Origin of the sequence: Trichormus variabilis 0441 (assembly GCF_009856605.1) — a bacterium.
Taxonomy (GTDB): domain Bacteria; phylum Cyanobacteriota; class Cyanobacteriia; order Cyanobacteriales; family Nostocaceae; genus Trichormus; species Trichormus variabilis.
The window spans coordinates 5068232-5125902 of the sequence record NZ_CP047242.1; the positions used below are offsets into that span (position 1 = coordinate 5068232).

At 42.4% G+C, this 57671-nt stretch carries 42 protein-coding genes (2 of these 42 running past the window's edge); 21 read left to right on the forward strand and 21 right to left on the reverse strand.

Annotation, left to right across the window (positions count from 1 at the left end):
- The 8 genes from GSQ19_RS20905 to GSQ19_RS20940 form a co-directional block, all read left to right on the forward strand.
- Nucleotides 1–131 carry the 3' portion of a hypothetical protein gene (locus GSQ19_RS20905; RefSeq protein WP_011319774.1) on the forward strand. Its footprint begins 106 nt before the window's first position, so the window shows 131 of its 237 coding nt (coding positions 107–237); its start codon lies off the left edge, out of view; its stop codon occupies nt 129–131.
- A 182-nt stretch (nt 132–313) separates the two neighbouring features.
- Nucleotides 314–2071 carry an ATP-binding protein gene (locus tag GSQ19_RS20910; RefSeq protein ID WP_011319775.1) on the forward strand — a complete coding sequence of 586 codons (1758 nt, stop codon included), beginning with the start codon at nt 314–316 and terminating at the stop codon, nt 2069–2071.
- A 370-nt stretch (nt 2072–2441) separates the two neighbouring features.
- A complete protein-coding gene (locus GSQ19_RS20915; RefSeq protein ID WP_010995481.1) occupies nt 2442–2672 on the forward strand; it encodes a NifU family protein in 231 nt (76 codons plus the stop codon).
- Between the two features lie 135 nt (nt 2673–2807).
- Nucleotides 2808–5042: a glycoside hydrolase family 57 protein gene (locus GSQ19_RS20920; protein WP_011319776.1), complete on the forward strand. Its 2235-nt coding sequence runs from the start codon at nt 2808–2810 to the stop codon at nt 5040–5042.
- A gap of 235 nt (nt 5043–5277) precedes the next feature.
- On the forward strand, nt 5278–6360 hold the full coding sequence (locus GSQ19_RS20925) for a serine/threonine-protein kinase (protein ID WP_011319777.1): 1083 nt from the start codon (nt 5278–5280) through the stop codon (nt 6358–6360).
- A gap of 164 nt (nt 6361–6524) precedes the next feature.
- Nucleotides 6525–7889 carry a tRNA (N6-isopentenyl adenosine(37)-C2)-methylthiotransferase MiaB gene (miaB, locus tag GSQ19_RS20930; RefSeq protein ID WP_011319778.1) on the forward strand — a complete coding sequence of 455 codons (1365 nt, stop codon included), beginning with the start codon at nt 6525–6527 and terminating at the stop codon, nt 7887–7889.
- Nucleotides 7890–7938: 49 nt separating this feature from the next.
- Entirely contained in the window at nt 7939–8163 is a 225-nt protein-coding gene (locus tag GSQ19_RS20935; protein WP_011319779.1) for a DUF433 domain-containing protein, read from the forward strand.
- Entirely contained in the window at nt 8160–8501 is a 342-nt protein-coding gene (locus GSQ19_RS20940) for a DUF5615 family PIN-like protein (protein ID WP_011319780.1), read from the forward strand. The genes GSQ19_RS20935 and GSQ19_RS20940 overlap by 4 nt, the downstream gene beginning before the upstream one ends.
- Before the next feature lie 32 nt (nt 8502–8533).
- Here the strand turns inward: GSQ19_RS20940 and GSQ19_RS20945 are convergent, their stop codons facing one another.
- Together GSQ19_RS20945 and GSQ19_RS20950 are read right to left on the reverse strand one after the other, a co-directional pair.
- Complete coding sequence (locus GSQ19_RS20945; RefSeq protein WP_011319781.1) at nt 8534–9307, reverse strand: hypothetical protein; 774 nt, start codon at nt 9305–9307, stop codon at nt 8534–8536.
- Nucleotides 9308–9579: 272 nt separating this feature from the next.
- A complete protein-coding gene (locus GSQ19_RS20950; protein ID WP_011319782.1) occupies nt 9580–9987 on the reverse strand; it encodes a hypothetical protein in 408 nt (135 codons plus the stop codon).
- Nucleotides 9988–10111: 124 nt separating this feature from the next.
- On the opposite strand from GSQ19_RS20950, the gene GSQ19_RS20955 reads away from it, so the two are divergent.
- Together GSQ19_RS20955 and GSQ19_RS20960 are read left to right on the forward strand one after the other, a co-directional pair.
- Entirely contained in the window at nt 10112–11368 is a 1257-nt protein-coding gene (locus GSQ19_RS20955; RefSeq protein ID WP_041456239.1) for an ABC transporter substrate-binding protein, read from the forward strand.
- A gap of 533 nt (nt 11369–11901) precedes the next feature.
- A complete protein-coding gene (locus GSQ19_RS20960) occupies nt 11902–15270 on the forward strand; it encodes a PAS domain S-box protein (RefSeq protein ID WP_011319784.1) in 3369 nt (1122 codons plus the stop codon).
- 45 nt (nt 15271–15315) lie between these two features.
- Here the strand turns inward: GSQ19_RS20960 and GSQ19_RS20965 are convergent, their stop codons facing one another.
- The 3 genes from GSQ19_RS20965 to nifJ all read right to left on the reverse strand — a co-directional run bounded on the left by GSQ19_RS20965 (nt 15316) and on the right by nifJ (nt 21618).
- Complete coding sequence (locus tag GSQ19_RS20965) at nt 15316–16389, reverse strand: ATP-dependent 6-phosphofructokinase (RefSeq protein ID WP_011319785.1); 1074 nt, start codon at nt 16387–16389, stop codon at nt 15316–15318.
- 372 nt (nt 16390–16761) lie between these two features.
- Entirely contained in the window at nt 16762–17793 is a 1032-nt protein-coding gene (locus GSQ19_RS20970; protein WP_011319786.1) for a dihydroorotate dehydrogenase-like protein, read from the reverse strand.
- A gap of 252 nt (nt 17794–18045) precedes the next feature.
- Nucleotides 18046–21618, reverse strand: a complete 3573-nt coding sequence (gene nifJ, locus GSQ19_RS20975; protein ID WP_011319787.1) for a pyruvate:ferredoxin (flavodoxin) oxidoreductase — start codon at nt 21616–21618, stop codon at nt 18046–18048.
- Nucleotides 21619–22191: 573 nt separating this feature from the next.
- Here nifJ and GSQ19_RS20980 point away from each other — a divergent pair.
- A complete protein-coding gene (locus tag GSQ19_RS20980) occupies nt 22192–22575 on the forward strand; it encodes a protein tyrosine phosphatase family protein (protein WP_011319788.1) in 384 nt (127 codons plus the stop codon).
- A gap of 57 nt (nt 22576–22632) precedes the next feature.
- Here GSQ19_RS20980 and GSQ19_RS20985 read toward each other — a convergent pair whose 3' ends face one another.
- Nucleotides 22633–23814, reverse strand: a complete 1182-nt coding sequence (locus GSQ19_RS20985) for a chromate transporter (protein WP_011319789.1) — start codon at nt 23812–23814, stop codon at nt 22633–22635.
- Nucleotides 23815–23950: 136 nt separating this feature from the next.
- Here GSQ19_RS20985 and GSQ19_RS20990 point away from each other — a divergent pair, with 136 nt between their 5' ends.
- Nucleotides 23951–24376: a protein tyrosine phosphatase family protein gene (locus GSQ19_RS20990; protein ID WP_011319790.1), complete on the forward strand. Its 426-nt coding sequence runs from the start codon at nt 23951–23953 to the stop codon at nt 24374–24376.
- 162 nt (nt 24377–24538) lie between these two features.
- Here GSQ19_RS20990 and GSQ19_RS20995 read toward each other — a convergent pair whose 3' ends face one another.
- Nucleotides 24539–24772, reverse strand: coding sequence for a Nif11-like leader peptide family natural product precursor (locus tag GSQ19_RS20995; RefSeq protein ID WP_011319791.1), 234 nt, complete (start codon nt 24770–24772; stop codon nt 24539–24541).
- Between the two features lie 621 nt (nt 24773–25393).
- On the opposite strand from GSQ19_RS20995, the gene GSQ19_RS21000 reads away from it, so the two are divergent.
- Nucleotides 25394–27589 (forward strand): lytic transglycosylase domain-containing protein, encoded by a 2196-nt coding sequence (locus GSQ19_RS21000; RefSeq protein WP_011319792.1) that lies wholly within the window; start codon nt 25394–25396, stop codon nt 27587–27589.
- 143 nt (nt 27590–27732) lie between these two features.
- Here GSQ19_RS21000 and metH read toward each other — a convergent pair whose 3' ends face one another.
- Nucleotides 27733–31269 carry a methionine synthase gene (gene metH / locus GSQ19_RS21005; RefSeq protein WP_011319793.1) on the reverse strand — a complete coding sequence of 1179 codons (3537 nt, stop codon included), beginning with the start codon at nt 31267–31269 and terminating at the stop codon, nt 27733–27735.
- Nucleotides 31270–31897: 628 nt separating this feature from the next.
- Here metH and GSQ19_RS21010 point away from each other — a divergent pair.
- A complete protein-coding gene (locus tag GSQ19_RS21010) occupies nt 31898–32242 on the forward strand; it encodes a hypothetical protein (RefSeq protein WP_011319794.1) in 345 nt (114 codons plus the stop codon).
- Between the two features lie 225 nt (nt 32243–32467).
- On the opposite strand, the gene GSQ19_RS21015 is transcribed toward GSQ19_RS21010, so the two are convergent.
- Nucleotides 32468–32752, reverse strand: coding sequence for a hypothetical protein (locus GSQ19_RS21015; RefSeq protein WP_158647767.1), 285 nt, complete (start codon nt 32750–32752; stop codon nt 32468–32470).
- Between the two features lie 125 nt (nt 32753–32877).
- Here GSQ19_RS21015 and GSQ19_RS21020 point away from each other — a divergent pair, with 125 nt between their 5' ends.
- Nucleotides 32878–34533, forward strand: coding sequence for an IS5-like element ISAva5 family transposase (locus tag GSQ19_RS21020; RefSeq protein WP_041455935.1), 1656 nt, complete (start codon nt 32878–32880; stop codon nt 34531–34533).
- Nucleotides 34534–34707: 174 nt separating this feature from the next.
- Here the strand turns inward: GSQ19_RS21020 and GSQ19_RS30075 are convergent, their stop codons facing one another.
- From GSQ19_RS30075 to GSQ19_RS21045, 4 genes are all read right to left on the reverse strand, one after another.
- The gene (locus GSQ19_RS30075) at nt 34708–37806 is read right to left on the reverse strand and encodes a tetratricopeptide repeat protein (protein WP_199313060.1); all 3099 of its coding nucleotides are present in this window, start codon (nt 37804–37806) and stop codon (nt 34708–34710) included.
- Entirely contained in the window at nt 37781–38125 is a 345-nt protein-coding gene (locus GSQ19_RS21035; protein ID WP_011319796.1) for a CU044_2847 family protein, read from the reverse strand. The genes GSQ19_RS30075 and GSQ19_RS21035 overlap by 26 nt, the downstream gene beginning before the upstream one ends.
- A gap of 134 nt (nt 38126–38259) precedes the next feature.
- Nucleotides 38260–38988, reverse strand: a complete 729-nt coding sequence (locus GSQ19_RS21040) for an AIM24 family protein (RefSeq protein WP_011319797.1) — start codon at nt 38986–38988, stop codon at nt 38260–38262.
- Between the two features lie 230 nt (nt 38989–39218).
- Entirely contained in the window at nt 39219–40466 is a 1248-nt protein-coding gene (locus GSQ19_RS21045) for a DUF4336 domain-containing protein (protein WP_011319798.1), read from the reverse strand.
- 156 nt (nt 40467–40622) lie between these two features.
- On the opposite strand from GSQ19_RS21045, the gene GSQ19_RS21050 reads away from it, so the two are divergent.
- Nucleotides 40623–41465, forward strand: a complete 843-nt coding sequence (locus GSQ19_RS21050) for a DUF4351 domain-containing protein (RefSeq protein WP_011319799.1) — start codon at nt 40623–40625, stop codon at nt 41463–41465.
- A gap of 16 nt (nt 41466–41481) precedes the next feature.
- Here the strand turns inward: GSQ19_RS21050 and GSQ19_RS21055 are convergent, their stop codons facing one another.
- Nucleotides 41482–42462, reverse strand: a complete 981-nt coding sequence (locus GSQ19_RS21055; RefSeq protein WP_011319800.1) for an aldo/keto reductase — start codon at nt 42460–42462, stop codon at nt 41482–41484.
- 104 nt (nt 42463–42566) lie between these two features.
- Complete coding sequence (locus tag GSQ19_RS21060) at nt 42567–43715, reverse strand: extracellular solute-binding protein (RefSeq protein ID WP_224312012.1); 1149 nt, start codon at nt 43713–43715, stop codon at nt 42567–42569.
- Between the two features lie 501 nt (nt 43716–44216).
- Between GSQ19_RS21060 and GSQ19_RS21065 the strand changes: the two genes are divergently transcribed.
- The gene (locus tag GSQ19_RS21065) at nt 44217–44591 is read left to right on the forward strand and encodes a hypothetical protein (protein ID WP_011319802.1); all 375 of its coding nucleotides are present in this window, start codon (nt 44217–44219) and stop codon (nt 44589–44591) included.
- Between the two features lie 89 nt (nt 44592–44680).
- Here GSQ19_RS21065 and cobT read toward each other — a convergent pair whose 3' ends face one another.
- The 3 genes from cobT to GSQ19_RS21080 form a co-directional block, all read right to left on the reverse strand.
- Entirely contained in the window at nt 44681–45838 is a 1158-nt protein-coding gene (gene cobT, locus GSQ19_RS21070) for a nicotinate mononucleotide-dependent phosphoribosyltransferase CobT (RefSeq protein WP_011319803.1), read from the reverse strand.
- Nucleotides 45839–45952: 114 nt separating this feature from the next.
- On the reverse strand, nt 45953–46726 hold the full coding sequence (locus GSQ19_RS21075) for a DUF2232 domain-containing protein (RefSeq protein ID WP_011319804.1): 774 nt from the start codon (nt 46724–46726) through the stop codon (nt 45953–45955).
- 12 nt (nt 46727–46738) lie between these two features.
- Entirely contained in the window at nt 46739–47437 is a 699-nt protein-coding gene (locus GSQ19_RS21080; RefSeq protein WP_011319805.1) for a Crp/Fnr family transcriptional regulator, read from the reverse strand.
- Nucleotides 47438–48318: 881 nt separating this feature from the next.
- Between GSQ19_RS21080 and GSQ19_RS21085 the strand changes: the two genes are divergently transcribed.
- The 4 genes from GSQ19_RS21085 to GSQ19_RS21100 all read left to right on the forward strand — a co-directional run bounded on the left by GSQ19_RS21085 (nt 48319) and on the right by GSQ19_RS21100 (nt 54929).
- Nucleotides 48319–52314, forward strand: a complete 3996-nt coding sequence (locus GSQ19_RS21085) for a hypothetical protein (RefSeq protein ID WP_011319806.1) — start codon at nt 48319–48321, stop codon at nt 52312–52314.
- Between the two features lie 191 nt (nt 52315–52505).
- Complete coding sequence (locus GSQ19_RS21090; RefSeq protein WP_011319807.1) at nt 52506–53108, forward strand: MBL fold metallo-hydrolase; 603 nt, start codon at nt 52506–52508, stop codon at nt 53106–53108.
- Between the two features lie 276 nt (nt 53109–53384).
- Nucleotides 53385–53849: a hypothetical protein gene (locus GSQ19_RS21095; RefSeq protein WP_011319808.1), complete on the forward strand. Its 465-nt coding sequence runs from the start codon at nt 53385–53387 to the stop codon at nt 53847–53849.
- Nucleotides 53850–54065: 216 nt separating this feature from the next.
- Complete coding sequence (locus tag GSQ19_RS21100; protein WP_011319809.1) at nt 54066–54929, forward strand: GNAT family N-acetyltransferase; 864 nt, start codon at nt 54066–54068, stop codon at nt 54927–54929.
- 72 nt (nt 54930–55001) lie between these two features.
- Here the strand turns inward: GSQ19_RS21100 and GSQ19_RS21105 are convergent, their stop codons facing one another.
- From GSQ19_RS21105 to GSQ19_RS21115, 3 genes are all read right to left on the reverse strand, one after another.
- Nucleotides 55002–56171 carry a nucleoside hydrolase gene (locus GSQ19_RS21105; RefSeq protein ID WP_011319810.1) on the reverse strand — a complete coding sequence of 390 codons (1170 nt, stop codon included), beginning with the start codon at nt 56169–56171 and terminating at the stop codon, nt 55002–55004.
- Between the two features lie 163 nt (nt 56172–56334).
- Nucleotides 56335–56964: a response regulator transcription factor gene (locus tag GSQ19_RS21110; protein ID WP_011319811.1), complete on the reverse strand. Its 630-nt coding sequence runs from the start codon at nt 56962–56964 to the stop codon at nt 56335–56337.
- A gap of 52 nt (nt 56965–57016) precedes the next feature.
- Nucleotides 57017–57671, reverse strand: partial view of a S1C family serine protease gene (locus GSQ19_RS21115; RefSeq protein WP_011319812.1) — the 3' portion only. 335 nt of this gene lie beyond the right edge of the window; the window shows 655 of its 990 coding nt (coding positions 336–990); the start codon falls outside the window, past its right edge — the gene reads right to left on this strand; its stop codon occupies nt 57017–57019.

A 57671-nucleotide genomic window follows, 5' to 3' on the forward strand; every position in this document is an offset into this window, starting at 1 on the left:
CTAACGACCCCAGCAAAGTGATTGAAGTAGCCATTCGTCAATGGTTACGGGGTGAAGCTCTCAGAGATGATGAACTGACACGCAGTCCCAATCGCGTGCCAGTCCCGCCTCGTGGAGAATGGAACGATTAACTTTCATAAATAGGCTGTAAAGATAAAGCCTAAAAATGTAAAGTTTGTCAATCTAAATACCAGAACAGTTACAATACGCAATACTCAGTATGTAAAATTGGTCAAATTTTACGCCAAGCTTTGCCCAGCCTTAGTAAGACTGTTTTGAGTTGCCATTAGTCCATCCAACTCGATTCAACGTAATGACTATTACTGCCAATTCCCAATTACCAAATAGATTTCCCCAAAATCTAGAATCGATGAACCACAAGGCTGATGGATTATTAGCAACCCTCGGCGCTGAGTTGGTATATGTGCAGGATGGGGTGGGGCGTTACCTGTCTTTTTATTGGCAGAAAAGTGAACTTTTGGGTTTCAACCAAGAGCAAATAGTATGCGATGGTAATGGACAGGAAATTTTTGTCCCACTGGACAAAGTTTCTTACATGAAGAGACTGCACTATGTCATGGCTAACTTAGCTCCAGAAAAGTTCTCTTGCTGGTTTAGCTGTCATCAAAATCTATTTGAGTTGGAACTGGCTATCACGCCGATTATTCCACCTTTGGGAACTGCTGCCACGACGGTCTTGGTAATGGGAAGGTTATTACAAGTTAAAGTAAATAACCAAGAGGTCAATGTAGCAATTACCACCCCTACACAAACAGACCTAGCTTCGCGATCGCAGCAACACCAAAGATTGGTAAATAAAATTACCAGAAATATTCGCCGGACACTAGATTTAGACGTTATTTGGCAACAAACAGTTGACAGTCTAGGTAAAGCACTCAGGCTAGAGCGCTGTATTATTTGTCCTTACCAGCCCTCTAGCTCTAAAGTGCGAGTAATTGCCGAATATCATCAACCAGATCGTCCTTCCATGCTGGGTTTAGAAATAGATGTGACTTCTGAACCAGCTTTTGCTCAGGCGTTGACAACCTTGGAACCAATCATTATGGAAGTTCCTGGTTATAAACTTTGCCCACAACAGAAAATTTTAGTAGTAGCCACTTGTTACCAAGACCAAGCTAATGGCTTAATAGCGATCAATTTACGGCATGAATGTTATCCCTTAACCAATGCCGAATTAGAACTAGCTAAAGAAGTAGCAGATCAGTTGGGAACAGCGATCGCTCATGCTACCTTATATAAAGAATTAGAAGCAGCACGACAAAAAGCTGAAGAAGCTTCCCGCCTCAAGAGTGAGTTTCTCGCTAATGTCTCCCATGAAATCCGCACCCCCTTGAATGGGATGATTGGTTTCCTCAAGCTGATTTTAGAAGGTATGGCAGACGATGTCGAAGAAAAAAACCAGTTTTTATCGGAAGCTCATCAATTATCTTTACATCTACTCAACATTATTAACGACATCTTAGATATAGCTAAAATCGAAGCTGGCAAAATGGAGTTGGTGTGCGCTCCCATCAAGCTGGAAGAGCTATTCTCTGATGTAGATAACTTTATGCGTCCACAAGCAGAAGTCAAAAACCTCAGTTTCCGGATGCAATTGCCACCAACCTCCGATGAAATCGTTGTGCAAGGCAATTACCAAAGGCTTTTACAAGTCATGTTAAATATAGTCGGGAATGCGATTAAATTTACCCACGAAGGTGGTATTACCGTTTCTGCCGACGTTGTCCTGAAAAAAGGGAAACTCCAAGAACAGCACTTTCCTGGTATGGTGAGAGTCAGAATAGCCGATACAGGCATTGGTGTTTCCTTAGACCAGCAAGACAAATTATTTCAATTATTCTCTCAAGTAGATGGTTCCCGTACTCGTCAGTATGGTGGTACAGGTTTGGGACTGGCAATATCCCAAAAACTTGTAGAGACGATGGGTGGCGAAGTGCATTTTTACAGTCTTGGTGAGGGACTTGGTTCGACAGTCACATTTACCGTACCTCTATACCAACAGCCAGTCATGCTTTCCTCTAACGACGCTGATGCTGAGTGCATCGGTTAAGTCTAGGACTTATGTACTCAGGGATTAGGTGTAAGGGTATAAGGGTGTGAGGGTGTAAGGGTGTGAGGGTGTAAGGGTATGAGGGTTTTAAACATTTACATTCCCATATCCATAAATCCCTATACCCATAAACCCCTATACCCCTACAAGCAATCACAGATTTGCTATGTAGGAATATTATGTGTTCATGACTATCGCATGAAGCAACCGAGAATAAAACACAATTTGGCAGCAATTGGATCTAGGATCGATTTAATCAAGCTGCAAAATAAAACTTTGTGTGGGATATAGAAAAATAGGTAAAGGCAAAATAGCCGATGCCAAATGTTTCGTATCTCACAAATTTTGTTAATTTACTAGGTATCAAGCAATGGAACTAACAATTGACAACGTGGAAACTGTTTTAGATGAAATGCGCCCTTATCTAATTTCTGATGGTGGTAACGTGGAACTTGTAGAACTCGATGGGCCTATTGTTAAATTACGTTTACAAGGTGCTTGCGGTTCTTGTCCTAGTTCTACCATGACTCTGAGAATGGGTATTGAGCGCCGTCTGCGGGAAATGATTCCTGAAATTGCCGAAGTTGAACAGGTAATTTAGGGAATAGGGACTGGGGACTGGGGACTAGGTAAGGACTGAGGATTAGGAAAGAGGCAATTTACCCAATCCCCAATACCCAATCCCCGATACCCAATACCCAATACCCAATCCCCAACACCCAATCCCTAAGACCCTATGACTCATCCGCTATACGTTGCTTTTATTTGGCATCAACATCAGCCATTGTATAAATCTCCTGGTAGCAGCCTTTCCGTGCCTTCTAGTCAGCAATATCGCCTGCCTTGGGTGCGCTTACATGGTACAAAAGATTATTTAGATTTAATACTAATTTTGGAAAAGTATCCAAAATTACATCAAACAGTAAACTTAGTTCCTTCCTTAATTCTGCAACTGGAAGATTATATTGCTGGTACAGCGTTTGACCCTTACCTCAAAGCCAGTCTGACACCAACTGAGCAACTGACTCAGCAACAACGAGAGTTTATCATTCAGCACTTTTTTGATGCTAATCACCACACCTTGATTGACCCTCACCCTCGTTACGCCGAGTTGTACTATCAAAGGCAGGAAAAAGGGCCGGCTTGGTGTTTGGCGAATTGGCAATTAGCAGATTACAGCGACTTGTTGGCGTGGCACAATTTGGCATGGATAGACCCACTGTTTTGGGATGATCCAGAAATTGCGGCTTGGTTACAGCAGGGGCGTAACTTTACCTTAGGCGATCGCCAGCGCATTTATTCCAAACAACGTGATATTCTCAGCCGCATTATTCCTCAGCACCGGAAAATGCAGGAATCTGGGCAATTAGAAGTTACCACCACGCCCTACACTCACCCGATTTTGCCTTTGTTAGCTGACACTAATTCTGGTCGGGTGGCTGTGCCAAATATGGCATTACCTGAGTCCCGGTTTCAGTGGTCAGAAGATATTCCTCGTCATTTGAGAAAAGCTTGGGAACTATATACAGAAAGATTTGGGCAGGAACCCAAGGGCTTATGGCCGTCCGAACAGTCAGTTAGTCCAGATATATTACCGTATATTATCAAACAAGGATTTCAGTGGATTTGCTCAGATGAAGCAGTCTTAGGGTGGACACTGAAACACTTCTTTCATCGGGATGGGGCAGGGAATGTACAGCAGCCAGAACTGTTATATCGACCTTATCGCCTAGCAACTCCAGCCGGAGATTTGGCAATTGTCTTCCGTGACCACAGATTATCAGATTTAATAGGCTTTACCTATGGGGCAATGCCCGCCAAACAGGCAGCCGCTGACCTGGTGGGACACCTACAAGCGATCGCCAAAATGCAACGAGAACGGCCAAGCGAACAGCCTTGGTTAGTGACTATCGCCTTAGATGGCGAAAACTGCTGGGAATTTTACCCCCAAGATGGCAAACCATTCCTAGAAGCTTTATATCAAAGTTTAAGTAACGAATCCCATATCAAACTCGTTACCGTCTCCGAATTTATCGAGGAATTTCCCGCCACAGCCACTATTCCCGCAGAACAACTACATAGCGGTTCTTGGGTTGATGGTAGCTTTACCACCTGGATTGGTGATCCTGCCAAAAACCGGGCTTGGGATTACCTCACCGAAGCGAGAATCATGTTGGCAAATCATCCCGAAGCAACAGAAGAAAATAACCCCGAAGCTTGGGAAGCTTTATATGCTGCCGAAGGTTCAGACTGGTTTTGGTGGTTTGGTGAAGGACATTCCTCAAATCAAGATGCCATTTTTGACCAATTGTTTCGAGAACATTTGTGTGGCATCTATAAAGCTTTGAATGAACCCATACCCGCATATCTCAAGAATCCAGTGGAGGTTCATGCAGCCAGAGCAGATCATTCTCCTGAAGGCTTCATTCATCCTGTAATTGATGGCAGAGGAGATGAGCAAGATTGGGACAAAGCTGGACGGATAGAAATTGGTGGGGCGAGGGGGACAATGCACAACAGCAGCATAGTTCAGCGCCTATGGTATGGGGTAGATCACCTGAATTTCTATTTGCGAGTAGATTTTAAAAGCGGTGTTACCCCTGGACATGGTTTGCCCCCAGAGTTAAACCTGTTGTGGTTTTATCCAGATCGAACAATGCACAATAGTCCGATTCCTTTAGCTGATGTGCCGGACACAGCCCCACTTAATTATCTATTCCATCATCATTTGGAAATTAACTTGCTGACCCAATCAATTCAGTTTCGGGAAGCAGCAGAAAATTATCAATGGCATCCCCGTTTCAGCCGCGCTCAAGTCGCCTTAGAAAATTGTTTAGAAGTGGCGATACCCTGGGCAGATTTGCAAGTTCCGCCAGATTATCCTCTGCGGCTAATTCTAGTACTTGCTGATGAGGGACGTTTTAGTAAATATTTACCAGAAGATACTTTAATTCCGATTGAAGTGCCGTAAGCAGCAATGGAGAGTCTAGTATGAAATTTTACAGGATTGGTATGTAAAGGTTAATAAAACTATGATGATATCCTGAGCTTTATGGTGATTACTCATAGCTTTATAAAAAACCTACACTTGTCAGACTCTCCACTACCCAATAAATATTAATTTTGCAAAGTTGCCGTAATGCTACTGGCACAGAAAAACTTTTGTGGTTAGATTGATAACATCACAAAGTAGCTATTGTTAGGCTATGAATCGCTTTTCGGGAAATATTACTAATTTACATCAGTACAATTTGCAGCAGAATCAGCTAGCGCAAATGTGTGGTTCTAAAGAGCTATTTTGCGATCGCTATCAGATATTGCGGATATTAGGTAGAGGCGGTTTCGGGATCACGTTTCTAGCTGGAGATGCGGTGTTACCAGGAAATCCTTTGTGTGTAATTAAACAGCTTTGCCCTAAAGTTACTAGTGCTAAAAGCTGGCAAAATGCCTGTCAGCGCTTTCAAAAAGAAGCTAAAACTCTCGCTAAACTCGGTAGCCACTCGCAAATTCCCATGCTGCTTAACTACTTTGAAGGCGACGGGGAACTGTATTTAGTCCAAGAATATGTGCGGGGCTATACTTTGTCACAAGAAGTCAGACATCATGGTATAAAGACAGAAGCAGAAGTTAAACGATTTTTGCTAGAATTACTGCCAATTTTGCAATATCTTTATCAAAATCAAGTAATTCACCGAGATATTAAACCGCAAAATATAGTACGTTGTGCAGACGACGGCCGCATAGTATTAATAGATTTTGGTGCAGTTAAGGAAAAATTATCTGATGTGGGTCTAAGTTCATTTAGTCAAAATGCTCACACCAACTTCGTGGGGACAACGGGATTTGCACCACCAGAGCAGTTTTCTTTACGTCCAGTTTATGCCAGTGATATTTACGCCTTGGGTATGACTTGTATTTATCTGTTAACTGGCAAAGCACCTTTAGAAATGGAAAATAACAGCAAAACTGGGGAAATATGTTGGCATAAATACGTAAAAGTTAGTGATGATTTCGCCAAAATTATTCGCAAAATGGTGAAATTTTCCTTAGATGAGCGTTTCCAAAAACCACAGGATGTCATTGAGGCTTTGAATAAAGAAAGGGATTTACCCAACTTTAGTGATTGTCTGACTAGCCAACCATTAAGTAATAAGCGCCAAACAAAAGTAGAAACTTCCGAGAAATACGTCCCATCTGTAACTAGAACTGCAATGGCAATTCGTGAATGGAAAGCCAAACTGCAACAAAAACAGTTACAACGTTCATTGCAGCATTTTTCGTCTGTATAATACACAATTCTGGGGATGAAAAACTAATCAATCACTCCTGTCCTCTGCTTTTCTGCGATAATTTTCACAGCTTGGGGGTTGTTAAAGTTGCTCGACAATCACTAGAGTAAATAGAGAAGAACACAAAGCATATTTAACATACAGCTAACTAAGCATAATTGCCCATGACCACTTCTAACCGCCGCTATCACATCACTACCTTTGGTTGCCAAATGAATAAAGCCGACTCAGAGCGCATGGCTGGCATCTTAGAAGACATGGGCTTTGAGTTTTCCGAAGATCCCAACAATGCAGATGTGATTCTCTACAATACTTGTACAATTCGGGATAATGCTGAACAGAAAGTCTATTCTTACCTCGGCAGACAAGCCAAGCGCAAACACGAACAACCAGACTTAACTTTAGTTGTAGCTGGTTGTGTTGCCCAACAGGAAGGCGAAGCACTACTACGGCGAGTACCAGAACTAGATTTAGTCATGGGGCCACAACACGCCAACCGTCTCAAAGATTTGCTGGAGTCGGTGTTTGCGGGTAATCAAGTCGTTGCTACTGAAGCCGTCCATATTATGGAAGATATCACCCAGGCGCGGCGAGATAGCACCGTGACAGCTTGGGTAAATGTGATTTATGGCTGCAATGAACGCTGTACTTATTGTGTAGTTCCCAACGTGCGCGGTGTGGAACAGTCTCGTACACCGGAAGCCGTTCGTGCAGAAATGGAAGAATTAGGACGGCAAGGTTACAAAGAAATCACCCTACTTGGTCAAAATATTGACGCTTACGGTAGAGATTTACCGGGTGCGACACCAGAAGGACGACACCTACACACCTTTACAGACTTACTGTATTACGTCCATGATGTGCCAGGTATAGAAAGAATCAGATTTGCTACCAGCCATCCCCGTTATTTTACGGAGAGACTAATTAAAGCTTGTGCAGAGTTGCCCAAAGTTTGCGAACATTTCCACATTCCTTTTCAATCTGGCGATAACCAACTATTGAAAGCGATGGCACGGGGTTACACTCAGGAGAAATATCGCCGGATTATCGACACAATTCGTAGATATATGCCAGATGCTTCCATTAGTGCTGATGCAATTGTTGGGTTCCCAGGAGAGACAGAGGAACAGTTTGAGAATACTTTGAAACTGGTGGATGATATTGGCTTTGACCAATTAAACACAGCCGCCTATTCACCCCGTCCCGGCACACCAGCAGCTTTATGGGAAAATCAACTGAGTGAAGAAACCAAAAGCGATCGCCTACAAAGATTAAACCATTTAGTGAACGTGAAAGCAGCCGAGCGATCGCAACGTTACATGGGGCGCATCGAGGAAGTTTTAGTAGAAGAACAAAACCCCAAAGATCAAACCCAAGTCATGGGACGCACACGCGGTAATCGTCTCACCTTCTTCAAGGGAGATATTAATGAACTAAAAGGGCAATTAGTCAAGGTGAAAATTAACGAAGTTCGCGCTTTTAGTTTGACTGGTGAACCGATAGAAATACGGCAAGCTGTACAAGTTTAAATGAATTTACACCACCCTGGAAGTAATTATTTGTGGAGTCTGAATCTAAATGTCAAACTTGTTGCAAAGAATCACAGTCAACCCTAAACAGTGTGGTGGTCGTCCCTGCATTCGTGGTATGAGAATTAGGGTATCAGATGTACTTGATTTGTTAGCTGCGGGACTTAGCTCCGAGCAAATCTTAGCAGAAATGCCCGATTTAGAGATGGATGATTTGAAAGCATCACTCGCTTACGCTGCTCGTAAATTAAATCATCCCATCCTGACGGCATGACAACGATTTGGATTGATGCACATCTGTCGCCGGTGATTGCTACCTGGATTAACAACACATTTGGGATTACAGCATTGGCATTGCGTGACATTGGCTTGAGGGATGCTGAAGACCTGGAGATTTTTGAAGCAGCAAAAGCTCAAGGAGTTATCTTCATCACCAAAGACAGCGATTTTGTTGACTTAGTAGAACGCTTAGGAGAGCCACCAAAAATCATCTGGCTAACCTGCGGTAATACATCAAATGCTCGTTTGCAAGAGATTCTGAGTGTTACACTACCGGACGCATTGAGGCTTCTACAAGCAGGCGAGAGATTGGTAGAGATTAGCGGAGTTTAATATAACTGCATAAAAGCGATCGCCAGTTAGTCTCAAGCTGTCTTAAAAAAGCGAATGATTTCTCGTACATGATCGAGGAATTGTCCATCGGTAGAAAGCTGGGCGATCGCATTTCTGGCTTCCCTAGATAATCGCTCATGTTCAGTTTGATTTGTAGCCCGTAATTCTTCTAAATTGGCGGCGATTTTTGCTAAATCTCTACGGGTTTCTTCACCAAAGCGTTGTTGTGTGGCTGCTAAAGAATAGGGCTGTTCTAGGTTAAATTGGTCTTCCAAAACTTGGACTTTCTGTTCTAATTCAACAAAGCGATGACGGAGTTCTACTATATCTTCGCGGGGATATTTCCATTCTTGGCTAATCATTGTTAGTCGTGCATAGATATACTCATAAGCACGAATTGCCGGTCTGAGGATTGTTAATAATAAAGCTGCGCCAGAACTGATATAACCTACAGTACTAATACCTGTGGCGGCGAGGAGATAAAGACCAATAGCTGAGAATAAGTGTAAAGCCAAAGCCACCCACAGCGATCGCTTGGCTAATCCTTGGACATATCGCACTTGTCGCTCATCCACAGGAATTTCTTTTTCTCTAGACTGTGCTGCTTCAGCTAAAACTTGTTTAGCTTGAAAATGAATATTCCACGGTACAGTCACAATGACTAACAACCACCAAAAACTCGCCCCTCCAATTACCCAATCAAGGAAGCTACCCGCAGGTACATGAAACCATTGCAATACGCTAAAAGCTAGCAATACTGTAATGACAATTCCGGCAATAGAACTAATAAAAAAATTTACATACATATAGCCATTTCTCCAATGAAACTACTTTGTAATAGTTAATACTTACGCAAGTGTCATAATCAAAGTAACTGTAGGGTGCGTCAGCCCCAATAATTTCGTACACATTAGAGGATTTTCCGCATCTGACGCACCCTACTATTGTGCCAGTTGCATAAGTCCTGATAGTCTTGCCATAGGCAGGCTATGACAAATTACGAATTAGTTTCATCATGGCTGTGCTGGAGGATTTATACAGAAAAGTCTGTGATGCTTTTTCCAGTTGCATATATGATTTATGGGATGAGATAACTATGCCAAACTGGTTGCGTATCTTTACTGGTCTTATCTGGAAGTAGCAATCGCCAAGTTTTACCTTCTTGCTGGATTTGGAGGTAAACATCAAAGGGTTGTTGCAGTTTGGTTAACTGTCTCTTGGGTAACTGGAAAATTAAGTCATAAGTTCCCAGAACTCGGAAGGCGGGAAGATTTTGAATTGTCAGGGGTTGTTCCTGGCGAATCTTCAGGCGTTTAATTTGAAAGCCTTGGAAATTTAAATCTAACTGTTGATTAAGTTTTTCTTGGGTTTGCTCTAGCTGGAGTGCGATCGCTCTCTGCACTAACTCGCTAGTCGGCAATAGGCCAATATTATTACAACCCACTAATAGTAATAGTAATACTGCTGTGAAAAAAAACCGCACCATGTCACTTGTAATAGACTTCAGCGATAGTATAGCGGTAGATACCTGTAGTTTTTTAGTCAATAGTCAGTAGTCAGTAGTTATCTTTCCCATATCCCTGCTTCTTCCCTATCCTCTATCTCTGGCGATGAAAAAAAGTTGGTGGCAATTTTTGGGATTAGTGATGGCGATCGCGATCGCCATTGTTGCTTACCATAGTTGGCAAATACAGAGTTCGCCTTCAGCATCTGCCCCAGTCACTGTTAAACTCAGTGGCTGGGGTGGTTCTCCGGTTGAGCAAAAACTATTGAAACAGGTTTTACAAGACTTTGAAGCACAGCATCCTCTGATCAAGGTCAAATACGAGGTGATTTCTGACCAATACATGGACGTGATCAAAACCCGCTTGATTGGAGAAGCTGCCCCTGATGTCTTCTACTTGGATGCTCTGGAGGCTCCTTTTTTGATGAGCCAGAATGTGCTGGAACCATTAGAAAGTTACATCACTCCCGCATTTGACTTAAGTGACTTTGAAACCAATCTCCTAGATAGCTTTAAATACCAGAACCATATTTACGGTTTCCCTAAGGACTATTCCACTTTGGCGCTGTTTTATAACAAAAAAGCCTTTGCTGCTGCTGGTTTGAGCAGCCCCCCTGCGACATGGCAAGAATTACGCACCTACTCCCGAAAATTAACAGGTAAACTCAACAAGTATGGCTTTGGGGAAGCACCGGAATTAGCTCGCCAAGTTTACAAAATTAAAGCTTTTGGTGGAGAAGTTATCAATCAAAATGGTCATGCTACCTTTGCGAGTGAAGCTGGTTTACGGGGATTGCAATTAGTGATAGACCAGTATCAAAAAGATAAATCATCTGCTCAAAAATCTGACGTAGGGACAAACTCAGGTAGCGAAATGTTTGGTCAGGAGAAAGTGGCAATGGTAATTGAAGGTAATTGGGCAATTCCATACTTACAAGAAACCTTTCCGCAATTGGAGTTTGCAACTGCACAATTACCAACGATTAATCAAAAAAAAGGCACAATGGTATTCACTGTTGCCTATGTCATGAGTAAGCAATCACAGCATAAAGCTGAAGCATGGGAGTTAATTTCCTATCTCACAGGTAAAGCCGGAATGCAGAAATGGACAAGTACAGGCTTTGCTTTACCTACACGCAAATCAGTATCCCAAAAACTAGGATATGAGCAAGATCCCTTGCGATCGCCTTTAGTTGCCGGTGTTGATGATGCTACACCCTGGCAGGTTGGTAAATACCCAGCCCCAATTGTGAACAATTTTGATAATCAATTTGTCAGTGCCTTACTAGGACAACAACCATTAAAACAGGCGATGCTCAGGGCGCAGAATCAGGCAAATAAGCAAATTCAAGCAATGGAGTGAAGCAGGGAAGCAGGGAATTGTGGACTGAGAACTAAACTGCTACGTACAGACGTTGCTGTGCAGCATCTCTATTGAATACTTGGTAGCGATCACCACCAAATAAAACCCTTTGATATTAGTAATTAAAACTCGATAAATGTTGATGTTGGGGTATTTAGCAGTATTGAATTTATTTCAATCTAGAGAATCAATCAACACATATATAAACACTACTATTACCATTAGAAAAATGAATTTCCATTTTTTCAGCCTAATTGGCATAGCACAGCCATCAATTACGATAATCTTTTTAAAGTCGGAGATCACCTACTACTGATTTGCCAATAGAATAATTTTGAAGACCCACGATATCACACCAACATCCCATCCGACCAAATCATTGAACGCATAAAATAGTCTGTTTGTCTAGTCTTACTATATTGCAATTTCTTCTTAGATATTGCTATTTAACCCAAGCAAATCACAATTAAAACCTAATATTGAAATTTTACTCACTATCAGTTTAGCTAACTCGTTTTGCGGTCAATAAGATAATGAAGATTGACGAATTAACTATGCCATTCAACGAGCTACCGATTGACTTACATAATTTATATCATTTGATCGATCGTCATCCTTTAACGATCGCTCCTGATAGTTATGTTATTGATGCTATTAGATTGATGAATCAACAAGGTAATAGTCCACCATTCATCAGCTTAAACTCATCGGGAACTTATAGCAATAAGAATTCAAAACAAACTAGCTATGTTTTAGTAGTTGAGGCAGGAAATATCTTAGGAATCTTTACAGAGCGGGATTTAGTCAGGTTGGCTGCATCAAAATTTGATTTATCAGATTTAAAAATATCTGAGGTGATGACACAACCAGTGATCACGATGAAAATGTCAAACTCCCCAGATATTTTTACAGCTTTGTCCTTATTAAATCACCATCAGATTCGCCATTTGCCAGTTTTGAACAGTAGAGAGCAATTAATAGGGGTTGTGAGTGCAACTAGCTTATTGCAAGGATTGCATCAATTAGAAAGCTTTTACTGTCTGCAATCCTTACAACAAGCACAACAGATAGAATTTTTACGCTACCCGTCTCGTAACCCTCTCAACGAAGTGGAACATCACGACGAATTTCTGGGATTGAGGAAGGTTTGCCAACGAGGCATTGTTGAGGTTCAACGGGCAGAACAAGCTTTACAGCAAAGTGAGGAACTGTATCGCCAGTTAGTTGAGCTGCAAAATGAGGTAATTTTGCGTGTTGATAATTTAGGGAGACTGACATTTGTTAATTCAGTAGCTTGCAAAATTTTTGGCAAGCCAATGGATGAGTTAATTGGTCAGCTAATATTTGAGTGGATGTTCCCTGAAGATGAAATCCCTCAAGCAAAAGAATATTTCCAAGCCCTCAAATCACCACCTTATCAAATCAGTATTAGCGAGCAGCCTGTATTAACACCTAGTGGTATACGTTGGTTTCAGTGGAATATTATCGGCATTGAAAATACCATTGGGGAGGTTGTTGAGTTTCAAGGAGTAGGCAGAGATATTACCGAACGCAGACAGGCAGAAGAATCGCTACGACAGAGTGAGGCAAGATTAAATTTAGCCTTGGAAGCCGCCAACATGGGTATCTGGGATTGGTATCTTTTGACCAATGAAACCATCTGGTCTGCCAATATGGGATTACTGTATGGTCTGCCAAGTACAACTTTATGTCCCAGTCCTGAAGACTTCCTGCAATTAGTCCATCCTGAAGACCGAGAGAAGTTCTCTCAGTCTGCCAAGAACAGCATTGAGCAAGGAATACCATTTACTATCGAATATCGGACTGTCTGGAATGATGGCAGCATTCATTGGCTCAATAGTAAGGGTCAAGTCTACTATGACAAAGCGGGTAAACCAATCAGGATGATTGGCACTACTAGAGATATTAGCGAACGCAAACAAGCAGAGGCATCCCTACGGGAAAGTGAGGAACTTTATCGCTCAGTGGTGACAGCTATGAGTGAGGGTATTGTTTTGCTACATACTGATGGCCAAATTATTGCTTGTAATGCAAGTGCCGAGAGAATTTTAGGGTTAAGCCGAGAGCAAATATTAGAACGTACCTGTGTTGATGAGCGTTGGCTGACTATTCATGAAGATGGCTCTCCGTTTCCTCGTGAACAGCATCCAGCAATGGAGACGCTACGCACAGGCAAACCCTGCTCTAATGTGGTCATGGGAGTTCACAAGCCAGACGGACAAATAAGCTGGATTTCGATTAATTCTCAACCTTTGTGTCGGGAAAATGAAACGGTTCCTTATGCAGTAGTTACATCCTTTGCCGATATTAGTGAACAGCAAGCTGCACTACGCTCACGCCAACAAGCAGAGCAGAAGATTCGTGAGCAAGCAGCTTTACTAGAAATAGCCACTGATGCCATTTTTGTTCGAGACTTACAAAGCAATATCTTATTTTGGAATCAAGGTGCAGAACGCTTGTATGGTTGGTCACAACAGGAAGCTATCGGCCGTAATACCCAAGAATTACTATATTCTGAAACTTCATTTCACCTGCATGAAGCAGCTCTCAATGTTGTTATGGAGTTGGGATTGTGGCAGGGTGAGTTGCAAAAACTGACTAAATCTGGCAAGGAAGTTATTGTGGAAAGCCGTTGGACACTAATGCGTGATGCAGCTGGGCAACCCAAATCAATTTTAGTTGTTGATACCGATATCACCCAAAAAAAACAACTAGAAGAACAGTTCTTCCGCGCTCAAAGATTAGAGAGTCTGGGTACCCTTGCAGGTGGTATTGCTCACGACTTGAATAATATCTTGACCCCCATTTTGGCAGCGTCCCAACTCCTGAAAGTCAAATTTCCCGACGAGCAAGGACGAACACCTATGGTAGGCAGTACATCTTTTCAACACCTGTTAGAGATTGTGGAAAGCAACGCCAGAAGGGGAGCAGGTTTAGTCAAGCAGGTGTTATCCTTTGCACGCGGTTTTAAAGGAGAACGGACAATAGTCCAACTCAAACACTTAATTACCGATATTATTCTGATTGGTAAACAGACGTTTCCCAAGTCAATTGAATTTATCAGTAGCTTTCCCGAAGCACTGTGGTCAGTCTGTGGGGATGTCACTCAATTACACCAAGTGTTGATGAATCTTGTCGTCAATGCTCGTGATGCCATGCCCAATGGTGGGAAGATCAATGTTACAGCAGAAAACATTTTTATTGATGAAACCTATGCCAGCATGATTTTAGAGGCGCAAGTTGGCAACTACATTCAGCTGACAGTCACTGACACTGGTATAGGAATGCCTCCAGAAATCTTAAATAGAATTTTTGAGCCATTTTTTACGACAAAAGAGGTGGGAGCAGGTACGGGTTTGGGACTGTCAACTGTGTTGGGAATTATCAAAAGTCATGGAGGTTTTGTCAAGGTCTCCAGCAAAGTTGGTCAAGGTAGCCAATTTAAGCTGTTCTTGCCAGCAATTCCAGCAACGCCAGATTTAACGATAGAAGAAATAGAAACACCATCGGGTAGCGGTGAATTAATTTTAGTTGTCGATGATGAAGCACCAATTTGCGAAATTGCCAAGGTGATTCTCGAAAAGTTTAACTATAAAATTCTTACCGCCTGTAATGGTATTGAGGCGATCGCACTTTATGCCCAACACAAACATCGTATTAGCGCTGTTCTCATGGATATGATGATGCCAGAAATGGACGGTATCACAGCCATTCGCACTTTGAAAAAAATGAACTCAAAGGTACAAGTTATTGCTAGTAGTGGGATCAATTCTACAGAAACAGTGGCGCAAGCAGCCATGATAGGTGTGCAGCAAGTTTTACCCAAACCTTTTACAGCCAAGGAATTATTAAATAGCTTACATCACGTACTTAGATGTTGAGATGAGGGGGAGTAGGGGGAAGAATTATTTTTGAATTTTGGATTGTTAAGTTTTTTCTCCTACATAAATACCCAAACAACGAGCGCTCTGTACCAACGAACCTTGGGGATTTACGTGTAAAGGACTTTGAGCTACAACGTCTTGAATGGGTACTGGGATAGCTTCGCCATTTTGCCAGGCTACCATCTGCCCAAATTTACCTTGAGCTACTAAATCAACGGCTGTTTTCCCAAAGACTGTGGCTGTTAAACGGTCTAAAGCTGATGGGATACCGCCACGCTGAATGTGTCCCAATACAGAAACTCTGGTATCGATGAGATTTTTACTGCATCGAGCAATTTGCTCCGCAATATATTGACCACGACCGCATTTAGGAGACACACAAGCAGAGGCAATATTTTCTTGCACGTCTTCCAGACATAGTTTCGCACCTTCAGCAACAACGACGATCGCAAATTTGCGTTGCCAGCGATCGCGCAACTCAGCTATGTATTGACATAAACCACTAATTGTGTATGAAATTTCGGGGATTAAAATCACATCTGCACCCCCGGCAATACCCGCGTGTAGGGCTAGATGTCCGGCACTGCGTCCCATAACTTCGACAATCATCACGCGATCGTGACTTGCAGCCGTAAAGGTCAAACGATTGAGGGCATCGACAATTGTATTGACAGCCGTATCAAAACCCACAGCGCGTTCTGTCAACGCCACATCACTATCTATAGTTTTGGGAATCGCCACTAAATTCCAATTACCTCGGCTAGCTAGTTCATGGAGAATGCCCAGACTACCATCACCACCAATGACGATCAAAGCATCCAAAGCCAAAGCCTCATAACTGGCAAGCATCTCATCTACGTGCGCTAAGGTGTCACCCTTATTAATAGTGCCTAAAATCGTGCCACCCATATTTAGCAGAGGGTCAATACCCCGCAAATCCCAGCCGTGCATATTCAGAGCGATCGCTTGACGCTCTAGTAAACCCTGAGTGGCATAAGGTATACCAAATACTTCCCAATCATAAGTAAGTGTTGCATGGCTGACAACTGCACGAATCACGCAGTTAAGCCCTGGACAGTCACCACCACTTGTGAGGATACCAATTTTTTTACGCATATTAGTTTTGGCGTTAACCTCTTTTAAAGAAGCCGTAGGCTATAAGTGAATTTTGATTTTGTTAGGACTTACGCAAACAGGTTATCTGTTGAGACCAGGTGTAAGGGTGTAAGAGGATGTTTGAAAAGTCCTATGCTTGGTAGCAAAACATTTTAGATCCCCCTAAATCCCCCTTAAAAAGGGGGACTTTGATTCATTTCCCCCCTTTTTAAGGGGGGTTAGGGAGGATCAATGAGTGCTTAAAATCACAGCCAATCACTTTTCAAATAACCTCTAAGGGTATAGGGGTGTAAAACATTTATTTTGAATTTTGAATTGATTCATACCCCTACACCCTTAATCTTTCGTTTTCATGCGTAAGTTCTAGTTGTATTACCCGTGATAATGAGAAGGCTCGTAAACTCGCCCCCAGTCTGGTTGATAAGTTTGCAGCGCCCGCATATATTGAGCGCGTTCAAAGGCGCTGGGGTTAGGGCAGTGTTTTTGACTCATGCTTCCCTGGAGTTGTTCTACTGATTCGTATTCATGTTTTTCCATCCATTGACGTATTTCCTGTTCGATATACTTGATATGCTCGATGCCGTGTCGTAATAAAACGGAACACAACATAGTAATATTTGCTCCTGCCATGAGCATTTTTAAGACATCATGACCATTGTGAATCCCACTGGTAGCAGCGAGGTGAGCATTGATGCGGCCGTAAAGAATGGCAATCCAACGCAGAGGTAAACGCATTGCTTGAGGGGTGCTTAACAGTACATGAGGTTCTACTTCTAGGGTTTCTAAATTAATATCTGGTTGGTAAAAACGGTTAAATAGCACCAAAGCATCAGCCCCAGCATCATCTAAACGCTTGGCCATGTTTGCCATATTGGTAAAATATGGACTCAGTTTAATTGCTACGGGAATCTGTACAGATGCTTTGACAACCTTGAGCATATTGATATAACTCTGCTCTATTTGTTCGCTAGTTAATTCGGGATCGGTATGGACAGAGTAAGTATTTAACTCCAAGGCTGTTGCACCAGCTTGCTCAATCATTCTGGCGTATTCTGTCCAGCCATCTAGTGAAGAACCGTTCAGACTGGCAATGATGGGGATTTTTACCTTTTCCCTAGTTTTTTGAATCAGGTTTAAGTATTCTTCTGGCCCAAGGCGAAAATCTTGGTGTTCAGGGAAATATGTTAAGGATTCAGGGAAACTTTCAGTTCCGTAAGTCAAATGATGATGTAGTTCGTAACTTTCTAAACTCAACTGTTCTTCAAACAACGAAGGCAGAACCACTGCACCTGCGCCTGCGTCTTCCATCCAGAGAATGTTGTCTATTTCTCCAGACATGGGAGACGCTGACGGGACGAGTGGCGATCGCAATCGTAATCCCAGATAATTAGTAGTTAAATCCATGATTATTTTCCTGAAAAACTTTTAAATATAGTCAACAGTCAACAGGTTTGGTAGGGTGCGTCAAGTCGCTTCTCTACGAGACGCTACGCGTAGCTTGCTTCCACGAAGTGGTACGCTCCAATTCAAAATTCAAAATACCCTACGGGAAGGCTACGCCAACAAAATTCAAAAAAAGTCATTACGAATAATTTCTGAGTATATTTAGGTTCCTGACGCATCCTACATTTTGGATATTTTTTATCTGGAAGTCTCTTATCCCTGTGTAACCTCTCTCGCAGCCAGATATTGATACATCTGCCACCGTAGGTTTACATCTGTTTGCGCTTCTTTGAGTAACTCTTTCGCCACTTCAGGATTAATTTTGGTCAGCATCTTGAAGCGGTTTTCCAGATACATCGATTCTTCCAGGGGTAGCTTTGGTGTGCGCGAGTCAAGTTGCAGGGGATTTTTACCTTGCTTGACTAAATCCGGATGATACCGATACAGCAACCATCTGCCAGAATCGACGGCAGCTTTTTGATTTTGCATTGCCGTACTCAAGTTAATACCGTGAGCAATACAATGGCTGTAAGCAATAATTAACGAAGTCCCAGAATAAGCCTCTGCTTCTAAAAATGCTTTTAGGGTATGTTCATCCTTTGCACCCATCGCCACACTAGCAACATAAACATTACCGTAAGTCATTGCCATCAAACCCAAGTCTTTTTTCGCCGCAGGTTTACCGCCAGAGGCAAACTTAGCTACAGCGCCCTTGGGTGTGGCTTTCGACATTTGTCCGCCAGTATTGGAATAGACTTCTGTGTCGAGGACGAGAATATTTACGTTGCGTCCACTGGCTAAGACGTGATCTAAGCCCCCATAGCCGATATCATAAGCCCAACCGTCACCACCAATAATCCAGACGCTCTTTTTCACTAAGTAATCAGCCAGACTCAGAAGGAGTTGGGCTTTGCTGGTTAATTCTGGGTTGACAAGGGCTTGTAACTTTTGCTTGAGTATAGAGATGCGATCGCGTTGTTCCCAAATCTCAGCTTCATTGTTTTGCTGATTATTCAAGATATCATCGACCAATTCCCTACCTACCACCGTTGCCAGTTCTTGCAGTAATTGGCTGGCAATTTCTGTTTGTTTATCTATAGATACCCGGAAACCTAAACCAAATTCGGCGTTATCTTCAAATAAACTATTAGACCAGGCCGGGCCTCGTCCTGCGGCGTTCTGCGTCCAAGGTGTGGTGGGTAAATTACCGCCGTAGATGGAAGAACAACCGGTGGCGTTAGCAACAATCATGCGATCGCCAAACAACTGTGTTCCTAATTTAATATAGGGTGTCTCTCCACAACCCGCACAAGCCCCAGAAAATTCAAATAACGGTTCCTGCATCTGTTGTTGATTAATATGGGTCAGCTTCAACTCCCGCCTATCGGGGTTGGGAATACTCAAAAAGAAATCCCAGTTTTCCCGTTCTGCTTGGCGTAACGGTAACTGCGGCTCCATATTAATCGCTTTCTTGCGTGGTTGCGCCTTATTCTTGGCTGGGCAAACATCTACGCAAATACCGCAGCCTGTACAATCTTCTGCTGCTACCTGGATGGTAAATTTTAACCCATGCCAATCATGATCTTTTGCATTGGCACTCTTAAAGGTTGACGGTGCATTCTCTAGTTGTTCCGGTTCATAAACCTTACTGCGAATCACACTATGAGGACACACCATCACACACTTACCACACTGAATGCAAACATCTGTATCCCAAACCGGGATTTCTTGGGCGATATTACGTTTTTCCCATTTCGCTGTTCCCGTGGGATATGTGCCATCGTTAGGTAATGCACTCACAGGTAACTCATCCCCTTCACGGGCAATCATTTTACCCAGGATATAGGGGATTGAGGAAGGTGGGGCCCCCTCTGGGGATAAGGGGTAATGGTGATTGGGGATTTGGGGTGGGGCAGAATATTCTCTAGTAACTAACTCATGTAAATTATCCAAGGTGGTATCAACAGCTTTGATATTCATTTGGACGATTTGGTCGCCTTTTTTGCCGTAAGTTTTGCGGATATATTTTTTAATTTCGGCGATCGCTTCTTCCCTTGGTAGTACATTAGATAATGCAAAGAAACAAACCTGCATCACCGTATTAATTCTTCCAGCCATCCCTGCTTCACGGGCAACTTTATAAGCGTTAATTACATAAACCTTGAGTTGCTTTTGTTGAATTTGTGCCTGAATTTTACCGGGTAGGCGTTCCCAAACTTCATCTTGATCATAGGGAGAATTTAATAAAAAAGTACCTCCCTGGACAATATCTTTCAAAATGGGGAATTTTTCTAAAAAGTCCCATTGATGACAAGCGACAAAGCTAGCTTTGTTAATCAGATATGTAGAACGGATCAGTTGAGAACCAAAACGCAGGTGAGAAACCGTCACCGAACCCGACTTTTTCGAGTCGTAAACAAAGTAACCTTGAGCGTAATTGTTTGTCTCTTCACCAATAATCTTGATAGAATTTTTATTCGCTCCTACTGTTCCATCAGCACCCAAACCGTAGAAAATAGCTCTAACTATATTGTCTGGCTCAATGTTAAAGTCGGGGTCATAATCTAAACTAGTATGGCTGACATCATCATTAATCCCAATCGTGAAATGATTTTTGGGTATAGTAGCTGCCAAATTATCAAACACAGCCTTAACCATCCCCGGCGTAAATTCCTTGGAAGACAAACCATAACGACCACCAATAACCGTAGGAAGAGATCCTACACCCCATTTTTCATACAAAGCCGTCACTACATCCAAATACAACGGCTCACCCGATGCGCCTGGTTCTTTGGTACGGTCGAGAACAGCGATGCCACGAGTAGTTGTTGGCAAAGCGGCGATAAATCTCTGGCTATCAAATGGCTGATATAACCGCACTTTGATCACCCCAACTTTTTCCCCAAGGGCGTTGAGATAATCGACAGTTTCATGTACAGTTTCACAACCAGAACCCATGAGGATAATAACTCGTTCTGCTGTTGGGTCGCCATGATATTCAAATAGTTGATATTGTCGCCCAGTCATTTGGGCAAACTCATCCATAACTTTTTGGGTAATCTCTGGACAAGCTAGGTAATAAGGATTAACGGTTTCTCTAGCTTGGAAATAAACATCAGGGTTTTGGGCTGTACCGCGTAAAACTGGTTTATCTGGTGTTAAAGCCCTTGACCGATGGGCAATCACTAATTCATTAGGTATAAATCCTTTGAAATCTTCTGTTGTTAAGAGTTCAATTTTATTAATTTCGTGGGAGGTACGAAAACCATCAAAGAAATGTAAAAAAGGTATGCGTGATTCTAAAGTTATTCTGGTAGAAATGAGCGCAAAATCATGGGCTTCTTGAACAGAAGCCGCGCACAGCATCGCAAAGCCAGTCCCACGGGTAGCCATGACATCACTGTGGTCGCCGAAAATTGATAGGGCTTGGGCAGCGAGCGATCGCGCCGCAATATGAAATACTGTAGGTGTTAGTTCCCCTGCAATCTTGTACATATTAGGGATCATCAGCAATAATCCCTGGGATGCGGTAAATGTCGTTGTTAATGACCCTGTTTGCAACGCCCCATGTACTGCACCCGCTACTCCTCCTTCACTCTGCATTTGTACTACCGTCGGTACAGTACCCCAAATATTTGGTTTACCTTCACTCGCCCAAGCATCTGACCATTCCGCCATCGGTGAAGAAGGTGTAATCGGATAAATAGCAATAACTTCATTGATTTGATAGACGACTTGGGCAACAGCCTCATTGCCATCTATGGTTGCAAAGGTTCTGTTTTTCATCTTCCTGGCCTATGAGAGTTGCTGCACTCAATCATCAAACTATTAGTTGGACTGAGATTTAGCCCGTAGCTTCTATCTTGAAATTAAGCCCAAAAGTTGAGGAACTTGTGAAGAAATGCCAGAGACATTCCCATAGTTTTGTCCACTACACACTATAAAGCAGTGCTAATCCGCAATTAAATATACTAAGTAAAAATTCTCGCCCTCTAATTCCAAAATCAGATAGGCTCCTCACAACTTCCTCAAATTTTTTTGATAAATTGTCGGTGTAAACAAGCCAATGTTTGTGTAACAACTAATCAGGGAAGTTGGGCATTCCGCCATCATACAACTATAATCTGGCATTTTTAAATCAAACTTTATCTGCAACTAAAATATTTTTAATTCCGCCAAAACTTTATACAATTACCAAATTTGTTAAATATTAGAAAGTCTCTAAAAACTTGAATTAATACTTTTTTATCCAGAGTTCTTCTTCATCAATATTTGTCACATGAGTAATCTTAAACATCAAGAAAAAGGTTATGTATTGCAAAATTTACAGATAACTCACGAATCGAGGAGGTGATGATAATGGATACTGTTAGAAAGATTAATAACGAGTTAGCGATCGCCGGACAAATTACACCTGATCAGTTCCAAAAAATCACTGAAGATGGTTACAAATCAGTGCTGAATTTGCGATCGCCTGATGAAAGAGGATTGCTCGATAATGAACAAGAGAAGCTTGAGTTTTTAGGACTACGCTATATTAATTTCCCCATGAAATTTGAAGAGATTAATAATCGAACCACACTACAAATCTTACAAACAATTAATGAATTGCCAAAACCTCTCTTAATTCACTGTGATAATTCTATTCGTTCCTCAGTTTTAGCACTTTTATATGTCGCTACCAAACAAGGTATCACATTTGAAAAAGCTCTAGAATTAAGCAGTAATTTAGGTTTGATATAGCAGTTATTTATCGGAAAAGCGAATTGCTTTTATTTTGAATTGATTTATGCGTAAGTCCTAAAATATATGTGAGGCAAATCCGATCGCTCCTCCTGCTAGCACTAACCAGGCAGAATTGATTTTAAATCGGAATACAGCGATCGCACTCATAATTGCCAAAATAATGGTTAACCAATCCACTAGTGCGGTTTGTCCCAAGGTGTAAGTTACACCTACCATTAATCCCAGGGAGGCTGCATTCACGCCATCGAGAAACCCACTAGCCCAGGGAGATTGACGCAACTTAGTCACCCAAGGGTTAACTACCCACACCAGTAGGAAAGCTGGTAAGAATATACCGATAGTACCAGCGATCGCTCCCGCATTTCCTGCCAACAAGTATCCAATAAATGTGGCAGTAGTAAACACAGGCCCCGGTGTAAACTGTCCAATAGCTACCGCATCTAGAAGCTGCTGTGATGTCAGCCATTGGTTGCGTTCAACTAAATCCCGTTGCAGAAACGCCAGCAACACATAACCACTACCGTAGAGAATACAGCCAATCTTCAGAAAGAAGAGAAACACACTCAGCCAAGTAACTGAGGTGACTGCTGCTGTTGTTGTCCCAACTTGAGCGAGAATACCTGAGAATGGCAGTAAAAATGCTCCGGTGATACGCCCCCGATTGTGCCAATTCTTCAGCACCATAACGGCGACACCTAGCAAAATTAGCAGCAAAATTTCATTCAATCCGGCAAAGTAGGCGGCTACGGCTATCACTCCAGCAATTCTCGTAGGTAAGTCTTTAGCTGCCTTTTTACCCAGATTCCACACAGCTTGCAGCACGATCGCCACAATTACAGGTTTAATCCCATATAGTAGCCATCCCACCTGTGGCACAGTTTGATAACGGTCATAAATGGCGGCTAATATCCAGACTATAAGCATAGCCGGGAGAATAAAGCAACTACCCGCCACCAATAAACCACGCCATCCGCCTTGTTCGTAGCCTATGTGTATAGCTAATTCCGTCGAGTTGGGGCCAGGAATCAAATTTGTGATTCCCAACAAATCCAGCAGTTTCTCCCGACTCATCCACCGACGGCGATTCACTACCTCATTATCCATCATGGCAATATGAGCAGCCGGGCCACCAAAGGCGATCGCTCCTAGTCGCAAAAATACCACCGCTAATTCTCTTAATCGCTGCTGCTGTTGTTTGGGAGTCAGCTCATCATAGGAAACAGCTTCCTGTGTCACTATAATTTTCCTGATTTATGACGTTGACAGGATTAGTATATCGAATTTCGATAACGAGAACCTATATAATACAAGTCACTCTGTGTTACTATACGGCTTGTAAATACGGTAAGTCAATCGAATTTAGGGTGTATATATGACCGAGATCAAGAAGGTAAGTGATGAATTTTCGGCGGGTGGACAGCCAACCACGGAAACATTAAAACAACTTGCTGATGAGGGATATAAATCTGTGGTGAATTTGCGATCGCTTGATGAGGCGGGAGCCTTAGCAGATGAAGAACAACAAGCGCAAGCCGCAGGTCTTGAGTATGTGAATGTACCAATTAAGTCAACGGAAGCCAACCATAACTCAACAGCAAAAGTTCTCTCCGAGCTAGAGAAATTGCCGACTCCTGTATATTTTCATTGTGGTGCAGGTGGAAGAGCTAACGCCTTAGCACTGATTGCTTTAGCAACTCAACAAAAACTGAACCGCGAACAGGTTTTAGCAAAAGCCAAAGAACTCGGTATCAACCCAGATCAATCACAATTAAAACAATTTTTAGAAAATCTTTCTTAAATTATGGTGTCGAGTTCCGAGGTGTAGGTTGGGTTAAGCACACCGCAAAAATATTTGGTTTTGGGTTTATTTAACGAAGAAAATACCTGAACTTTAGTGGCTATCCCACCTACAATTTTTGCATGATTTTAGCTTTGTCAGTTCATAGATTCAGCTAAACATTTATCTAGGATGAATATGCCGTCTAGGCCCCCATCCTGGATTGACAATAGTTGCTAACTCTTCTTCACTCAATTTACTAATTTCGTTCTCCAATTCTTCAACAGTGAAGTCATAACCACCTTCTTTAGCAATCTGAATAAACTCCTCTGGGTTATTTGTTGCTTTCAACCTTTCTCTGAAGGCTTGGTTTTCCTTAACAGCTTTTAATAGTTTGGCAGCATTTTGCTGTGTCATCTCATTTATCTCCTATCTCAAATATCAGATTTTAAGTTAGAGCCAATGTTATTAAAGGCTCAATCTATAATTTAGATAGTTGCATTATTTTTAATTATTCGTCTTGTACCGATAGAAATAAAAATGTTAACCATTCAAAATTCAAAATACCCTACAGGTTCTCCGCAGGAGTACAAAATTAAAGACAGTTGGAGTCGGGGATGTTTTACCCCAAATCAACTGATACCATGTGTAAACGCAGGGGTCTTAAACCCTTGAATTTACGATAAATAATGTTATGGCTGGATGATACTTTGAATATAAGTCCGATACCATATCTAATACAGGTCTTAGGTATAATTTTGTGGAAAATATTCATGGATGCAATACTTAAACAATAAGTATTTATACATTGTGTTAATGTATTTAAAGATTATTCCTTTGCTTTTAAAGCTTCATTATTCATGAGGATAGATGAAACATAATTAAACTGGTAATGGAGGCACAATATTATCAAAAATAGTATCTACATTTTGGATGATTTTTCCTAGAATAAGAAATTTCCAATGAAAAGGTGATTACACTCTCGGCAACTAATGCTAGAGTTTCAGGAAATTCATCGGCACTGTTCAGCGAGTATCCATGCTGAAAAAACTACAAAAAAAGCAAATTTCTATAATCGCTGGTGCGGCACTGTTTGCCTTTTCAGCTGGGGCGATGGTGTCAGCACCGGAGATTGGTAAATCCTTGGGGCAATGGCTCAACGTGACTCAAGGTCAGCCCAAAGATTTATCCGAGGGAAGTAGGGCGAAATCAGATGTATTTCCACTGATATCACAATCGCCGGTAGAACGAGCAGCCAAACTAGAAGAACTCTCGCAAAACTCGCGATCGCCAGATCGAGAAAGAGCGCGTTATTTGTTGGCGAGTGATTATATAGACACAAAACAAGGCCAAAAAGCCCTGGAACTACTCACGGGTTTAGAGAAAAGCTATCCTGTCCTCGCACCCTACATCTTACTGAAACAGGCACAAGCACAGGATTTATTAGGGGAAGATGGCAAAGCTTCTGACTTGAGGCAACAAGTATTAAAACAGTATCCCAAGGAAGCGGCGGTGGTGAAAGCCATATATCTGATTGCTCAACCAAAGCTACAGGATACAGCGATCGCCCAATTTCCTTCCCATCCCCTCACCTGGGAGATTATCAGGAAGCGCCTATCAGAAAATCCCAATCAGCCACAGTTGCAGCTCATCTTGGCTCAACACGCTTATACCCAGCCAGGGATAGTAGGGGTGTTAGACGAGCTAGGAAAACAGACAAATCTCCAACCCCAAGACTGGGAAGTGATTGGTACAGCCTACTGGGAGAATAATCAATTCCTCAAAGCGGCGAACGCTTACGCCAAAGCGCCAAAAACAGCCCGTAATCTCTACCGGACTGCGCGGGGATGGCAAGTAGGCGGGAAAAATCGAGAACAAGCAATCTCTACCTATAAGCAACTAGTACAGCAATTTCCTGATGCGCGAGAAACAGGACTAGGCTTGGTACGGTTGGCAGAAATGACTAAAACCAACAAAGATGCCTTACCCTATCTCAACCAAGTAATTGCTAAATTCCCTGAACAAGCAAGTCAGGCATTGGTAAAAAAAGCCGAAATCCTCACAGCCCTTAAGGATGAAAAAGCAGCCCAACAAACTTGGCAACAACTTATTACCAAATATGCCAAATCCGATGAAGCCGCCGAATATCGGTGGAAAAATGCTTTAGAGAAAGCCAAAGCCAGAGATTACACCAGCGCTTGGAAGTGGGCGCAACCAATTGTGATCAATAACCCTAACAGTATTTTGGCTCCCAGGGCGGGTTTTTGGCTAGGTAAATGGGCAGCAGCCGTAGGGAAACAACAGGAAGCGCAAACTGCCTATGAGTATGTGATTAGCCAGTTTCCTTACTCTTATTATGCCTGGCGATCGGCAAACCTCTTGGGGTTGAATGTCGGCAACTTTGATAACGTCCGTCAACTCACCCCAGAAGTAATTCCCTATCAACGCCCCATACCTCCTACAGGTTCCCCAGCCTTCCAAGAATTGTATTTACTTGGTCAAGATCGTGACGCGTGGTTGCAATGGGAGACAGAATATCTCAATAAACAGGAACCCACAGTAGCAGAACAATTCACCGAAGGCTTGATGCGGTTAGCCAGAGGTGAATATCTGTCAGGAATTAACCTGATTTCTAAACTAGAAGATAGGGAAACACCAGAAGAACAAGCCGAATATCAGGCCTTAAGTAAACAAATTACCTACTGGCAAGCCCGTTACCCGTTCCCCTACTTGAAAGAAATTGAAAAATGGTCATCTGAGCGAGAACTTAATCCCTTGCTAGTTACCGCCTTAATGCGTCAAGAATCCCGGTTTGAAGCAAAAATCAAATCCGTTGTCGGCGCGACTGGCTTAATGCAGGTAATGCCAGATACAGCTAAGTGGATAGCATCAAAAATTCCCTTAGATATCAAGACCATTAATTTAGAGAATCCCAATGACAACGTGATGCTAGGGACATGGTATTTAGATCATACCCATGAGCAGTATGGTAATAATTCCATGTTAGCGATCGCTAGTTACAATGCTGGCCCAGGTAGCGTCGCCCGATGGTTGAAAACTTTACCTAACCAAGACCCAGATGAGTTTGTTGAAGCCATCCCCTTTAATGAAACTAGGGATTATGTCCGCCAGGTATTTGGTAACTATTGGAATTATCTCCGACTATATAATCCTGAGATTGCCAGCATCGTAGCTAAATATTCCGCCGAACAACCGAAATTGCCCGGAAATTAGGGAATAGGGGACGAGGAATTTTATGGTTGTTGATTGTTGACGGTTAACTGTCAACTGTCAACCGTCAACAAATTACACCAATTTGAAAAAAGAATGCGACAAATAAACCATTTGTAGGACGCGATGAATCGCGTCTTCTTCACCTACGCCGTAAAGTACTTAGCTACTGGGTGATAGGTAATAATCGCCGTTGTAGACTGTTCTGGATAAAGTTGCTCACTTTCATCCATGTATAAATTAATTCGGCTAGTCTCCAACAAATCCAGCTGCTTAAACTGGTCTTGAATATTGGGACAAGCTGGGTAGCCAAAACTATACCGGGAACCCTGATAGCGTTGTGCCAAAATATCCCGGATATTGTCCGGTTCTTCAGCACCGAACCCTAACTCACGGCGGATTCTGGCGTGTGTCCACTCAGCCAAGGCTTCTGCTACTTGCACCGCTAAACCGTGAAAATAAAGATAATCAGTGTACTGATTATTCGCAAACAGTTTTTGCGCGAACTCTGTAGCAATATCTCCTACAGTCACCGCCTGCATGGGGAAGACATCGATGATTCCCGAATCTTTCGGTGCAAAGAAATCGGCAATGCACAATCTTCTTGATGACTTTTGTCGGGGAAATTCAAACTGAGTGATTTCTTTGGCATTTGGGCTGTTACTGTCGTAAACATACAAAGTATTACCCTCAGATTGACAAGGAAAATACCCATAAATTACCTGGGGATGTAACAGGTTTTCTGCAATGATGCGCTGTTTCCAAGTTTCTAAAATTGGATAAACTTGCTCATTTAGGAAGGCTTGATATTCTTCCTTTGATTGTTCTTTGGGTTTGCGGAATTGCCATTGTCCTGCAACCAAGGCTTGCAAATCCATATGCCAGAATATTTCTTCTAAGGAAATATCGCTAGGCTGTAATAATTGGGTTCCCCAGAATGGTGGTGTGGGACGGGGGATGTCTACGGCTACGGCTTCGGAACGTCTGGTGTCTACGGGGACTGGGGATTGGGGACTGGGGACTGGGGATTGGGAATTGGGGACTGGGGATTGGGAATTGGTAGGTTCTGTTTCCTCGGTTTCTACTTCATCCAAGAATCCTAAGAAATTGTCCCATTTACCAGTGGCTTTGGCTGGCATTAATTTATCCATGAAATGTAGGTCTGAGAAAGCATCTTTGCCGTAGATGACTTTACCTTTGTAGGTGTTTTGGCAATCTTTATGCACGAATTTCGGGGTTAATGCCGCACCACCTAAAATTACAGGAACATTAATGCCTTTTTCGTTGAAAACCTCCAAATTCTCTTTCATGAATGCGGTGGATTTTACTAGCAAGCCACTCATGGCAATACAATCAGCTTTGTGTTGGTTGTAAGCTTCGATGATATTTTCCACCGGCTGTTTAATTCCCAGGTTAATTACCTTGTAGCCGTTGTTGGACAAGATAATATCCACTAGGTTTTTACCAATGTCGTGAACATCGCCTTTCACGGTGGCAATAATTACTTTACCCTTGGCATTATTGCCACTTTCCGATTTTTCCATGAACGGTTCTAGGTAGGCTACCGCCGCTTTCATGGTTTCGGCTGACTGTAAAACGAAAGGTAGCTGCATTTGTCCGGAACCGAACAATTCCCCGACTACTTTCATCCCATCTAGTAAGAAAGTGTTGATAATTTCTAGGGGGGGATATTGTTCTAAGGCTTTTGTCAGTTGCGCTTCTAAACCAATGCGTTCTCCGTCGATAATGTGGCGTTTGAGGCGTTCTTCGATGGGTAAGCTTTCATCAACGCCTTTGTTGCGTTTGGTGGTGACTCCCTCAAATAATTTGGTTAGTTCTGTTAAGGGGTCGTAGATGCAGACATCGCCGTCAAATTGGCGCTGGTCATAAATTAACTGGCGGCATACCTCCTGATGACGGTCTTCAATCTTCGAGAGTGGTAGAATCTTGCTAGCACTGACGATCGCTGCATCCATGCCAGCTGCCGTTGCTTCATGGAGAAACACAGAGTTTAAGACCATCCGGGAAGCTGGACTCAAGCCAAAGGATATATTGGACACCCCTAAAATAACGTGACACCCTGGCAATTGCTGACGGATACGGCTAATTGATTCAATTGTCGCCTTGCCATTTTCCCTGTCTTCTTCAATCCCTGTGGAAATTGGTAGCGCTAAGGTATCAAAGAATATTTCTGTGGGGGGAATCCCATATTCTACCGCTTGACGATAGGCACGCTGGGCAATTTGAAACTTTTTCTCTGCCGTCCGCGCCATTCCTTCTTCGTCGATTGTACCAATGACAACACCAGCACCGTATTTCTTTGCCAACTCCAGCACTTTTAAAAAACGTGGTTCCCCATCTTCGTAGTTGGTGGAGTTTAGCAAACACTTACCACCAGCTACCTTCAATCCCGCCTCCATCTTTTCCCATTCGGTGGAGTCGAGCATTAAGGGGAGTGTGACATTATTCACAATGCGGGAAACTAGTTCGTGCATATCTCGCACACCGTCCCGTCCCACATAATCCACGTTGACATCCAGGATATGTGCGCCTTCCTTGACTTGCGATCGCGCCATTGATACCAATCCGTCCCAATCTTCCGCATTTAGCAAATCACGGCATTTTTTGGAACCACTGGCGTTGAGACGTTCACCCACAATCAAGAAAGAATTATCTTGTTCGTAGGTTTGAGTACTATATATTGATGCAGCCGCAGGTTCTAAACTTGGTTGTCTCACCTTCGGCTTTAAGTCCTTGGCAATTTCCGCCAATTGTTGAATGTGTTCTGGACGTGTCCCACAGCAACCCCCGATCACTTGGACACCCAAATCTTCAACAAAGTGCATCAACGCCATACGTAATTCCATTGGTGTTAAGCGGTAGTGTGCTTGACCTCCAACGTTTTCCGGTAAACCCGCATTAGGAATACAAGAAACCACAAAGGGCGAATGTTCAGCCAAATATTTAATATGTGGTTTCATCAAGTCTGGGCCTGTGGCACAGTTCAGACCGAGAATATCAATTGGGAAAGGTTCTAAAATTGTCAGGACGGCGTTGATTTCGGAACCGACCAACATTGTCCCCATACTTTCCATTGTCACGGACACCATGAGGGGTATGCGTTCCCCTCTCTTGGCGAAAACTTCTTCAATCCCATTCAGCGCCGCTTTGATTTGCAGCACATCTTGGCAAGTCTCCACCAAAAGTAAATCCACACCACCATCTAACAGTGCTTCTGCTTGTTCAGCAAAAGCAGTTTTGAGGGTGTCAAAGTCAATATGTCCTAAGGTGGGAAGTTTGGTTGTGGGGCCGATGGAACCGGCGACAAACCGGGGTTTATCCGGGGTGGAGAATTCAGCAGCAACACTTTTCGCTAATTCAGCAGCTTTCTTATTCAGGTAATACGTTTGGTCTGCTAAATCATATTCTGCCAAAACAATCGATGTCGCGCCGAAAGTATCAGTTTCGATAACATCTGCACCCACGGCGAGAAAGTCGCGGTGAACCTTGGCGACAGCTTCAGGTTTGGTGTGGACTAGGTATTCGTTACAACCTTCATACTGCACACCCCCGAAATCCTCAGCCGTGAGGTTTTGGGTTTGTAGATTAGTTCCCATTGCACCGTCGAAGACGATAACCGGAAATTCCGGACTGTGCAGGCGTTTCAGGAAAGGATGAGTCATATTTTCCTAGAGGAAATGAGGAAATCAAGTGAGCCTTACGATACTCAACTTACATATATTATTTTCCATAATTGCGAGAGTTTCGTATGCTGAGTATTGGCATTGATGCAGCTTTTGTCTGCTACCGACCGGAAATCATTGCCTAACACAATGTGCGACTTATTTTTGAAACCCCTCTCCAAACCTCTCACGCCAGTTTGCTCAAGTCGGGAAACCCGCCCACGCAACTGGCTCCCCTGCAAGGAGAGAGGCTTTTAATCTTGCTCCCCTTCCCTCGTAGGGAAGGGGTTGGGGGTTAGGTTAGGTGTGAGAGAAAGTTGCACACGGCGTTACCTACAGTCGAACATCAAACAAAGTTTCTATGAGTAAAAGGGGAACAGGGAAATTCAGCCGCTAGATCATTAAACCAGGTCAAAAACCACTGACATGACAACTCCCGACTGATACGCACGACGTAGTAAATGAGAACAAGAAAGACTTAACCCCAGATGGACGCAGATAAATTGGCACGCCAGCAGACTAGAAAACACTATAAACGTGATTTTGGTGTTGCAAAATTAAAGTAGTTGTAGCCAAAGATAGACAACACTCATAGGATTTTTTACTCTTTGTGTAAGGATTACAGTTCATGAAAGTTCTTAAAAGGTCAATTAAACCAGAAACCTACATATCATTTCTCTACATTTACCAAACTACTTGGGGTACTGCTGGTGATATCTGTTTAATCCGTGAATCTGTGGCTAACTCTGGTATGTCAAAATTTATCGGTCGGAAAGTCCAGCTAGCGCTACCCAAAGGATTAGAGCGCGATCGCGTGGCTAACTTTCCAGTCATCAAAGTTGCAGGTAACGTCGGCGAAGGACACCCCAAAGAACACCCCCATGAATGGGAACTTTATGAAGGCGTAGATCGTGAAATAGCGATCGCAGCTCTCAAGCCTTGGGGTTTCAAGTTAATTGAGTCTCAAGATTAAAGGGGCGATCGCTACAACGGAGTTACACTTGTTTCTCTTCCCGCTTCTAGGAACTAGTAAATGAGTGTTTAAACTCCGTCAGCAAGTCATAAGGGACTTCCAGATAAAAAAATATCCCAAATGTAGGGTGCGTCAGTGCGAGAAAACTTAGCTGTACCAAAAAATTATTCATACTGACGCACCCTACTAACCGTCAATTTGGAATAATTTCTTTTTTGGTGTTCCCTAAATACTCCCAGACAAGTCTTTGATACTCATGAGCGAGTCATAAATACTCACGGATGAGTCTTTGATACTCATGAGCAAGTCATAAATACTTGCGGACGAGTTTTTGATATTCGTGAACGAGTCATAAATACTCGCGGACAAGTTTTTGATATTCGTGAGCCAGTCATAAATACTCACGGACAAGTTTTTGATATTCGTGAGCCAGTCATAAATACTCACGGACAAGTCTTTGATATTCGTGAGCCAATCATAAATACTCACGGACGAGTCTTTGATATTCATGAAGCTTTTAAGCCTCTCCCCGGCGCGGATACTGTTGGCGAATTATTGAAGGGTTAAGCCCCTCAAGAGTTTGGAACAGTGGAAAAAAGAGAATAAGTATATTGAGCGTAGCATCTACAAAGATTATGACCCTGCACCCGCGTGATATGTCGCAGATTCCTGAAACAACAGCGCAAGTAGCCCGGAATTCATTTCCCAAAGGGAACATATATATGAAGATGCGGGATGAAATAGGAGTGTTATATAAGGATGAGGATTTTGTCAAACTTTACCGCGCAGATTGTGGTCAAAGTGGAATATCAGCAGGACAACTGGCATTAGTGACAGTAATGCAATTTATCGAAGGTTTAACGGATAGACAAGCGGCGGATGCAGTGAGGGGTCATATTGATTGGAAATACGCACTATCGTTGGAATTAAATGACCCAGGGTTTGATTATTCAGTACTTTCAGAATTTCGTCAGCGATTAATCAAAGCAGGACGAGAGCGAGAGTTACTCAACCAAATGCTAGCTCGTTTCCAAGAACTAGGTTGGCTCAAAAATCGCGGCCGTGTCAGAACTGATTCAACTCACGTATTAGCCGCAGTACGACAGTTAAATCGTTTGGAATTAGTGGGAGAAACTTTACGTCATACCTTAAATGACTTGGCTTATTTTGCCCCTGATTGGCTCAAATCGAGAGTTGACGTTGATTGGTTTGAACGTTACTCCCTGAGATTTGAGCAATACCGCTTGCCCAAATCAAAAGCCGAACGTGAGAAATTGAGGCGAAAAATTGGTGAGGATGGTCATCATTTGCTATCCGCTTTGTATGCAGACTCAACTTGTAATTGGCTGTGGCAGATTCCATCAGTGGAAACATTACGTATAGTTTGGGTGCAACAATACTATATTCAATTGCAACAAGTCTATTGGCGAGAACAAGATAACTTACCACCAAATAGACTACAGATTGAATCTCCTTACGATGTTGATGCACGCAATTCCAGCAAGCGAGAAATCAACTGGACTGGTTATAATCTGCATCTGACAGAAATTTGTCACCCCATACTGCCAAACTTAATTATCAATGTGGAAACGTCCGTGGCCACAAGTGCGGATGTTGAGATGACACCAGTAATTCATTCTCGTTTAAACCAGAACAATCTTTTGCCACAAGAACATGTTGTCGATACTGGCTATGTCAATGCTCAAAACTTAGTCGATAGTCAATCCCATTTTCATGTTGATTTAGTAGGAAAAGTTCCCCCCGGAACTAGTTGGCAAGCAACAGCACAATCCGGCTTTGAGCAAAATTGCTTCACTATTCATTGGGATTTGATGCGTGTTGATTGCCCAATGGGTAAACAAAGTAAGTCCTGGCGTACAACTGTCGATAGCCATGACAATCCAGTAGTCAAAATACAATTTGACAAATCCGATTGTTCGCTTTGTTCAAGTCGCTCAAAATGCACTCGCTCCAAAAAACTACCGCGTCTTCTGACCCTCAAACCACAGGAACTACATCTTGCATTACATGATGCTCGCATTCGCCAAAAAACTGAATCTTTTCAACAAATTTATCACCAACGTGCTGGCGTTGAAGGCTTGATTTCCCAAGCTACTGGTCGCTACCAATTACGCCGTTGTCGCTACATTGGTCTTGCCAAAACTCTCTTGCAGCATGTCATTACTGCTGCTGCTATCAACTTCAGTCGGATGTGGGATTGGTGGCAACATGTCCCACGCAGTCAGACTCGCGTTTCTCACTTTGCTCGAATTGCTCCCACTGCCTCATAGTATTCCTGATTTTCTATTTTGTGATGATTGGTTTTGCCCTCTATCAATTCGCCAACAGTATCCGGCGCGGGGAGAGGTACCCTGCGGGAAGCAAGCTATGGAGAGGGGTTATTCCAAATCTATCGAACTAACACCAACCGAACCCTATTGCTCATAAATAAGTCAGAACAAAATTTAGAAATTCTGTTTTAAAGCTTGCAAAACTTCATCAGCATCAACGCGACCCCAATAATAGCCCATTTCATCACTCATTAAGCGAGCCTTTTCTGCTTCCGTCGTCGCTGCTGGGTAATTGTGGTTTGCCAGGTGCATCCACCCCAAAGCAACACGGATATCCGCTTCAGAAAGGCGATAACCACCAGTACAGGCATAATTCAGCGCTTCTTCTAAATCACTACGCGCCGCCGCAACATCACCCTGACGCGCCGCCCACCTCCCCCGTGCTAGTAGTGCTTCAATCAGGACGGCTCGCTCAGATATACTACGAGCAATTTTGAGGGCTTCATTATAATATTCGTAGGCATTGTCGTGTTGCCCAGCATCTGTATCTAGATCGCCTAACACACGATAATAACTACTTACTGTAGCAGGGCAGTTATTGCGTTGGTAAATCTCTAAGTTTGTCTCTGTTACCTGCCGTGCATGGTCACTACTTCCTACTCGCCGCAGATAATTAACTTGAATGATGCCATTCAAGAAGTGTAGATAAAGCTTACTGGAGGAGTCAATTTCTGGTTGCAATGCTTCTGCCTGTTGAAAAAATGCACTGGCTATCTCATTATCACCCTGCAAGTGTGCAACCCATCCTTGCCACCTTAATGAACTGAGCTTACCTTCCTTGCTTCCAGCACGACGAGCAAGATTTAATGCTTCCCTATCAGCATCAGCACTAGCTTCAAGCTTTCCGAGAGATTCATATAGCACTGCTAGGTTTTGGTATGAGATGCTGATGTTGAGCCAATGTTTTGTGCTTGGATAAATAGTAATAACACGCTCATAGAGAGGTAAGGCTTCAGCCAAACGACCCACACTCATTAAACTTTGGGCAACATTTTGTAATATCCAACATTTTTTCGCAAGAGTACCGACCTGTGGCTCTTGGGAAGTATCGCCATTAGGAAAAAATTCTACCATCAAAGCTAGGTTAATATCCCAGGCACTTAGTTTGTCGAGTAAAACAAAATTTATGCCTTGTAATACACGCTCCCAAAAAACATTGAAAGCCTCATCATAACTACCAGCACAACAGAGGTGATGCACTGCCTCAATTGGGAAAGCCAAACTTTCTATACTGGGGTTTTCTGGTATTGGCCCAGCAATTCTGAGGTAATAATCTGCAATGCGTTGATGAATTTCCTTCGCTTGCACACCCAAATTATTCTCTAGTCGCTGAGAGTAGTGGGCGCTAATAAGCGGGTGCATTGTGTAGTAATTTGCCTCTGGGTAAAAGCGCAAGATGCGATAATTTAGCAATCGTCGAATCATCCCATTAAAGGTAGAACCTCGTAAGTCAGCTAATGGCGCATTCAGCTGTCTTTTGAGTCTAGCTGCTACCCTGCGTTGGCTAGGAAATAAACGATCAATGAACCGCCAATACAAACGTTGGAATTTCAGAAATAAACCATCTAGTGTTGATCTCGGCTGATCTCTGTCGCGTGGTAGTTTTCCTGGGAGTACGCCTTGAAATACTGAGGTAAACAGTGATGGCGGAACAGCTAACCGGAACGCACTAAATATTGTTAAAAACTCTTTTTCAGCTTGTGTTAAATGCTCATCATAGCGACGCAGTACTCGCTGTACTCTCTCATAACGAGGTTCACTTGCTGTAGGTGGCTTAATTTCACGGATATATTTTACATTGCCATTATGCACATCCACTAAATAAGCTCCCAGCAAACTGAGAACCAAAGCATAGCCGTCCCAATTTTCCACAATTTTATTCAGTTCATTATCAGCACCTTTGACACCAACTTTTCGTAATAAAGTGCGCCCCTCTTCTTGGCTCAAGCGCTCTACATCCCGATGGGTGTAAGTGGTGAAATCAATCAGGTCTACCAGTGGCGCACGGCTGTTAATCAAACAAAATGATTCATGTTCTCCCGCCGCAAACTCCCGCAAAAAATCCCGTAGTTCTAAATTAGTTAATTCGCCGTAGTCATCTCCCTCTTCCTGTTGCAGTACTTCCAACCCATCTAAAATGAAAAGATAACGCCCACTTTTGAGCATTCCATGAATAAAGTTGACTTTTTCTGCCCAAGTCACTTTATAAGGATCAATTCCTGGAACTAAAAATTCTAGTGCAGCTTCCAAAAACTCAAGCACATTATTCTTTTCATAAAAACCCCACCAAAACACGCCAGTAGGTTGAGGTAAAGATGAATCTTGCAGCAAATCTTCCAACCAGCGACGGGTGAGGGAACTTTTACCCTCGCCACCAAAACCAATAAGTCCCACAATTGAGCAATTAGAGTCAACCCAATCCTGATTTAGTGTTTTGAGAAAATCTGCTCTACCCACCCATTCTTCTAAAGGTGCTGGTGCATTATTCAGGTTCGAGATTATCCCTGGTTGAGACACTGGTTGCTCTCCTGTAGGGTTTGCGTTAATTGTAGGCTGGGGTGTAGGTAGTGCATCTGCTAATGGTAAAGACATGGGGTCAAAAGTGAGGACTCGACAATCAACAGCAAAACTTGTGTCCCGGTCTTTTTCACTTTCCCCAGAGTCCCAAGTTTCCGCAATCACACCCACTACTAAGTTACGTTCAATATCCAGAACGGCGGAACCACTCATACCACTGTCGATATGCTGGCTATTCAACATTACAGGGTCGCTGTGCAAAATCAGCGCCTCTGGTGATTCAGCAAAGTCTACTATTTCACCATGCGCTGGTAGTCCTTGGTAATTTTGCAGTCGGCGGTAGCCAAAACTCCGGAATTTGTTACCTGCTGAACCTTCCGCCATCCCCAGAATTGCGGGTTCTATCCCATCTGGGAGTGTAGCCGTGTCCAGTTGCAACACAACCACATCATCATCATGGTCTAAAAAACAAGCTGTAACTGTGGCTATATGTGCTTTCTGTTCTGGCTTAATTGCTTTGGGGAAGTAGACATTAATTTCTACTCCCTCAGCAACTTCTCCCCCTGCATCCCGCACCACATGACAACAGGTGACAATTTGTCCGGTAAGGGAGACTACAAAACCGGTGCCAACAATCACATTATTGACACCGCGAATTTGCACAGTAAAGTTACGCAGATTTTGAATCTGGCTCATTATTGGAATCTTTACGCTCCCAGAGTAACTTTACCTTGAGGCTGGCTTCTCCCGAAGTTTTGGCAATAATTGCGCCCGCTTCAGTATTTAACTTGATGCCAAATTCTAATTCCACTTCCGATGGCTTGTTAGATAATGTATCGATTGTTGCTATCGTCTTTTGTGCCATTTGCCGGATAGTCAGCATGGCTTTATCCAAGGCTTTCGCCGATTCTTTGGCGATGTCTGCTGGTGCCACGCTAACTGACCTCATCCCAGCACTGGGGGCGAATTCTACAATGATTACTGGCTCATCGATGAGGGCATCTTGATTATCCATTGTGTAATATTTTTTACTATATTTTCGGAAATCATAACAGACGATACCAGTATTTTCAATACTGACGTGAATAGATTTCAAGAAATAGTAAAAAAAGAAATTAGAACTAAGAAACTATCAAATAATCAAATCATTTAACCCAATCCCATACCGTCGGTTTCAGATATTAATAACTTACCTTGACCTTCATATATCCAAACAAAACCTTCTCCGCCACCTTTACCAAAGTGTCCTAATTTCCGGTAATCTTCTTGAATTCCATTGGTAAATCCTTTCACTAAGTCATAGTCAGCAATGACGGTTTCACCTCTGTGAATTTCAATAATCCTCGCAGGGGTATTTGTACCTGTGACAACTTTAGCTGTTTGTCCTGCTAAGGCTTTAATGGCAATTCTCCATCTACCATCAGCCGAACCAGACATCTGGCGAAATTTCAGTTTTTTGGTTCCTAAAATCACATTGTCAGAACAAAATTGGAATATACCATCATCAAATTCCCATTGTTCTTGGTCTGATATTTCAATATCTGTGTAATGTAAAAATTGACCTTTGGCTCTAGGTTCGAGATAGACATTCCCACTACCTTTATAAACAGGAGCGTTATAATCTATCTCCGTCATTAAAGCTACCCAGACATCTTTTAATCGATTATCAGTTTTGTAAACACCATGAGTTAATTTACCTAAACATCTATGCAAAGCACCTTTTTGAATGACAACCCCAGAGTTTTCGATTTTTATTTCAACTTGCTGAACAAAAGGGATATTTTTAGTAGGGTGATAATATTTGTTGGTGTCTTTATTAATGTTATTTTGTAGATACCACAAATCTGTCGGTTCTATAATTTTGACTTCGTATTGCATAAATTTATTCTTATAGAGTGGGATATTTAACTATACTTTATAAAGTATAAAATAAGACTATTCAGGAGTCATTGACTTCAATAATAAATATTTATTGCGTTTATATTTGCTTTGTGTCAATGTGTGAATTTTTTAAACGCAGAGGAAGGCTAAGTAAACGCGGAGGAACGCGGAGTGTTAGTCTAGTTAACTCGCTATGAATTAATGAGATATTGTATTTGATGTATGAGTTACACCTGCTCTTTGGCTGGTGGAACAATTCTGCTTTTGGATAATCCGCTATCAATTTCTTGCAAAACTTGAAAATCTTTTTCTGGTAAGGGATAGCTAGCACTATTGAACACACCTGCACTGACAGCAGGCTGTTTTTCTAAGAAGGAGAAGGCTTGGCGAAATTGATGGGGTGCTGCTTTAATGGGTGCATCAAAATGACAGGGAATAATCCACTGAAAATCCCAACTTGCTACTTTATTAGCCCAGTGAATGGTTTCTTTTGGTGCGCGATTGAGAATCAATGTCTGTAGAACTGGCGCGACAAATAAACGCCCATCCCCCCGCAAAGCCTCAAACGATCGCCTCCAATCATCTTGCCATTTGAAAGGAAACAAGCCAAAATAAGCTCTATATGAGCGTTCTGGCGCTTTTAAGGCTTCATTCCATACCTCAGACCATTTAGGTACATCTACAGCACTGGGACGGAAATACAAAGCAAATAAGCTGATGCGTTCCCATCCCTTGCGGCGGTTGGCTTGATTGTCTACAACGATATCCGAGGCTTGATCTTTGGCGTGGAATAGCAAGGGATAGGGGTCTAATTGGACGATCGCCGGCGGATCTGCCGGTACAGAAACGACTGAATCTGTTACAAGTAAAGTATGCGATCGCTTGTGTAAAAATACCACCTCTGCAAACTTACCAGGGCCAAGGTCAATTGTATCTAATATTGCATAGTCGAACTCATCAGCAAAGGGAGCTTGGCTACTATCTTCCGGGAGTAAATGAGTGCGTTTATTCGGTAAACCCAGCCAACTGAGAGGAAGATTAAGGGGAAAACTCCACTGATTCGGCGCTACAAATACCTGTGCTTGGGGAAAATATCTGGCGAAGGGGCCGACAAATACCTTATGTTCTAGTCCCGAAATAGTTGGCAGGATGATATACTTCACATCACCGTATTCTGCCACCAATTCATTGACTAACCGGATACATTCAGGAGTAGGCGCAACAGGTGCATATACTAGTAAACCTCCCTCATCCAGTTTGACTACAGTCATCCGAATGGGGACAACAACGTAAAATATCCCCTGCATCTGGTCAAAAGTCCAGATTGTATCTTTAATAACCTCTTGCCGGAGAGTCCGCCGTTTACCGTATGGGTACAGTGGCAAAGTAAACCAGAAAGACCATGACCAATCTCTGGGATTAATTTGTTCTAGATTTTCATCATGCACCACTCCGCAACCCCCTAACTTCGCCATGTTCAAACTATTTTGATTTGAACCCCAAGAATTGGAGTTTAGCAAATTGTGGCAGCAACAAACTAGGAATTTGCGGGGAATATCTGGAGGAATGCGATCGCCTTTTTTATAGTAATCTTGTACTAAATATTATTTACAGCTTACAATCAAAGACTTTTGGCATACGATAACATCTGCCGCTATCTTACATCCGAGTACCCATTACCGTTTGTACAATGGCTACTTAACTGCAATGCAACAGATATCCAGGTTTTACCTACTGAGTTGAGTCTAGAACCCATTCGCTCTGATGCTTTGTTCCAAGTACCAGAACTCAACGTCATTCTCCACCTGGAATTTCAAACTCTCCCCACCTCTAATCCACCTCTACCAGTAAGAATGCTTGATTATTGGCTGAGAATCTATCGTAAATATGAGTGTCCGATAGAACAGGTAGTCATCTTTTTAAGACCGACTAATTCACCTACTGTTTATAACGATACCCTGGCTGTTGGCAAAACCAGACATCAATTCAGAATCATCCGTTTATGGGAGCAAAACCCCGAACCTCTGCTAAATAATCCCGCACTATTACCATTGGCAGTTTTAGCTCAAACCAATAGCCCAGAAAACATTCTAGAACAAGTAGCAGCACAGGTAGATAGAATTGAAGAAAGCGAGGAACGCAAAAACATTGCCGCTTGTGTAGAATTACTGGCTAGTATCAAGTTTGATAGACAACTAATTCAACAGTATTTAACGGAGGAACTTATGCGCGAGTCACCGCTTTATCAAGAAATTTTGCAGGAAGGAAGAGAGCAAGGATTTAGACAAGGTAAGTTAGAAACTTTGACGCGCCAGCTAACACGACGATTGGGTACAATTCCTGCGGATATACAGCAACAAATCACGCTGCTATCTATTGATCAACTCGATGCTTTAAGTGAAGCATTATTAGACTTCACTAATACTTCAGATTTGGCGAGTTGGTTACAAACTGATGCGAGGAATTTTATTTAGCTCATCATGATGAATTTTATTTTGTTTGAAAAATATTTTGCACCATTTTTTTATCAGAACTTGCAGCCGCTTTATCTAACTCGGCGATTTCTCCAGAGTCTAATTGCCAACCTAATGCACCGATGTTCTCCTGGGCTTGTTTGACAGACTTGGCACCAGGGATGGGAATAGTCCCTTTAGCGATACACCAGTTAAGCGCGACTTGAGACATGGTTTTATTTCTGGATTGTGCCACATCTTGTAAACATTGGAGAAGCGATCGCACTCCTGGCAACAACTGTCTAAACAATAAACCCCGGACACCTCTTGGAAATGGGCCTTTTTCTGAATATTTTCCTGTTAATATCCCTAAAGCTAAAGGGCTATATGCAATTAGTTTAATCCCCAGTTGATCACAAACATCTTTTAGCCCCAACTCAGTCACAGGATAGGTAGACAATAAGGAATATTGGACTTGCAGTGTCTTAATTGGTACTCCTCGCTCTGCAAACTTTTGATGTACACGTTGCAGTCTTTTAGTTCCGTAATTAGATAGTCCCACTCCCTTCACTAAACCCTGCTCATACAAATCTGCCAAACCATCTAATAGCCCTGATTCTTGCCAAGGTGCATAATTGGCAGTTGACCAGTGCATCTGTACCAAATCAACATTTCTACCCAAGCGTTGAGCAGAGGATTTACAAGCATTTATCATTGATTGGCGTGTCCAGCGCCAAGGGTAAGCCGCCAATTTGGTAGCAATGCAAATATTTTCTTGATTAACACCCTGATATTCTTGAGCAAATTGTCCTAACAGCAACTCACTACGACCGTTTAATCGTCCTGTTCCGTAGGAATCCCCTGTATCGAACAAGGTGACACCATTACTCACGCAGAGGTTAAAGACAGCTTGTAATTGCTCGTCCATACTTTCGTTATATCCCCAGAGCAATTGGTTTCCCCACGCCCAAGTTCCACAACCCATGCGAGGAAGATATAGTTCTTGGTGAGTTTGCATTATTCCCTCTGTAGATTTCCTGTATGTCTTCCTCAGTTCATTATCAGATAATGGTGGTTTAGCTGAAAACATCCAGAAGCAGAAATTTGACTGATGACTGCGAATTAACCTTTGATTTTGGCAAATAAAGCTTCGTATTGTTTTGTAGCTTCTGGTGGTAGGGGAAGCAAAAATTCACCTTTAGCAAATACTTCTTGACTATTTAGTAATAAACTACCTAATGATTCCTGAATGTCAGCAGTACCAATATTAGTGACAACTGGTGAATTGGTTTTAGTAAGTAAAGCAATTTGCCTAGCGATATTGGGTTGTAAACAAAAATCAATCCATTGCGATGATAGAGCATCTTGAGTAATTTCTTTGGGGCTTACCCACAAGTCTGCCCAGATGGACGTTCCAGAACGGGGAATCACAAGGCTGAGTTGGGGATAACGCGCCAAAACTGGGATTACATCACTTGACCAACCAACTGCTAGCCAAGTATCTCCAATAATCAGAGGTTCTAAATAGGTATTGGAACTGTAGAATTTTACTTGCTGATTTAAGGTTTGCAGTTCTTTTTCTAAATCTGGGACTGTTGCGAGGTTTTCTATGTTGTATGATTTTCCTAGTTTCTTTAAGACTAAACCTATCACCTCTCTTGGTTGGTCTAGTAAAGAAATACGCGATCGCAGTTCATTACGCCACAAATCACTCCAATCTTGGGGTGTCCATCCCAATTTCTTAAACTTCTCACGGTCATAAACAATTACTGTACTACCCCAGCGATAAGGCGCAGCCCAAACTTTTCCTTGTGGGTCTGGAATACCTTGCTCATTACGCGTTACTAGCTCTCGCCATCTTGAATCTAAGCCAGACCATTGTTTTAATTGCGCTGTCTCTATGGGTTGAATTAGTTTTCTCTCAATTGCTGTTGTTAACCAATAATCTCCTAATGTCACCAAATCAGCTAGAGGAAATGTTTGAGATTGCCTAAATGGGATGAATCGAGTCCATTCTTGCTCATTGTGAGCTTTTGGGTTATGCTGCCAATTTATCAATCGTTTATATAACTCTTCTAGTTGTTCAACTGGTGCAAACTTTAACTGCGCCTGTTGTTTTAAACTTTGGCGAAATTTATTAACTACTTGACCAGGGATAGAACCTTTTAATAACTGAACGTTTAGTTGTGTCTGGTTATTTCCAGTACAGCCTACGAGTAGTTGTGATAAAGTCAGACCACCCAAGCTTAATAAAAAAGACCGTCTATCCATTGATTTAGGAATATACATATATATAAATTAAACAGAGATAGTAAAGCTTAAAGGACTCAAGCAGCTAGTATAGCTCTTTCATCCCTGAAGGCTTTTTCTAAAAATTCAATAGCTAGTAGATGGACAATTGTCATAGTTTCCTCATGGCTCAACTCTAATGCTTATACCATAAAGTATTTATTAATACAATTTTGCTCAAAAACTTCTATAAAGAGATATAAATCCAGATGATCAATCACATTCTGGCATGATGCGACCGTTAGTTGATCAAGCTCTAAATGTTTACCCAGTAAAGCTTTCCCTTTCTTAATCCCTCACTTCTTAACATTACTTAATTAAAAAATGAGCAGAATATTTATAAAGTATTTAATTATTTTGATAAGTGAATAAATATGTTTCCTTATTCAAAGGAAAGTTTGAAACATTAAATAATTCATAAGTATATTTAACATTGTCAGTAAATTGAATAACATAGAGAAAATGTGCGGACGAGGGTATTAAATGGAGTCATTACAACAACAAATCCTGGCTATGAGTCATAAGCTGGATGCCCTCTACCAGGTTATTGAGCAGCTTGATGTGAGAGTTGCTCAAGCTTTTTCGGAATGTTCTTTAGCCAGAACCGAAGCAAAAGATAATTATCTGGAGAATAATGAGGCTGGTAACTACCAGTTCAAAGGACAGATTGGTTTTAATCAGGAACTAGAACATAAGGACGTATTGATAGACGGTGTTTACCTAGACATGAGCCGTCAAAGTGGAGAAAAAATCATATCACCAGAAATTCAAATACAACGACTAACGGCACAATTAACCGCAGCTTACAATCGAATTGCAGCTTTAGAAGAACAATTACTTAGAGAAAGAATTCACTAACCTAATTAATCAAAAGTCAATCTATCAAGGATTTACCGGTAACTTGATTGAGTCCGGTATTTTTTTGGTGATTCCTTTTTCCCTAATCTCTATTTATCAGGAAGACGTTGAATCTGGTTTTCAATTGCTTGTAAAAGTTGATGTTGTTGCCAATTCTTGTAAAGATTAGCGGCTATGCAGGCAGCACCAGCACCTACGCCTTCCTTGACGAATCCTTGCTCATAGGCTTGGAGTTGGGGGTATTGAGAGTCAGAAAAACTCAGTTGGGTAGCCAAAAGTGAAGGAGTTGTCATCTGAGGATATTGACTGTTTTTACCTATATTTAGGGCTAATTCTACCGTACCGCCCGTTGAGTCTTCTGCTACCCAACGGGTTGTACCTACTACCACGACTGTGGGTTGCCAAAATAAATTGTAAGTTTGAGCGATCGCACTTGCCAGAGCATAAACCGCTAACATTTGTGTACCGCCAGCTAACATTACACCACAACTGCGACTAGCGGCGATCGCCATTCCCGCCACCACAATCTGCATGGGATCACCAACTGCGGCGACTAGTTTGAGGGGATCGATTGGGGATTTGTCCCCCCTGCACCCTGCTCCCTGCCCCCCTGCCTCTTTCCCCGCCTCCAAACCTTGCTGTACCACTTGCCATTTCTGCTCATGGTTACAAACTGGGTGACTGCTGTTAACTTTACCTGCTGCATTTATGCCCAGACCAGTTAAAATTGCCAATGCAGTGGTAGTACCACCAACAACACATTCGCTGAGAATTACATATGCTTCTGGAACTTCAGCCGCTAGGCGTTCCCCCCAAAGTAAACCTTGCTTAAATAGATGTTCTACAGTGGTTAATTCCATCGCCGCGCCTGTACTCAAACATTTAGCAGGACAACCACCTAAATCAATTGCTGGTATGGCTGGGGACTGAGGTAAACCCGCATTAAATAAATAAATTGGTATTTTGAATGCTTCTATCACAGCGCGGGATATGAGGACAGGGGATGCACCAGCTGTTAGTGGTGGTAGAGGATATTGGGGCTGATATTCTGCACCGTAGTATAAAAATTCAGCATCAGCACAAGCAGTATACTTTCGATCCTCTGGGGTGCGACCAGCCGCCGAAATCCCCGGAATTAGACCAGTTTCCGTAAAACCGAGAATACAAGTAAATAAAGGCAGGCGATCGCTATATCGTCGCAACCAAGCCTCACCCTGTTCAATTTCAGTATAAATGCGAATAGTCATTGGTCAGTTGTCAGTTGTCATTTGTTAGTTGTCACTTGTCAGTTGTCAACGGTCAAACAAGAAGGTTTTGGACTAATGACTATGGACTAATGACTATGGACTAATGACTAATTTTCAATAATCCATAAGAACTTGTACCCAACGAGGTGGACGGGGAATGGGATTTCCTAAGCGATCTAAGAGTAGCCACGCTGCCAAGTGTACAACAAACAGATAAATAAAGTTATTGATGATAATCAATGCTACTGCCCCAAACTGGATCAAAAGTACACTAGGACTATTTAATAATCCCAGTTTCAAGAATATCCACTCTATGAGTTCTGTTACTTGGGTAATTAAATAAATCCACAGGTCTTCTCCCGACAACACAGACAACAACCACAACCGAAAAAAGACCCCTAAAGTACCCAACAGCGTACCCAGTGTGATCGAAACAATCCAGGGAGCGCGACGATACCATGTTGCTCCTAGCAGCACACCCATAAACGCAAAAGGCATGACGAACAACAGACTACGGACTGGCCCCATCAGTACAGACAATAATAAACCAGAAGTAACAGCCGCCATCCATGCTGCTCGTTTACCCCAACGCAGATAAACTAATGCAATGGGTACAGGAAAAAATATCCGCAACACCGGACCAAGGGGAAAGTAAAAATTGATAAACCAAATCAGGCTAGCGGTGCTTGCTAAGAAAGCCGTCTCTACCATCCTTAAGGGCGCATCAACTTTCAACTGGGGAGATAGTAAATTGTGTTGCTCTCCGCCGTTGGTCTGAGCATTATGTTTCTGTGGCTCTTGCTGATCTGATGGTGGATTTTGGGGATTTAGAGATTCAGGGGATGTTTCTTCCTCTGGCTCATCTGGCAGAGAATCTAAAATACTCATCTTGAAAATTCGTTAAATTAACATTTTCTCTAAGGCTGACAAATCTGGAATACAAATAGTGTCTTGATCTCGCTTAATCAAGCCTTTTTTTTCTAACCTTGTCAATACCCTGGTAACAGTTTCTCGTGCCAACCCGCTCAAACTACTTAGCTCTCGATGAGGTAAATTAGGGAGTTCCGTTCCGGTTTGTCCTCGTTTTCCTTGACCTTCCGCTAAAAACAGCAAAGTGTCTGCTACCCGCGACTGACTATCAGATTCCCGCAGTCGCAAACGCCGATTTACTTGTCGCAAGCGCCGAGCCATCAACTGAGATAAACGCACTCCCGCCAAAGGTTCTGTATGTAGTAACTTGACAAAATCTTGAGAAGGCATACTACCAATCATCGTGGTAGTCAAAGTAATTACATCAGTGGATCGAGGTACTTCATCTAGTGCTGCCATTTCACCAAACAATTCTCCCGTACCCAGAATATTCAATGTCACCTCTTTCCCTTCGAGATTATAAGTACGGATTTTTACCCAACCTTCGACTATAAAATATACAGAGCCGCCCCAGTCGTTTTCTAGTAGTATGACCTGATTAGCTGGGTGTGTACGAGTGACAAGGTGATTGAGGGCTAATTCTACAGCAGTTTCTGGTAGCCCTTGAAAAAAGGGAGCCGAGATCATCCAAGGATTAGCAGGTGACTGCAAGCTATATCGGTCTTCCATTACGACATTATGATAATTAAGCGGCTATATGTAAAAAATTAAAACGCTATATTTTAGCCTAAGCGATTGAGTAATAGTTATTACACAAAGGTCTTATTTAAAATCGTATCTTATGGTTTCCATCTGCGTTACCCCTATACACGCAGTTGCTTTCCGCTTTCATTAGGTAGTGAGTATGCACTGATGACAAGAGGAAAGATGAAAAAGGGGCTAAGGACATATCAATTCAGAACTAAAAAATTTTTTCTTCTGCTATCCTGCACCCTCATACTCGTTTCCCAGATACTTTTCTAGTACCTAACTTAATTGACCGAAAATTGCCGAACAACCTTAATGATACTCAAAGTAGTTAATTTTTGCTAATAAATCTATACCAGGGGTTGCCATTCAGGAACTTTTGCATCAAAACATAATTACTGTTGTCACCAAGAAGCATCTCATCAAGGCGTGATTTTAAGATTTGTGACAGCATAACTCTTCATTGGCAAGGATTTTAAGTGTAGTTGCCTCGTCTTATCAGCAAAGTACTGCTATATAATAGGCAATTTGCTTGGCGGTTTGGTTTTTTTTATGTTTTCATACTATGAAGTCCAAGAGACTGTAACATCGTCTGAGAAACTGACTGGAAAAAGTGTTGAGTGCTGTTAGCGGTAGCAGGGCATTAAGCAGCGTCTTGAATCACAATTCTAAAACCTGATCTAAGCGCCTCTTTTTCACTTTTGATAGTTACCAATTGACGGTATTGGCGGCAACCCCAGGGAATGCCACAAATATCGGTCATAAATAAAACAAATGCGCTGACTAACTCTCAGTAATTTTATTGATTGTAAATTAATTTTCTAATCCAGTTAACCTAACATTTGTAGCTAAGGTAATTTAAAGTGACTTCCCGCACTGATGAAATTCAAAAATTGATTGCAGATATTGACAATTTGCTCAACAGCAATGGCAAGCGCCTGTCTAGGCTTTTGTCTAGTCAGGCGCAAGAGCCAAAAGAGGTTTTAGAAAAAGTTCGTAATTTTTTGGTCAGTCTCCAAGGGAGTGAAACATCAGAGAATGAACCAAATCATAATTCCCGGCTGTTGACAAAATTTGTTGAACAAGGTCAAAATCAGTCTGCACCACAACCCCATCAGCCACATCAAGAAGATAATAATATTCCATTCCAACAATTAAAAAACGAATTGTCAGAATTAATACAGCCGTTGCAAGGGGAAATTACAGCGCTGTTGCAAGAGCGAACAATTCTGGCACAAGAAATTAGACAACTAGAACAAAAACGGTTACAAAATTACTCCTTAAGTCAGCAGTTAGCCAACCAAGAGCAGATTATCACAGACTTTCTACAAGTACTCATGAGTCGCTTACTGCCAGTTTTAACACCACAGATAACAGAGGGGGGCGTAAACCCCACTAGTTATAACAGCAGTAACAGCGCCAGATTAGACTTACCTCCTGCAATAACTCCAACTTTTTGGGAATCATCAGAACAGGGAGACAGGCTAACACAACTGACAAAAGAGTTAGATCAACGCTTACTATCACTAGATGGTACTGTTAACGTTGTTTTCGAGGCGCTACAACGCAATATTAATACCTATCACGAATCTCTGTCTCAAGCACTGGCAAGAATGCACAGTACGGGATTACAAAGCGAACAGTTGATGGCTGGCTTCATCAACAATTGGACACAATCTCTACAACAATTGTCTAATTTCCAGCCATCTGTTCCTAAAGAGGAAAATCCTGCACCTACAGCCCCACCACCATCATCAATTCCGGTTCATACTGTAATTGAAGTCTCAACGCCAACTAATTCTAGTAGTACTGTAGTTCGTCAAGAATCAACTTCTACGGTAGGATTTGACCAAAAATCGCCGTCAGAGATAGATACAGATGAACTAGATGCAGTACTTTTGCAGCTTGGTGTTGATGCACCTTTATCTTTAGAGAACCCTGACAATCTCACCACACTATTACCCAATAGTTGGGAATTTGCGAATGATGAAGTTGATCTAATTTATGCCAGTTTGTTTGGTAATGATAATTTTGCAGGTGAAAGTCTGGAAGTCAGCCCAGATTTAATTACTCCCGATTTACTGGAGTTGAATGTTGATGATAGCTCTCCTGGAATTGAAAGTAATTTTCTAGCTGAGGCGGATACTGCGGCAATTATGCCAGATGTATGGTTTGATCAATCAGATACTGATTTGTTTGATTTTAGTGATACTCCAGAGGCAGAATCTCCTGAAGTATCAGCAGAAGCATCAACAACGTCGTTGTTATTAGATCAACCAGAGGCTGAACTGTTTAATTTCAGTGATGCTCCAACGCCAGAAAACCCAGTTTTGCTAACACAATCAATTGATTTACCAACAGAGCCAGCAGTTCCGTTGAATGTTTCTGTCTTGCCAGAAATTGAACCTGTACAACCAAACAGTACTGATACGATTACATCTCTGGTAGATATTGAGTTTGCCGAAGAGTTGGCGGATGTGCCTGTGCTTCTAGAACAGACAGATGTCCTCCAGATTGCCCAAGACATAGAAGTTATTACGCCTCATGAGCAGCCTGAGGATACGACAGACCATTATATTCCCGCTTCGCCGCAGGAAAATTTACTATCTTCCGAAGTAACTCAGTTGGTTAACCCACCAGATATTTCTCTGAATGAGGAGCAATGGCTACAATTACATCAAGATTTGGCGAAGTTAGATGATTATGCGTCATCCGAGTCAGAACCAGTAACTGAGTTAAAGGACGCTGATACTGTAGCTGACAACCAAGAAAAGCCAATTCAACCACCAATTACTGAAACAAGTAACGTTGTTGCTTTCTCTGTTCCTGAGGTTAACCAGACTTCTGTTATACCTCCGGCGACCAATGTCTTAAATTTGACGACAACTAATGAAAAGCCAACGGAGGTTCCCCCTACTGGTCAAAACAATCCAGCAGATTCTACCAATCATAATGTTAACAAAGATACTGATACTAAGTCTCGTAGTGACGATTCCATCTGGTATTTAGGCATTGATTTGGGAACCACAGGAATTTCTGCTGCTTTGTTAAATCGCTCTACTGGTGTTGTGCATCCTATTTACTGGTCAACGGAGGCTCAACCAGGGGCAAATTCATTCCAGCAATCGTTCCGGCTACCAGCCGAAGTTTATTTGCCGACGGCTTCTGTACCCCAAGTTACTTCTGAGCAAGAGGTGGCTGACATCAAAAATCATCTGTATTCAGTCCAGTTGAAGCCGTATTTACAAGTAGCTATCCCCTACAAAAATGAGCAGCAGAGATGGGAGCCTGTACTGCAATTTAATGAATCATCTGCTGGGCCTTTGATTTGGGTAGTACGATCGCTCTCCAAATTACTCTTGACCCTCAAAGCCGACCGCTACAGCACAACTCAGGGGTTAATCGCTACGGCTGTAGGTCTTAATCAACGCACTTTTCATGGTATTGTCAGTAATATTGCGGGGATTATTTGTAATTGTCCTGCCAGTTGGTCAGAACAATATCGCTTTAATGTCCGAGAAGCTTTACTCACAAGTAAGTTAGTTCAACATCCCCAGCAAGTATTTTTTGTGGAAGAGGCGATCGCTAGTCTCCTCAGTTTTATCGATGGTGGTAATGGTCAGGTAGTACAATTAAGCACTCACCAAGGTTTATCCCCAGCCAAAAATAGCGATCATGCTTTGGTGGGCAACACCTTAATTATGAATATCGGCGGAACAGCCACAGAAATGGCGCTGGTGGATATTCCTGAGAACCTATCCCAACTGACACATAATAATTTCATGCTTCACAGTTTTGCCTATGCCAGCAAAGGAATCGAGCAGGATATTATCTGTCAATTACTCGCATCACCAAAATACCGGAAAGCTCGCTGGGAAAGCCCAGAAGATAATCAGAAAATTACCAGTAATCCTTGGCAATGGCAACCGTCTATGCCTGGTTTAGACCGGATGCAATGGGAAAGTTTGGGATTGGAAAAATTAGAATTGCCCCGTTTGGGAGAACCTGATATTCCGGCACGGATTCGCCTCCAGCAACATTTGGAAAGTTCTCTGTTAGGACAAGCAGTTTTAGACGCAGCCCTAGCATTAAAACTGATTTTGCAACATCAAGAATCTTTTACCCTAGAATTAGCAGACCAACGATGGGTGTTACAGCGTCGAGAATTAGAAAGTCAGGTATTTGTTCCCTTTGCCCGTCGCCTAAATCGGGAACTCAACAAATTATTAGTAGCCCGTGGTATCCCCACAGAAGCAATTAATCAAGCAATTCTCACAGGTGGGGTGGCTAACTTAGGGGTTGTCAACCTGTGGTTGCGACAAAAACTCCCCAATGCCAAAATTATTCAAGACTCATACCTGGGAGAAAATGGCGCACCTAATTGTAGTCGTGTTGCTTGTGGTTTAGCTTTACTACCCCTACATTCCCAAGTCTTGGAAGAATCCAGACATCAATACACAGACTACTTCCTATTTACAGAATTACTGCGAGTTTTGCCCAACCGGACTTTATCTTTTAGTGAAATTCTCCAGTTATTTGAAGGACGTGGAATCAATACTAATATTTGTCAGCAACGACTATTAGCTTTCCTCGAAGGAGAATTGCCAGCCGGCTTAGTACCCGCCTCCCCAGAATCTAGCTGGCTTACCCAACATTCTCTCAGCAATCTTGACTATCAAGCGATGTCTACGACGGGCTACGCCAACACCAACACACCACTTTTTGAAAAACAAGGCAATCTCACCTACCGCCCCAATTCCCAACAATTACAGGCGCTCCACCGTTATCTTGATGCCATCAAAGCCAGCACTCAACAATCACTGGAGGAACCTTATACCGTTGATTTTGCTTATGTCTAAGGAGTGGGGAGTAGTAATTGCTGTCAGCAGTTTCAGGGCATTTAACCTCTGCTGAATCAGAGATTCTCCCCCTATCTACTACACTTCCTGCCTTTACATTCTTATTTTTGAACTAAAGACGGAATTATTGATAAATTAAGGATGCTGATTGATCAACCGAAAGCTTTTGAAGGTATAGAACCAGAATTATTATGAAATCCCTGCACCGTCCTGATCTATATAGCTGGTCTACTTTCAACCCTGCAAGAAATATTGATTTCAATGGGTTTGCCTGGATTCGCCCTGAAGGCAATATATTGATTGATCCAGTAGCTTTATCAAATCATGATTGGAAGCACTTGGAATCTCTCGGTGGAGTGGTGTGGATTGTCCTGACAAACTCTGATCATGTGAGGTCAGCGAAGGAAATTGCCGACCAAACCTATACCAAAATAGCTGGGCCGGTCGCAGAGAAAGAAAATTTTCCTATATATTGCGATCGCTGGTTATCTGATGGTGATGAACTTGTACCAGGATTAAAGGTAATGGAACTCCAAGGTTCTAAAACTCCCGGAGAGCTAGCATTGCTGTTGGAAGAAACAACCTTAATTACAGGGGATTTAGTCCGGGCATATCGAGCAGGGGGTTTGGAGATATTACCTGATGAAAAGCTGATGAATAAGCAAAAAGTCGTGGCTTCAGTCCGCAGATTAGCCGCATTGGAGAAGGTAGAAGCTGTGTTAGTAGGAGATGGTTGGTCTGTGTTTCGGGATGGACGCGATCGCCTCAAAGAACTTGTAGCAACTTTGGCATAAATTTAGAGGCAATCAACTACGCCATCGCTCTTCATTTAGAATCTGTCTTGAGAAAGAGTATTATTTTTTACAAAAAAATATACTGTAGAAATTAATGTGTTTATCAGATTGCTCATAGTGAATCATCATAGAAAAAGCCACTCACTCATTTTTTTGCTCATGATTGCATAAATTGCTGCGTCAGCAGTGAGAAGTAATTAAGGCAATTGTGGAAAGTCCCACTCCACCAAAAATGAAGTTTATTAGCCCCATAATGACAGGGCGAGAGGTAATATTATGATTCACCACATATCTATATCTGTTGAAAATCCCCAGCACGTTGCTCAAGTACTAGCAGAAGTTCTGAATGGAGAAGCTGTTCCCTTTTTCCCCCATCCAGGTAGCTACATGGTTTTTCCGTTGGATGAATACGGTACAGGAATCGAAGTTTATCCTTTAGAAACATATATAAAACCTGGTGAAGGTGAGCAAGGAGGCATTTTTGCAGAAGCTAGCAATGTTTCCGGCTTTACCGCCACTCACGCAGCTATTTCAGTCTCTGCTACAGAAGAAAAAATTGCAGAAATTGGCAACCGGGAAGGTTGGAGAACAGTACGCTGTAATCGTGATTCCTTCTTTGATGTGATTGAGTTTTGGTTAGAAAACAAAATCATGATAGAACTTTTAACACCAGAAATGGCAAACCAATATTTACAAGTAACACACCCAAAAAATTTGAAGAAAATGTTCGCTGCTGCATAATTTTTTTCCCACAAGCAGTAAGAATTCACAATTACCCTACGGGTGGGCTGACGCTTACCTAGCAAAGCGAGCTACTTAATTATTAACATTCCAAGACTAGGCTTGCTGCTACGTAATTGCTTCTCAACAAAAGTTTCTGGTATTTTTAATGCGTAATTTATTTACGGCATTTTGTACCAACAGGAAATTAATTCAAACTGCTAGATACATCCACAAGTGCCTACCTTAAAAACCTTACAAACTGGGGATGAAGTGTTGCTAGAAAATTTTTTGATGCAGCACGTTGATACCTCAATGTTCTTACGTTCCAACTCACGAGAGGGAGGACTGATTAATCAAGGTGAGAGATTTCAAGGAACTTATGTAGCTGCTATCGTAGATAAAAATATAGTTGCGATCGCTGCCCATTATTGGAATGGGATGATCATAGTTCAAGCACCTGTTTACCTTGCAGAGGTAGTACAACAAACAGTAGAACAATCTGGCCTTGCTGTTTCTGGAATTGCTGGGCCGGCAACACAGGTGGCAGCTGCAAAACAAGTTTTGGGATTGGCTGACAGACCAACTCAAATGGATGAACAAGAAAAATTACTTTCGCTGGCGTTACAAGACTTACAAGTACCTCCAGCTTTAGCATCGGGTCAGGTGCAATGTCGTTTGCCAGATGTACAAGAGTTGGAATTACTTAGTGAATGGAGTGCTGCTTTTCATGTGGAAGCTTTGGGAAAAGTAGCAACGCCTGATTTATTATCTGCTTGCCGTGCAGAAATTGCAGCACGTCAATCTACAGCTAAACACTGGCTATTGATAGCAGAAAATACTCCTGTTGCTTATACTGCATTTAATGCCCGTCTGCCTGATATTGTACAGATTGGCGGCGTTTGGACACCACCCAAATTACGCGGTAAGGGTTACGCTAAATCTGTTGTCGCTGGGTCGTTGTTGGCGGCAAAATCCCAAGGTGTAGAACGCGCTATCTTGTTTACAAGTCAGGAAAATTATGCAGCCCAAGCAGCTTATCAGGGCATTGGCTTTCGGTCTACGGGTGAGGAGTTTGGCTTGGTGTTATATAATTTGTAATTCGTAATTTCTCGCTAGCATAGGGCATAGAAAATAAACTACTTTTCCATACCCTATCCCCAAACTTTACTACTAAACTTTTTTCTGAGAACGTCGCGCCATCATACCAGCACTGACTGTGGCTAGAAGTAAGATTCCTGCAATTGATGTTGGTTCGGGAACAGACTGGGTTTGTAGGTAAGAGAAGACTTGGCCTGGTCGAAAGGGCAAATTATTAAAACTGGGGTTGAGGGAAACTAGAACATTGGGGGGCAAATTAGAAATAGCACGAGTTTGCCCTTGAGTACCCCCAGGATCTGAGGTCGTATCAACTTCTAAGTATAAAGGAGTTTCTACTGAGAAATCTGGTTCACTCAAGTTAATGGCTGCAACTAGATCCCAAGCTGGGTTGGGGTCATTGTTACTTTGAATTATGGTCAAGGCAAAGTCTAAAAATTCTGCTGCTAACTTACTTTCTGGTGTTGCAGTAGCTAGCCATGCTTGTTGATCGGCACGAGAAAAGGCAATCTGGTTTGTAGCATCCAGGGGGGTCAACTGAATTTTTAATCCTTGCCCTCCGGCTGCAAATACTTCTTGTGCTGCTAAAGGGTCAACCCAGATGTTGAACTCAGCTGTCGTGTTGGTAGAAAATGGGGGATCAGGCAGGACTGGGAGATTTCCAGGTACGAAAACTGCGCCTCCCATGATTTCGATGATGGCAATGTTGTTGATAATGGTGGGGTCAAGCCGTAATGCTTCAGCAATATTGGTTAAAGATCCAGTTGCCAAGATTGCTACAGGTGCTAATGACTGCTTCACTTTCTCCACAATCAGTTCTGCGGCTGGTCGAGTTACTATAGGTGGTGCTGTATCAGGTAGTTGGACGAAGGGAGACCAAAAAGTGTCTGCACCAGTGCGAATAAATTCTGGGAAAGTATTATTTCCTGCCAGGGGAGTGGATCTGCCGATACCAACAGGGATGCCAGAAGCATTTAGTCTGCCTAGCATCCGTTCCAGGTTGTTCACAAAGCTTTCTGGGCGGGCTATACCTTGGGCGATGGTAATTGCTTGGACATCAAATTTGGGATTGGCTAGCATATAAGCCAATGCAGTCATGCCGTCTTGGCTGCCATCGTCGTCGATGATTAGGGGGGTTGGCTTAAAAGAGGCTGCAAGTACAGGTTGGCTACAAAAAATTGCTGTGATTGATACTAAAGAAGCAGCAGTAGAAAACAACTTCTGCACATTAGGAATTTTGAGCATAAGAATATCGTTTCTAGACTTTTAATTGAGGAGATGGCTGATATCTAGCTATCTAGAGAATGATACCTTAATGGCTGCGTAAATTACATAGTTAAAACAAGGTTAATTATACTAATCAATTACTTAATCTTTTCTTTAGAAGTTGTTAATAAAGTTGCAAAAATTACAAGAGAATTAAGCCTAGTCGAACACCAACGGTAACGGCTTCGGTGCGGGTGGAAACAGCTAGTTTTTGAAAGATAGAGGAAACATGAAACTTCACTGTATGGTCGGAAATATGTAGACTTTGAGCGATCGCTTTATTTCCTAAGCCGGAACCAAGCATTTGTAAAACCTCTATTTCTCTCGGTGTCAATGATTGGACAGGATTAGTTACTGCTTTTTCCCGTACAGAAAAAAATTCTAGGACATCTGGATGTATGACAATGAGACCAAGGGCGATCGCTTCAATTGCTGTTAAAATTTCTGATTCTGTGCTGGTATCAAGTAATATACCCCGCACGCCAGAACGTAGTGCTGCTTCTATATCAATTCCCTCCAGTTCTTTGACAATCAGCATCACTCTCAATGAGTCTTGTTGTTCTTGTATGACTAGTAATTTATCCCAATCTGATTGAGAGTTTCTGCCCCAATCTAACAGCACTACATCTAGTTGTAATTGCTGAATTTCCTTGGTCATTCCATCTATATCTGATACACTGCCCACAACAGTCATCTGAGGATTACCCGCTATCACCGCAGATAATCCCGCCCTTATTACATGGGAAGCAGCAACTACCATTACGCCAATCATCTAATTTATACCGTATTTTTATTGGTAGTATTAACTACAAATTCCTGTGTTCCTATCTCTTTCCATGCCTCCTGCCGCCCTCATGTCTTCTACCGCCCTCATGCCCTCTGCCGTGTGGTTCATGCTTCCTACCTTCCTCAATCGCCTGACTTTCACCGACGACAACATCTAAGTCCAACAATGCCCCACCGCGAATGATTTGTAACGTGATGGATTTGCCAATGCGATCGCTATGATTAAGTAATGCCAGTACATCACCTGTATCATTGACGGCAATACCATCAAATTTGACCAACACATCTCCTAGTAACAGACCTGCATGATCAGCCGGGCTAGCAGCTTCAATATTGACAACAATTACCCCCGTGGTGGAAGTTAAATTTAAGGCTGTTTTGAGATTGTCTGGTAACCGGACTGGCTGCATTCCTACACCCAAATAACCACGGGAAATTCTACCTTTGGCTAGTAATTGGTCAATAACGCGATTAACTGTAGTAGCTGGAATAGTCAAAGCCGTACCCCTTCGTCCAGATGTATTCATCCCCACTACGTAGCCAGCAGCATCCACAAGCGCGCCACCCGCAAAACCAGGGTAGAGGTTGATGTCTGGACGAATGAATTGGTCTATATTTCCGCCATTTATACTGCGCCAAGCCCCACTCAATGCACTCACCAGCCCCATCGCTGCACGGATGTCACCTTCGCTA

Excerpts from the sequence above, each read along its gene's own strand:
- nifJ (WP_011319787.1), bottom strand. The coding sequence starts at position 21,618 with ATGAAAAACAGAACCTTTGCAACCATAGATGGCAATGAGGCTGTTGCC.
- GSQ19_RS20980 (WP_011319788.1), top strand. The coding sequence starts at position 22,192 with ATGGATACTGTTAGAAAGATTAATAACGAGTTAGCGATCGCCGGACAA.
- GSQ19_RS21055 (WP_011319800.1), bottom strand. The coding sequence starts at position 42,462 with ATGCAAACTCACCAAGAACTATATCTTCCTCGCATGGGTTGTGGAACT.
- GSQ19_RS21035 (WP_011319796.1), bottom strand. The coding sequence starts at position 38,125 with ATGGATAATCAAGATGCCCTCATCGATGAGCCAGTAATCATTGTAGAA.
- GSQ19_RS20945 (WP_011319781.1), bottom strand. The coding sequence starts at position 9,307 with ATGTATGTAAATTTTTTTATTAGTTCTATTGCCGGAATTGTCATTACA.
- GSQ19_RS21010 (WP_011319794.1), top strand. The coding sequence starts at position 31,898 with ATGAAAGTTCTTAAAAGGTCAATTAAACCAGAAACCTACATATCATTT.
- GSQ19_RS21105 (WP_011319810.1), bottom strand. The coding sequence starts at position 56,171 with ATGCTCAAAATTCCTAATGTGCAGAAGTTGTTTTCTACTGCTGCTTCT.
- GSQ19_RS20995 (WP_011319791.1), bottom strand. The coding sequence starts at position 24,772 with ATGACACAGCAAAATGCTGCCAAACTATTAAAAGCTGTTAAGGAAAAC.
- GSQ19_RS20915 (WP_010995481.1), top strand. The coding sequence starts at position 2,442 with ATGGAACTAACAATTGACAACGTGGAAACTGTTTTAGATGAAATGCGC.
- GSQ19_RS20935 (WP_011319779.1), top strand. The coding sequence starts at position 7,939 with ATGTCAAACTTGTTGCAAAGAATCACAGTCAACCCTAAACAGTGTGGT.
- GSQ19_RS21000 (WP_011319792.1), top strand. The coding sequence starts at position 25,394 with ATGCTGAAAAAACTACAAAAAAAGCAAATTTCTATAATCGCTGGTGCG.
- GSQ19_RS20940 (WP_011319780.1), top strand. The coding sequence starts at position 8,160 with ATGACAACGATTTGGATTGATGCACATCTGTCGCCGGTGATTGCTACC.
- GSQ19_RS21020 (WP_041455935.1), top strand. The coding sequence starts at position 32,878 with ATGACCCTGCACCCGCGTGATATGTCGCAGATTCCTGAAACAACAGCG.
- GSQ19_RS30075 (WP_199313060.1), bottom strand. The coding sequence starts at position 37,806 with ATGAGCCAGATTCAAAATCTGCGTAACTTTACTGTGCAAATTCGCGGT.
- GSQ19_RS21110 (WP_011319811.1), bottom strand. The coding sequence starts at position 56,964 with ATGATTGGCGTAATGGTAGTTGCTGCTTCCCATGTAATAAGGGCGGGA.
- miaB (WP_011319778.1), top strand. The coding sequence starts at position 6,525 with ATGACCACTTCTAACCGCCGCTATCACATCACTACCTTTGGTTGCCAA.
- GSQ19_RS20925 (WP_011319777.1), top strand. The coding sequence starts at position 5,278 with ATGAATCGCTTTTCGGGAAATATTACTAATTTACATCAGTACAATTTG.
- GSQ19_RS20990 (WP_011319790.1), top strand. The coding sequence starts at position 23,951 with ATGACCGAGATCAAGAAGGTAAGTGATGAATTTTCGGCGGGTGGACAG.
- GSQ19_RS20955 (WP_041456239.1), top strand. The coding sequence starts at position 10,112 with ATGAAAAAAAGTTGGTGGCAATTTTTGGGATTAGTGATGGCGATCGCG.
- GSQ19_RS21015 (WP_158647767.1), bottom strand. The coding sequence starts at position 32,752 with ATGAATATCAAAGACTCGTCCGTGAGTATTTATGATTGGCTCACGAAT.
- GSQ19_RS21095 (WP_011319808.1), top strand. The coding sequence starts at position 53,385 with ATGATTCACCACATATCTATATCTGTTGAAAATCCCCAGCACGTTGCT.
- GSQ19_RS20960 (WP_011319784.1), top strand. The coding sequence starts at position 11,902 with ATGAAGATTGACGAATTAACTATGCCATTCAACGAGCTACCGATTGAC.
- GSQ19_RS21065 (WP_011319802.1), top strand. The coding sequence starts at position 44,217 with ATGGAGTCATTACAACAACAAATCCTGGCTATGAGTCATAAGCTGGAT.
- metH (WP_011319793.1), bottom strand. The coding sequence starts at position 31,269 with ATGACTCATCCTTTCCTGAAACGCCTGCACAGTCCGGAATTTCCGGTT.
- cobT (WP_011319803.1), bottom strand. The coding sequence starts at position 45,838 with ATGACTATTCGCATTTATACTGAAATTGAACAGGGTGAGGCTTGGTTG.
- GSQ19_RS21045 (WP_011319798.1), bottom strand. The coding sequence starts at position 40,466 with ATGGCGAAGTTAGGGGGTTGCGGAGTGGTGCATGATGAAAATCTAGAA.
- GSQ19_RS20950 (WP_011319782.1), bottom strand. The coding sequence starts at position 9,987 with ATGGTGCGGTTTTTTTTCACAGCAGTATTACTATTACTATTAGTGGGT.
- GSQ19_RS20965 (WP_011319785.1), bottom strand. The coding sequence starts at position 16,389 with ATGCGTAAAAAAATTGGTATCCTCACAAGTGGTGGTGACTGTCCAGGG.
- GSQ19_RS21080 (WP_011319805.1), bottom strand. The coding sequence starts at position 47,437 with ATGGAAGACCGATATAGCTTGCAGTCACCTGCTAATCCTTGGATGATC.
- GSQ19_RS20920 (WP_011319776.1), top strand. The coding sequence starts at position 2,808 with ATGACTCATCCGCTATACGTTGCTTTTATTTGGCATCAACATCAGCCA.
- GSQ19_RS21075 (WP_011319804.1), bottom strand. The coding sequence starts at position 46,726 with ATGAGTATTTTAGATTCTCTGCCAGATGAGCCAGAGGAAGAAACATCC.
- GSQ19_RS20910 (WP_011319775.1), top strand. The coding sequence starts at position 314 with ATGACTATTACTGCCAATTCCCAATTACCAAATAGATTTCCCCAAAAT.
- GSQ19_RS21090 (WP_011319807.1), top strand. The coding sequence starts at position 52,506 with ATGAAATCCCTGCACCGTCCTGATCTATATAGCTGGTCTACTTTCAAC.
- GSQ19_RS21060 (WP_224312012.1), bottom strand. The coding sequence starts at position 43,715 with ATGGATAGACGGTCTTTTTTATTAAGCTTGGGTGGTCTGACTTTATCA.
- GSQ19_RS21040 (WP_011319797.1), bottom strand. The coding sequence starts at position 38,988 with ATGCAATACGAAGTCAAAATTATAGAACCGACAGATTTGTGGTATCTA.
- GSQ19_RS20970 (WP_011319786.1), bottom strand. The coding sequence starts at position 17,793 with ATGGATTTAACTACTAATTATCTGGGATTACGATTGCGATCGCCACTC.